Annotated in this window: 48 protein-coding genes, 1 tRNA gene, 1 pseudogene and 1 riboswitch (1 of these 51 cut by a window edge); of the genes and pseudogenes, 28 read left to right on the top strand and 22 right to left on the bottom strand. The window is 65.0% G+C overall.

The window, feature by feature from the left end:
- The 5 genes and pseudogenes from cobN to R3X27_RS16135 form a co-directional block, all read right to left on the bottom strand.
- Nucleotides 1-2,394 (bottom strand): annotated as a pseudogene (gene cobN, locus R3X27_RS16155) (cobaltochelatase subunit CobN); it reaches 1,339 nt to the left of the window's first position.
- Nucleotides 2,395-2,850, bottom strand: a complete 456-nt coding sequence (locus R3X27_RS16150; RefSeq protein ID WP_317709910.1) for a GNAT family N-acetyltransferase — start codon at nt 2,848-2,850, stop codon at nt 2,395-2,397. It lies immediately after the preceding pseudogene.
- Nucleotides 2,847-3,926: a cobalamin biosynthesis protein CobW gene (cobW, locus tag R3X27_RS16145; protein WP_317709909.1), complete on the bottom strand. Its 1,080-nt coding sequence runs from the start codon at nt 3,924-3,926 to the stop codon at nt 2,847-2,849. The genes R3X27_RS16150 and cobW overlap by 4 nt, the downstream gene beginning before the upstream one ends.
- A gap of 105 nt (nt 3,927-4,031) precedes the next feature.
- Nucleotides 4,032-4,228: riboswitch (cobalamin riboswitch) on the bottom strand.
- Complete coding sequence (locus R3X27_RS16140; protein ID WP_317709908.1) at nt 4,222-4,986, bottom strand: cobalt-precorrin-6A reductase; 765 nt, start codon at nt 4,984-4,986, stop codon at nt 4,222-4,224. (Overlaps the previous riboswitch by 7 nt.)
- Nucleotides 4,983-6,071 carry a cobalt-precorrin-5B (C(1))-methyltransferase gene (locus R3X27_RS16135; protein WP_317709907.1) on the bottom strand — a complete coding sequence of 363 codons (1,089 nt, stop codon included), beginning with the start codon at nt 6,069-6,071 and terminating at the stop codon, nt 4,983-4,985. The genes R3X27_RS16140 and R3X27_RS16135 overlap by 4 nt, the downstream gene beginning before the upstream one ends.
- Before the next feature lie 99 nt (nt 6,072-6,170).
- On the opposite strand from R3X27_RS16135, the gene cobA reads away from it, so the two are divergent.
- The 3 genes from cobA (at nt 6,171) to R3X27_RS16120 (ending at nt 9,765) form a co-directional block, all read left to right on the top strand.
- Entirely contained in the window at nt 6,171-7,031 is an 861-nt protein-coding gene (gene cobA, locus R3X27_RS16130; protein ID WP_317709906.1) for a uroporphyrinogen-III C-methyltransferase, read from the top strand.
- Complete coding sequence (locus R3X27_RS16125; RefSeq protein ID WP_317709905.1) at nt 7,028-8,317, top strand: cobyrinate a,c-diamide synthase; 1,290 nt, start codon at nt 7,028-7,030, stop codon at nt 8,315-8,317. Before cobA ends, R3X27_RS16125 begins: the two co-directional genes overlap by 4 nt.
- Before the next feature lie 278 nt (nt 8,318-8,595).
- On the top strand, nt 8,596-9,765 hold the full coding sequence (locus tag R3X27_RS16120) for a lytic murein transglycosylase (protein WP_317709904.1): 1,170 nt from the start codon (nt 8,596-8,598) through the stop codon (nt 9,763-9,765).
- A gap of 266 nt (nt 9,766-10,031) precedes the next feature.
- Here the strand turns inward: R3X27_RS16120 and smc are convergent, their stop codons facing one another.
- Nucleotides 10,032-13,487 carry a chromosome segregation protein SMC gene (gene smc / locus R3X27_RS16115; RefSeq protein ID WP_317709903.1) on the bottom strand — a complete coding sequence of 1,152 codons (3,456 nt, stop codon included), beginning with the start codon at nt 13,485-13,487 and terminating at the stop codon, nt 10,032-10,034.
- A 234-nt stretch (nt 13,488-13,721) separates the two neighbouring features.
- On the opposite strand from smc, the gene R3X27_RS16110 reads away from it, so the two are divergent.
- The gene (locus tag R3X27_RS16110) at nt 13,722-14,942 is read left to right on the top strand and encodes a TsoY family (seleno)protein (protein ID WP_317709902.1); all 1,221 of its coding nucleotides are present in this window, start codon (nt 13,722-13,724) and stop codon (nt 14,940-14,942) included.
- 150 nt (nt 14,943-15,092) lie between these two features.
- Here the strand turns inward: R3X27_RS16110 and R3X27_RS16105 are convergent, their stop codons facing one another.
- Nucleotides 15,093-15,275, bottom strand: coding sequence for a zinc-finger domain-containing protein (locus tag R3X27_RS16105; protein WP_317709901.1), 183 nt, complete (start codon nt 15,273-15,275; stop codon nt 15,093-15,095).
- Between the two features lie 114 nt (nt 15,276-15,389).
- Here R3X27_RS16105 and R3X27_RS16100 point away from each other — a divergent pair, with 114 nt between their 5' ends.
- Both R3X27_RS16100 and R3X27_RS16095 read left to right on the top strand, forming a co-directional pair.
- A complete protein-coding gene (locus tag R3X27_RS16100; RefSeq protein WP_317709900.1) occupies nt 15,390-16,334 on the top strand; it encodes an ABC transporter ATP-binding protein in 945 nt (314 codons plus the stop codon).
- Nucleotides 16,335-16,337: 3 nt separating this feature from the next.
- Nucleotides 16,338-17,393 carry an ATP-dependent carboxylate-amine ligase gene (locus tag R3X27_RS16095; protein ID WP_317709899.1) on the top strand — a complete coding sequence of 352 codons (1,056 nt, stop codon included), beginning with the start codon at nt 16,338-16,340 and terminating at the stop codon, nt 17,391-17,393.
- A gap of 82 nt (nt 17,394-17,475) precedes the next feature.
- On the opposite strand, the gene R3X27_RS16090 is transcribed toward R3X27_RS16095, so the two are convergent.
- Nucleotides 17,476-17,859, bottom strand: a complete 384-nt coding sequence (locus R3X27_RS16090) for a histidine triad nucleotide-binding protein (protein ID WP_317709898.1) — start codon at nt 17,857-17,859, stop codon at nt 17,476-17,478.
- Nucleotides 17,860-17,878: 19 nt separating this feature from the next.
- On the bottom strand, nt 17,879-19,453 hold the full coding sequence (locus tag R3X27_RS16085) for a DUF5928 domain-containing protein (protein ID WP_317709897.1): 1,575 nt from the start codon (nt 19,451-19,453) through the stop codon (nt 17,879-17,881).
- 141 nt (nt 19,454-19,594) lie between these two features.
- On the opposite strand from R3X27_RS16085, the gene R3X27_RS16080 reads away from it, so the two are divergent.
- Nucleotides 19,595-20,413 carry a sulfotransferase family protein gene (locus R3X27_RS16080; protein ID WP_317709896.1) on the top strand — a complete coding sequence of 273 codons (819 nt, stop codon included), beginning with the start codon at nt 19,595-19,597 and terminating at the stop codon, nt 20,411-20,413.
- Between the two features lie 105 nt (nt 20,414-20,518).
- Here R3X27_RS16080 and R3X27_RS16075 read toward each other — a convergent pair whose 3' ends face one another.
- Both R3X27_RS16075 and R3X27_RS16070 read right to left on the bottom strand, forming a co-directional pair.
- Nucleotides 20,519-20,773, bottom strand: coding sequence for a DUF2798 domain-containing protein (locus R3X27_RS16075; RefSeq protein ID WP_317709895.1), 255 nt, complete (start codon nt 20,771-20,773; stop codon nt 20,519-20,521).
- 129 nt (nt 20,774-20,902) lie between these two features.
- Nucleotides 20,903-21,481, bottom strand: coding sequence for a DUF1285 domain-containing protein (locus R3X27_RS16070; RefSeq protein WP_317709894.1), 579 nt, complete (start codon nt 21,479-21,481; stop codon nt 20,903-20,905).
- Between the two features lie 84 nt (nt 21,482-21,565).
- On the opposite strand from R3X27_RS16070, the gene R3X27_RS16065 reads away from it, so the two are divergent.
- The 5 genes from R3X27_RS16065 to nudI all read left to right on the top strand — a co-directional run bounded on the left by R3X27_RS16065 (nt 21,566) and on the right by nudI (nt 28,790).
- Complete coding sequence (locus R3X27_RS16065) at nt 21,566-22,573, top strand: MoxR family ATPase (protein ID WP_317709893.1); 1,008 nt, start codon at nt 21,566-21,568, stop codon at nt 22,571-22,573.
- Nucleotides 22,570-23,448 carry a DUF58 domain-containing protein gene (locus R3X27_RS16060; RefSeq protein WP_317709892.1) on the top strand — a complete coding sequence of 293 codons (879 nt, stop codon included), beginning with the start codon at nt 22,570-22,572 and terminating at the stop codon, nt 23,446-23,448. The genes R3X27_RS16065 and R3X27_RS16060 overlap by 4 nt, the downstream gene beginning before the upstream one ends.
- The gene (locus R3X27_RS16055; protein ID WP_317709891.1) at nt 23,448-26,207 is read left to right on the top strand and encodes a DUF4159 domain-containing protein; all 2,760 of its coding nucleotides are present in this window, start codon (nt 23,448-23,450) and stop codon (nt 26,205-26,207) included. The genes R3X27_RS16060 and R3X27_RS16055 overlap by 1 nt, the downstream gene beginning before the upstream one ends.
- Nucleotides 26,207-28,282 (top strand): hypothetical protein, encoded by a 2,076-nt coding sequence (locus tag R3X27_RS16050; protein WP_317709890.1) that lies wholly within the window; start codon nt 26,207-26,209, stop codon nt 28,280-28,282. Before R3X27_RS16055 ends, R3X27_RS16050 begins: the two co-directional genes overlap by 1 nt.
- Before the next feature lie 82 nt (nt 28,283-28,364).
- Complete coding sequence (gene nudI / locus R3X27_RS16045; RefSeq protein ID WP_317709889.1) at nt 28,365-28,790, top strand: nucleoside triphosphatase NudI; 426 nt, start codon at nt 28,365-28,367, stop codon at nt 28,788-28,790.
- A gap of 17 nt (nt 28,791-28,807) precedes the next feature.
- Here nudI and R3X27_RS16040 read toward each other — a convergent pair whose 3' ends face one another.
- Nucleotides 28,808-29,167 carry a hypothetical protein gene (locus tag R3X27_RS16040; RefSeq protein ID WP_317709888.1) on the bottom strand — a complete coding sequence of 120 codons (360 nt, stop codon included), beginning with the start codon at nt 29,165-29,167 and terminating at the stop codon, nt 28,808-28,810.
- A gap of 46 nt (nt 29,168-29,213) precedes the next feature.
- A complete protein-coding gene (locus R3X27_RS16035; protein WP_317709887.1) occupies nt 29,214-29,912 on the bottom strand; it encodes a DUF599 domain-containing protein in 699 nt (232 codons plus the stop codon).
- A gap of 81 nt (nt 29,913-29,993) precedes the next feature.
- Between R3X27_RS16035 and R3X27_RS16030 the strand changes: the two genes are divergently transcribed.
- The 8 genes from R3X27_RS16030 (at nt 29,994) to R3X27_RS15995 (ending at nt 38,052) form a co-directional block, all read left to right on the top strand.
- Entirely contained in the window at nt 29,994-31,433 is a 1,440-nt protein-coding gene (locus R3X27_RS16030; RefSeq protein WP_317709886.1) for an FAD-linked oxidase C-terminal domain-containing protein, read from the top strand.
- Nucleotides 31,434-31,524: 91 nt separating this feature from the next.
- Entirely contained in the window at nt 31,525-32,652 is a 1,128-nt protein-coding gene (locus R3X27_RS16025; protein WP_317709973.1) for an FAD-binding protein, read from the top strand.
- A 29-nt stretch (nt 32,653-32,681) separates the two neighbouring features.
- Nucleotides 32,682-33,977, top strand: coding sequence for a glycolate oxidase subunit GlcF (gene glcF, locus R3X27_RS16020; RefSeq protein ID WP_317709885.1), 1,296 nt, complete (start codon nt 32,682-32,684; stop codon nt 33,975-33,977).
- Between the two features lie 141 nt (nt 33,978-34,118).
- The gene (locus R3X27_RS16015) at nt 34,119-34,934 is read left to right on the top strand and encodes a trypsin-like serine peptidase (protein ID WP_317709884.1); all 816 of its coding nucleotides are present in this window, start codon (nt 34,119-34,121) and stop codon (nt 34,932-34,934) included.
- Between the two features lie 17 nt (nt 34,935-34,951).
- On the top strand, nt 34,952-35,749 hold the full coding sequence (locus R3X27_RS16010) for a trypsin-like serine peptidase (protein ID WP_317709883.1): 798 nt from the start codon (nt 34,952-34,954) through the stop codon (nt 35,747-35,749).
- A gap of 134 nt (nt 35,750-35,883) precedes the next feature.
- Nucleotides 35,884-36,342: an Hsp20 family protein gene (locus tag R3X27_RS16005; RefSeq protein ID WP_317709882.1), complete on the top strand. Its 459-nt coding sequence runs from the start codon at nt 35,884-35,886 to the stop codon at nt 36,340-36,342.
- A 179-nt stretch (nt 36,343-36,521) separates the two neighbouring features.
- Nucleotides 36,522-36,764, top strand: coding sequence for a hypothetical protein (locus tag R3X27_RS16000; RefSeq protein ID WP_317709881.1), 243 nt, complete (start codon nt 36,522-36,524; stop codon nt 36,762-36,764).
- Nucleotides 36,765-36,852: 88 nt separating this feature from the next.
- Complete coding sequence (locus tag R3X27_RS15995; RefSeq protein WP_317709880.1) at nt 36,853-38,052, top strand: FAD-dependent monooxygenase; 1,200 nt, start codon at nt 36,853-36,855, stop codon at nt 38,050-38,052.
- A 65-nt stretch (nt 38,053-38,117) separates the two neighbouring features.
- On the opposite strand, the gene R3X27_RS15990 is transcribed toward R3X27_RS15995, so the two are convergent.
- From R3X27_RS15990 to R3X27_RS15975, 4 genes are all read right to left on the bottom strand, one after another.
- A complete protein-coding gene (locus R3X27_RS15990) occupies nt 38,118-38,903 on the bottom strand; it encodes a GGDEF domain-containing protein (protein WP_317709879.1) in 786 nt (261 codons plus the stop codon).
- A gap of 92 nt (nt 38,904-38,995) precedes the next feature.
- Entirely contained in the window at nt 38,996-39,724 is a 729-nt protein-coding gene (locus R3X27_RS15985; RefSeq protein WP_317709878.1) for a GGDEF domain-containing protein, read from the bottom strand.
- Nucleotides 39,725-39,828: 104 nt separating this feature from the next.
- Complete coding sequence (locus tag R3X27_RS15980) at nt 39,829-40,284, bottom strand: Lrp/AsnC family transcriptional regulator (RefSeq protein ID WP_317709877.1); 456 nt, start codon at nt 40,282-40,284, stop codon at nt 39,829-39,831.
- A complete protein-coding gene (locus R3X27_RS15975) occupies nt 40,281-40,736 on the bottom strand; it encodes an Lrp/AsnC family transcriptional regulator (protein WP_317709876.1) in 456 nt (151 codons plus the stop codon). The genes R3X27_RS15980 and R3X27_RS15975 overlap by 4 nt, the downstream gene beginning before the upstream one ends.
- 135 nt (nt 40,737-40,871) lie before the next feature.
- Between R3X27_RS15975 and ilvC the strand changes: the two genes are divergently transcribed.
- The 4 genes from ilvC to glmM all read left to right on the top strand — a co-directional run bounded on the left by ilvC (nt 40,872) and on the right by glmM (nt 45,522).
- Nucleotides 40,872-41,894, top strand: coding sequence for a ketol-acid reductoisomerase (gene ilvC / locus R3X27_RS15970; protein WP_317709875.1), 1,023 nt, complete (start codon nt 40,872-40,874; stop codon nt 41,892-41,894).
- 313 nt (nt 41,895-42,207) lie between these two features.
- On the top strand, nt 42,208-43,122 hold the full coding sequence (locus tag R3X27_RS15965) for a dihydroneopterin aldolase (RefSeq protein WP_317709874.1): 915 nt from the start codon (nt 42,208-42,210) through the stop codon (nt 43,120-43,122).
- A gap of 30 nt (nt 43,123-43,152) precedes the next feature.
- Nucleotides 43,153-44,175, top strand: coding sequence for a dihydropteroate synthase (gene folP / locus R3X27_RS15960; protein ID WP_317709873.1), 1,023 nt, complete (start codon nt 43,153-43,155; stop codon nt 44,173-44,175).
- A gap of 3 nt (nt 44,176-44,178) precedes the next feature.
- Nucleotides 44,179-45,522 (top strand): phosphoglucosamine mutase, encoded by a 1,344-nt coding sequence (gene glmM, locus R3X27_RS15955; RefSeq protein WP_317709872.1) that lies wholly within the window; start codon nt 44,179-44,181, stop codon nt 45,520-45,522.
- Between the two features lie 10 nt (nt 45,523-45,532).
- Here the strand turns inward: glmM and R3X27_RS15950 are convergent, their stop codons facing one another.
- The gene (locus R3X27_RS15950) at nt 45,533-46,471 is read right to left on the bottom strand and encodes a DMT family transporter (protein ID WP_317709871.1); all 939 of its coding nucleotides are present in this window, start codon (nt 46,469-46,471) and stop codon (nt 45,533-45,535) included.
- A gap of 343 nt (nt 46,472-46,814) precedes the next feature.
- On the opposite strand from R3X27_RS15950, the gene R3X27_RS15945 reads away from it, so the two are divergent.
- Nucleotides 46,815-48,263, top strand: a complete 1,449-nt coding sequence (locus R3X27_RS15945) for a TrkH family potassium uptake protein (protein WP_317709870.1) — start codon at nt 46,815-46,817, stop codon at nt 48,261-48,263.
- On the opposite strand, the gene R3X27_RS15940 is transcribed toward R3X27_RS15945, so the two are convergent.
- On the bottom strand, nt 48,244-48,900 hold the full coding sequence (locus R3X27_RS15940) for a pyrimidine 5'-nucleotidase (protein ID WP_317709869.1): 657 nt from the start codon (nt 48,898-48,900) through the stop codon (nt 48,244-48,246). The two genes, R3X27_RS15945 and R3X27_RS15940, sit on opposite strands and share 20 nt — an antisense overlap.
- 124 nt (nt 48,901-49,024) lie before the next feature.
- Here R3X27_RS15940 and R3X27_RS15935 point away from each other — a divergent pair, with 124 nt between their 5' ends.
- The gene (locus tag R3X27_RS15935) at nt 49,025-49,669 is read left to right on the top strand and encodes a GntR family transcriptional regulator (protein WP_317709868.1); all 645 of its coding nucleotides are present in this window, start codon (nt 49,025-49,027) and stop codon (nt 49,667-49,669) included.
- Nucleotides 49,670-49,899: 230 nt separating this feature from the next.
- Here R3X27_RS15935 and R3X27_RS15930 read toward each other — a convergent pair whose 3' ends face one another.
- From R3X27_RS15930 to R3X27_RS15920, 3 genes are all read right to left on the bottom strand, one after another.
- A complete protein-coding gene (locus R3X27_RS15930) occupies nt 49,900-51,867 on the bottom strand; it encodes a DEAD/DEAH box helicase (RefSeq protein ID WP_317709867.1) in 1,968 nt (655 codons plus the stop codon).
- Nucleotides 51,868-52,157: 290 nt separating this feature from the next.
- Nucleotides 52,158-54,173 carry a hypothetical protein gene (locus tag R3X27_RS15925; RefSeq protein WP_317709866.1) on the bottom strand — a complete coding sequence of 672 codons (2,016 nt, stop codon included), beginning with the start codon at nt 54,171-54,173 and terminating at the stop codon, nt 52,158-52,160.
- Nucleotides 54,174-54,298: 125 nt separating this feature from the next.
- Entirely contained in the window at nt 54,299-55,831 is a 1,533-nt protein-coding gene (locus tag R3X27_RS15920) for a multiheme c-type cytochrome (protein WP_317709865.1), read from the bottom strand.
- A gap of 359 nt (nt 55,832-56,190) precedes the next feature.
- Between R3X27_RS15920 and R3X27_RS15915 the strand changes: the two genes are divergently transcribed.
- Both R3X27_RS15915 and R3X27_RS15910 read left to right on the top strand, forming a co-directional pair.
- Nucleotides 56,191-56,267: transfer RNA gene (locus tag R3X27_RS15915), tRNA-Arg, on the top strand.
- A gap of 327 nt (nt 56,268-56,594) precedes the next feature.
- Nucleotides 56,595-56,846 (top strand): hypothetical protein, encoded by a 252-nt coding sequence (locus R3X27_RS15910; RefSeq protein ID WP_317709864.1) that lies wholly within the window; start codon nt 56,595-56,597, stop codon nt 56,844-56,846.
- Nucleotides 56,847-57,022 lie beyond the last annotated feature (176 nt).

Raw genomic sequence — 57,022 nt, 5'->3', positions numbered from 1 at the left:
TCCCCGCCGACCAGAGCGGCGGCAAAGAGTTCCAGACGTTCTACGCTGTCACCAGCGGTCCGCCGTGTCGCCTGCGTCAGCAGGCGGCACCACCAAATCCGACAGTCCGGCTGGGCGCGGTCCATTCCATGACGCGGCCATGTCGCAATTCAGCGGATCGAACTGCATTCCGAAATCGGCCGCCAGCGCGCGCAGGAGAGAGGCGTCCCGCTCCGTGCCGTCACCGCGCGGCACACGGGTCAGCGCAACGAGCAGATCTGTTGCCAAACGACCCTGCGGCGCCTGTCCGAAGATATGCAGCCCGTCGCGGATCTGGCTTTCCTTCAACTCGCAGAGATAGGCGTCGAGTTTCTGCAGGCGGCTATCGGAATCGTCGCCCAAGGCAACGCCTGCATCCACGCCCAAGCCCGTTGCTTCCATCAGCGACAGGATCTCGTCGCGCAAGTAGGAGATCCGGCGGGGGTCCACGCCAGCGGCCTGGTAATACTCGTCCACCAGCGCTTCGAGGTCGCGCAGCGGCCCATAGGTCTCGGCGCGTGTCAGCGGCGGTGTCAGGTGATCCACGATCACCGCCTGGGAGCGGCGCTTCGCCTGTGTCCCCTCGCCGGGGTCGTTGACGATGAACGGGTAGACATGCGGCACCGGCCCGAGTGCCACTTCCGGGAAGCATGCCTCCGACAGCGCCACCGCCTTGCCGGGCAGCCATTCAAGGTTGCCATGCTTGCCCATATGGACGATGGCATCGCAGCCAAAAGCCTCGCGGCACCAGATATAGAAGGCGAGGTAGTTATGCGGCGGCACGAGGTCCGGTGCGTGATAGGTCTCTTCGGGGTCGATATTGTAGCCCCGTGCGGGCTGGATGCCGACCAGCAGATTGCCATAGCGCAGGATCGACAGCGCGAAACCCTCGCCGTCGAGGAAGGGGTCGTTCTCCGGCGCGCCCCAGCGATCCTCCATCGCCTGGCGGGTTTCCAGCGGCAACCCGTCATAGGCTGTGCGGTAGGCGTCCAGTGACAACCGTTCGCCGCCCTGACGTGTCGCGCGGTCGGTCAGCCAATTGGTCGGACCGGCGAGGATCTGTTCCATCAGCGCGGCCGAATCCGCCGGCGCATCCTCGACCGCGTAGCCCTCTGCTTTCAAAGCCTCGAGTACCGTTACCGTCGAAGCCGGCGTGTCCAGCCCGACGCCATTGGCCAGTCGGCCATCCTTGTTGGGGTAATTTGCCAGAACCAGTGCCACGCGCCGCTCGCCCGGCGATTTGCGTCGCAACCGCGCCCAATTCGCCGCCAGATCGGCCACGAACTGCACCCGGTCGCCGCGCGCACGGTAGGAGGCGATGGCGCATTCCGTCGCTTCATCGAAATAGGCTTGGCTTTTGAAAGAGATCGCGCGGGTCAGGATGCGCCCATCGACCTCCGGCAGCGCCACGTTCATTGCGATGTCGCGCGCCGCAAGCCCGCGCTCGGCTTCTTCCCAGGCCTCTTCCGAGCCGCCTGACAGCACAACCTGCAGGACCGGTGCGCCCGGCGCATCCAGCACGGTTGCCGGCCGCTCACCCTTCCACTGCGCAGGATCGGGCGAGGAGACGGCAAAGCTCGTCGCGTTCAGCACCACATCCGGCGCATGCTCGGCAAAGATGCGCTCCAGCGTCGAGATCGAGACCGGGTCTTTCAGTGAGGCCACGAAGACCGGCAGCGGGTTCAACCCACGCCTGAGCAGCGCCTTCACCAGTTGGTTGATCGGGTGCAGCCCCGCCCCTTGCAGCAACGCACGGTAAAAGGAAATCGCGACGACCGGCGCGCCTTCTGTCCAGTGTTGGCGCAGGACATCGAGATCCGCCCGCGCCTCGCCCGGCCAGTACAGGCCGGCGCGCAGAAGCGGTTCGGCCTCGGAGGGGCGCTCGCCCTTCTCAAGCATGTGGGAGGCGAGTTGCAACAGATGGGCGGCGTTCTGCGGCCCGCCTTCGATGCAATAGGCCCAGAGCGCCTGCCAGTCCCGTGTCGAAACAGTGGAGAGCGAAAGCAATTCCTCATCCGGCTTGTCATCGCCCGGCAACAGCGCCAGCGGCACGCCAGCCGCCCGCAGCCGTGCCGCGAGTTGCTCAACCGCATACGTCCAGTATGCCGCTCCGCCCAGAACCCGCACGATGACCAGCTTCGAGCGCTCGGCCGTGTCGCCGATATATTTGTCGACCGAGAATGGATGCGAAAGCCAGCCGAGATTGGCCAGTCGCAGGCTCGGCGCGGCCTCGCCCAGTCCTTGTCGCGCCTCCGAGAGCGCGGCCAGTTCCGTGTCCGCCGCCGAGAGGAAGATCACATCGGCGGGCGTCTGGCCGGGATCGACCGGTTCGCTGCCATCCGAAACCTGGCCGGGCGTGGCCGCGAGCAGATGCATTCAGAGCGCCTTTTCCATGAAGATCGAATGCGGGCTGTCGGGATATTCTCCGAACCGTTCGCAATTGCTGAAGCCATGGCGGCGATAGAGCCTGTGCGCGTGTTCCAGCGTGTTGCCGCTCTCGAGCTTGAGCATCCCGAGATTCCGCTCCTGCGCCACGTCAGTTGCATGATCGACAAGGGCGTCACCGATTCCCATGCCGCGCGCATCCGGGTTGACGAACATCGATTTCAGCTCGCCATAGCCTTTCCGCTCGGCCAGGGCGATGCAGCCGAGACTCCGGCCGCCCCGCTCGGCAACAAAGAAATGGATCCCCGGCATGCAGAGCCCGTCAATCGACAGGTAGTGGTTGGAATCGCCGGGGAACATCGAGTCCAGCAACCCGTGGCTGGCCTGAAGCAGCCCCGTTGCGCCGGCCTCGCGCGGATTGGCGCGGCGGATGGTAAACTCGCTCATGCCGCGAGGGCCTTTTCGATGGCGAGACGGTCGAGCCCGGCCTGTCCGATCACCACGAGCCGTGTCTCGCGGGTCTCTTCGGCGGCAAAGGGGCGGTCGAAATAGCTGTCGATGCGCGGGCCGACAGCCTGGACCGTCAGCCGCATCGGCTTTCCGGAGACGGCCGCGAACCCTTTCAGACGCAGGATGTCATGGGTTCGGATCACCTCGGCCACCTGCTCGGCGAAGGCCGCCGGGTCGGCGATCTCGGGACGGGTGACGACGAAGCTTTCGAACTCGTCATGTCCATGGGCGTGCTCGTGATCATGATCGTCGTGATCATCATGGTCGTCATCATCGTCATGGTGGTGATGGTGATGGACCTCGTGACGGCCCGCCATGTCCTCCTCGGCGCCCATGCCGAGCCCCAGAAGCACCGCCGAATCGACAACGCCCATCTCCGAATGCAGCACCGAGACGCCCTTGCGGACCTCGCCGCGCAGCTTCTCGGTGAGCATGCCGGCTGCCGCGCTTCCCAGCAGGTCGGCCTTGTTGACAACAACCATATCGGCGCAGGCAAGTTGGTCTTCGAAGAGTTCCGAGAGCGGGGTCTCGTGGTCGATCGTGTCATCGGCCTCGCGCTGGGCATCGACCGCCGCTTCGTTGGCGGCAAACCGGCCCTCGGACAGCGCCGGGCCGTCGACCACGGCCACCACGCCGTCAACGGTCACGCGGGTGCGGATATCGGGCCAGTTGAAGGCTCGGACCAGCGGCTGCGGGAGGGCAAGGCCGGAGGTCTCGATGACGATATGGTCGGGAGCCTCGCCACGGTCGATAAGCTTTTGAATCGCGGGGAGGAAATCTTCGGCCACGGTGCAGCAGATGCAGCCATTGGACAGCTCGACCACGTCCTCATCCTTGCAGCCCTCAATGCCGCAGCCCTTGAGGATCTCGCCATCGACGCCGAGATCGCCGAACTCGTTGATGATGAGCGCGATGCGCTTGCCATTCGCGTTTTCGACCAGATGCCGGATCAGCGTCGTCTTGCCGGCGCCGAGAAAGCCGGTCACGACCGTTGCGGGGATCTTCTGTGCCATCGATCTGGCTCCTCAAGCGTTGTTCCCGGGTGCGAATCTTTGCGGGGGGCAGCGGACGCCCGGATTGCCCGGAGCACCCCGCCCGAGCCATATCCCGCACCGGCCTGAAGCCGGCAGTCACGAGGCAGGTCTCCTGGCTCGCGGGTCTCGGCCCACACCCGCCTTCCCGGCTCTCACCAGTGGCGCGGGGTGCCGGCTCGCCGCGTACAGTCGCGGGGGCGGCCGCGTTTCGCCCCCTCGGGGCAGCGCGTTCCCTCTTGGCCCGGAGCGGATCTCCGGGAACCTCGTGGGGCGGTTATGGGGTCCGGTCCGAAGCCGTGTCAAGCGCGAGCAGGTTTGCGATGGCTGCAAGCGCGGTAGCGCTGTCATGGATGGTGTGCCCATCTGGCGGGAGTGCAGGGCGGTCGATCATCAGGACCGGGATACGACAGGCGACGGCGGCGTCGAGCTTGGCCCGTCCCGCGCCGCCGGAGTTCTTGCTGACCAAGTGGGTGATGGCGTGAGTCTCGATAAAGGCGCGTTCCTGCGCCTCGCTGAAGGGCGGTCGGGCGAGGATCTGGTCGACATGTGGCGGCAGATCCTTCAACGGCTCGATGGCGCGCAACAAGAGCGTGACGTCAGGCCGCGAGCCGAGTGCCGGTGCGGAGCCGGAACCCGTCGTCAGAAAGGCGCGCGCGCCGCGTGGCAGCGCCGTGATTGCGGCCTCCAGACTTGGGACGTGCTGCCAGTCTTCGTGTGGACCGGCTGTCCAGCCCGGGCGCTCCATCCGCAGGAGCGGGATGCTGGCATGGCTGGCGGCCAGCGCCGCATTGGCCGAGATCCTGGCGGCGAAGGGGTGAGTCGCATCGACCAGCAGGGAGACGCCTTCGTCTCGCAGCCAGGCGGCCAGCGCGTCCGCCCCTCCGAAGCCGCCAAGGCGCAGCTGGCCGGGATAGGCGGCCGGGGCCCGGGTCCTGCCGGCGAGGGACACCGTCAGGCGCAGGGGATGTCGAGACAGCGCGTTGGCGAGATCGCGCGCCTCCGACGTGCCGCCAAGCAGCAGGAGATGCGCATTGTTCACGGCGCCCGCGCTCCGTCGGCATCGGCCAGGGCGACGAGGGCACCGGCGCGGTCGATCATCAGGATGTCGACCGTGATATCGGCTTTCGACACCACCGCCTGCGCTCTGTTCCGTGCGGCTTCTGCGATGGCACAGGCCAGCGGCGCGCCGACAATGCCGAGCGCCTGGTTGGCGGTGTTGCACCCCGCGATTTCGGCTCTGTCCGCGCCAAGTGTTGCCGCAAGATCGGCCAGCGCCTCGAAATCGACTTGCGAGCGGGCGGAATGCAGATCCATCGCACCCTGCGCCAGCTTGGTCAGCTTACCGAAGCCGCCGGCGATAGTGACGCGCGGGGCAGGGTGTCGGGCGAGGTATTTCAGCATTCCGCCTGCGAAATCGCCCATGTCGAGCATGGCGTGGTCGGGCAGGCCGAAGCGTGCCTGCGCAACCTTCTCGGATGTGGCGCCCGTGGAGCCGCAGACATGGGGCAACCCGGCGGCGCGGGCAACATCGATGCCGCGATGGATCGAAGCGATCCAGGCCGCACAGGAGAAGGGGCGGACAATGCCGGTCGTTCCGAGAATCGAGAGCCCGCCAAGGATGCCGAGGCGCGGGTTCCAGGTCTTCTCCGCGATGGCGGCACCGTCCGGAATGCTGACCTCGATGTCGAAATCGCAGGGAATCGCGGCGGCTGCACAGAGATCGCCAAGCGCGCGGGTCATCATTTCGCGCGGGACAGGGTTGATCGCCGCTTCGCCCGGCGGGATCGGCAGGCCGGGGCGGGTCACTGTGCCGACGCCCTCGCCGGCAATAAACCGCAGGCCATCTCCCGACGCGCCCGCCCGCACGGTCACAGTGATCTGTGCGCCATGGGTCACGTCCGGGTCGTCCCCCGCATCCTTGATGACCGAAGCCCGCGCCCAGCCTTCGCCCGACTCGGCGGCCACCAACGCGAAAAACGCCGTTTGGCCCCGGGGCAGCGTGATTTCGACCGGATCGACCCATTCGCCCGTCACCAACGCGCCGGCGGCGGCGGCGGCGGCGGCCGTGGCACAGGCGCCAGTGGTGTAGCCGGTGCGGAGGGGGCCTGTCGGTTTCCTGCTCATGGAGCGAGGTATAGCCGGATTGCGACATGTCGCGACAGGGCGAAAGAAGGACGCCCGTGGATCTCGCCATTGCCGCTGCGCAGCGATAAGGTGCGCGCCATGACGAATGAGACCGCTATCACGCTTCCCGATCACGATTGGCCCGAATTCCCGCCGGGCCTTGTCTGGCTTGTTGGTGCGGGGCCGGGCGAGCCTGGCCTGTTGACGCTGCAGGCGCTGTACGCGCTGCGCGAAGCGGATGTGATCGTGCATGACGCGCTGGTTGACCCGCGGATCCTCGAATGGCGCCGCCCGGAGACGGAGATGGAATATGCCGGCAAGCGCGGCGGCAAGCCTTCGGCCAAGCAGCGCGATATTTCGCTGCGGCTGATCGAGCTGTCGCGGGCCGGCAAGAAGGTGCTGCGGCTCAAGGGCGGCGATCCCTTCGTTTTCGGGCGTGGCGGCGAGGAAGCGCAGACGCTGGTGCAGGCCGGCGTGCCGATCCGCGTGACGCCGGGCATCTCGGCGGGCATTGGCGGGCTGGCCTTTGCCGGCATCCCCGTGACCCATCGGGACGTCAATCAGGCGGTGACTTTTCTGACTGGACATGACCAGTCCGGCGCGACGCCTTCGGCCATCGACTGGCCTTCCATCGCCAGGGGCAGCCAGGTGATCGTGATCTATATGGCGATGAAACATCTGAAGCAGATCACCGGAAATCTTCTTGGTGCCGGGCGCGCGGCCGACGAGCCTGTCGCCATTGTCTCCAATGCGACTCGTCCGGAGATGCGCGTACTGGAAACGACGCTGGGCAAGGCTGCGGCCGATGCACAGGACCATGGCATGGAGGCGCCGGCGATTGTCTGCGTCGGTCGTGTGGTGGCGCTGCGTCAGGTGATCGACTGGGCCGGGCAGCTGCGCGGCGAGCCGGTGCGGGATCTCGATCCGCTCGGAACCGGAGGGACCCGGCAAGTCTCATGAGCGCGCGCGGCTTCGTGATCGCCGCGCCAACCTCGGGCGCTGGCAAGACAACGGTGACGCTTGGCTTGCTCCGGGCGCTGAAGCGGCGCGGCATTGACGTGCGCGCGGCCAAGAGCGGCCCGGACTATATCGACCCAGCCTTTCACGAAGCCGCCTGCGGCGCGCCATCGGTCAATCTCGATGCCTGGTCGATGCCGCCGGAAGCGCTGCGGGCGCGGGCATCCGCGCAGGGGGGCGAGCTGCTCGTGGTCGAGGGGGCGATGGGCGTGCTCGACGCAGGGCGTGACGGCAAGGGTTCGGCAGCGGATCTCGCGGAGGTGCTGGGACTGCCCATCTTGCTGGTGCTGGACGTTGCCAAATCCGGGCAATCGGCGCTGCTGCCGGCGATTGGGCTGCAGGCGTTGCGGCCGGACCTGCCGTTGGCCGGGGTGATCCTGAACCGCGCCGGGACCAAGGCACATGCCACGATGGCTGCGCGGCCGCTCGACGAGGCGGGAACGACCGTTTTCGGCGCCCTGACCCGCGACACCGCCCTGCACCTGCCGGAACGGCATCTCGGCCTCGTGCAGGCCGGCGAGACGGAGGGGCTCGACGCCTTCCTCGACCGCGCCGCCGACCGGGTTATCGCTTCTCTGGATCTCGACGCGATCCTCGACGCCGCGGAGCCGCTCCCTTCGGGCGAGGGCGACTTCGCCCGCCTGCCGCCACTCGGCCGCCGGATCTCCGTCGCCTCGGACGCCGCTTTCGCCTTCGCCTATCCGCATCTGCTCGCCGACTGGCACGCGCAGGGCGCGCAGATCCTTCCCTTCTCGCCGCTTGACGACAAGGGCCCGGACCCGCTCTCCGACGCGGTCTACCTGCCCGGTGGCTATCCGGAACTCTTTGCCGGACAGCTCGCCGGTGCTGGCAAATTCCGCAGCCTGATGCGCGACGCGGCCGAGCGCGGGGCGCGGGTCTATGGCGAATGCGGGGGCTTCATGGCGCTGGGGCAGGGGCTGATTGATGCGGAGGGCGAGCGGCACGAAATGCTCGGTCTGCTCCCGCTCACGACCTCCTTCCGGCAGCGTAAACTGACGCTTGGCTATCGACGGCTGACGCCGATGCCGGGCGCCCCGTGGAAAGGGCCGCTGCTGGGGCACGAGTTTCATTATGCGACCATTCTGCAGGAGGGGGCTGCGGCACGGCTCTTCGTTGCCAACGATGCCGTGGGTGTGAAACTGCCGGAGATGGGGCTTCAGGTTGGTCGGGTCGCCGGGTCTTATGCGCATGTGATCGGGCCGGGGTGAACGATTGATGCCGCGCTCCCGTCTCAAGACGGGGCATTTGACGTCGTGCCAGCCTTGATCCCCGCACCAAGGGCGCTCAGTCGATACCCGGCCTTCTGCTGGAAATGACCAGCGTTGGCTGATGTCTCGCGGAATAGCCCGCAATGGGACCCCAAGGAGTGCTCCGCGACCTGTCATCCGCGCGCCAACGCTGATCACCAGGAGTTCAACGCCCCGCGCTTGCCCTTGGGCCCGGCTTGACTACTGTGCCCGCCAGACCGAGCCCGGAGCCTCAGAAGATGCACAAGACCGTCCTGACCCTTTTCCTGCTTGCCGCCACACCCGCATTGGCGGACGTCCCCTGCGGCGGATCCTTTGCCGGGTTCAAGTCTGCGATGAAAGCCGAGGCCATCGCGCGCGGGCATGATCCCGCCGCCGCCGACAGCTTTTTCGCCTCCCTGCGGCAAGACCCGTCCGTTCTGAAACGCGACCGCGCGCAAGGCTTCTTCCAGCAGCCTTTCGTCGATTTCTCCCGCAAGCTGATCAGCGCCAACCGCATCGAGAACGGCCGCGCCAACCTCGCGAAACACCGTGAGACATTCGACCGGATCCAGCGCGATTACGGCGTTAGTCCGGGGGTCCTTCTCGCCTTCTGGGCGCTGGAGACCGATTACGGCGCCGTTCAGGGCGATTTCAACACCGCCAACGCGCTGATCACCCTGAGCCATGATTGCCGCCGCCCCGAACTGTTCCAGCCGCAGATCTATGCCGCCCTCGAACTCTATGAGCGCGGCGAGTTCGATCCCGCGACGACCACCGGTGCCTGGGCTGGCGAGATCGGCATGGTCCAGATGCTGCCGAAGGATATCCTCGAGAACGGTGTCGACGGCGATGGCGATGGAAAGGTGTCGCTCAAGACCTCGCCGCAGGATGCGCTGATGTCCGGCGCGGCGATGCTTGCGGCGCTCGGCTGGAGACCAAGCGAGCCCTGGCTTCAGGAGGTCAACGTGCCGAGCGATCTCGACTGGGCGCAGACCGGGCTCACCCATCGCCGCCCGGCCAGCGAGTGGGCAAGCCTCGGTGTGACTCCGCGTGACGGCACGGTTGCGGGGGATCTCCCGGCGGCGCTGATCCTTCCGCAGGGGCGCAAGGGTCCGGCCTTCCTGTCCTATCCGAACTTCGATGTCTATTTCGAGTGGAACCAGAGCTTTGTCTACGTGCTCACGGCGGCCTATTTTGCCAATCGGCTCGAAGGCGCGCAGATTTTCAATGCCGGGAACCCCGATCCGGCGCTCTCCGGTGAGCAGATCAAGGCATTGCAGACCCGGCTGGCCGCGCGCGGGCACGATGTTGGCGGCGTGGACGGTATCCTTGGTGCACAGACGCGTGCCGCAGTGCAGGCGGAACAGCAGCGGTTGGGCCTGCCGGCGGACGCCTGGCCAACCTTGGAGCTGCTCAACGCGATTTGAGCTGGACAAGCGCCCTTGGCAACACGGAGCTCGCACGCCGAAGGCGTGCCACGCCCAACGGGAGGAGCGCATCTACGATGCGTCGACGACGGGCGGGAGTGCCTCCCTCTTCTGTGCAAGACGCCGCTGCTTGACCAGGGCGCAGACGTCGCCCTGATGCCACGCAGCCGCCGCCGTGCTTGGCGTCCAACTGGAGCGATGGATCTTCCGCCGTGTCGAGATGGGTGACAGCGCGAGCCGTCAGGATGACACCGCCGCCCATCTCCTCATGCGACCAGTGCCTCGGCTTTCTTGAGATCGACCGAAACGAGCTGGCTCACCCCCTGTTCCTGCATCGTTACACCGAAGAGCCGGTCCATCCGGCTCATGGTCACGGCGTGGTGGGTGATGATCAGGAAACGCGTATCGGCGCGGGCCACCATCTCGTCCAGCAGGTCGCAGAAACGGGTGACGTTGGCGTCGTCGAGCGGTGCGTCCACCTCGTCGAGCACGCAGATCGGCGCCGGGTTGGCGAGGAAGACCGCGAAGATCAGCGCCATAGCCGTCAGTGTCTGTTCGCCGCCCGAAAGCAGCGAGAGCGTGGAGAGCTTCTTGCCCGGCGGCATGCACATGATCTCGAGGCCGGCTTCCAGCGGATCCTCGCTCTCGATCAGTTCCAGCTTGGCCTCGCCGCCGCCGAAGAGATGGGTGAAGAGCAGGCGGAAATTGCTGTTCACCTCCTCATAGGCGGTCAGCAGCCGCTCCCGTCCCTCGCGGTTGAGGCTGTTGATGCCGTTGCGCAGCGTCCGGATCGCTTCTTCGAGATCCCGCTTCTCCTCGACCAGCGCTTCATGTTCGCCGGCGACTTCCATTGAGTCCTCCTCGGCGCGCAGGTTCACGGCACCAAGCGCGTCCCGGGCGCGACGCAGGCGGGCAATATCGGCCTCGATGGCCTCGGTCGTCGGCATCTTTTCCGGGTCCGCATCGAGCTGTTCGAGCAGCGCGTCGGGCGTGGTCTCCAGCTCCTCGCGGATCCAGGTCACGGCACCTTCCAGCACCTCCTGCGCGGCCTCGGCGCGGGCCTCGGAGGCGGCGCGGGCCTCGCGGGCATGGGAGGCATATTTCTCCGCGTCCCGTTCGGATCGCTCGGCATCGCGGAAGACCGTTTCCGCCGAGGAGAGCGTATCCGCCGCCGCGCGCCGGCGGGCCTCGGCCGCTTCCAGCGCCTCGGTGAGTTTCTCGCGCCGCTCGGCAATCTCTTCCGGCGCGGCGCGGGCCAGTTCGATCTGTTCCAGCGCGTCTTCCTTGCGCTCTTCCAGATCGGCACTGCGGCTCTCGGCGGTGTCGAGCCGCCGCTGCCAACTCTCCATATCGCGCAGGATCTCTTTCAGCCGCCGGTCGCGCGCTTCGCCGACCCGACGCAGCTCGTCCTGTGCCGCCCGCGCGGCCATCATGTCCCGGCGCGAGCCTTCGACTTGCGTCTTGGCCTGTTCGATTCCGAGCCGCGCTTCGGTCAGATCCGGCAGGTCCGCCCGCGCCTCGACGGCCTCTTCCAGTCGCTCGCGGGCCGCCGCTGCCTCGTCGCGATGCCGCGTCACTGCTAGTTCCGCCGCCTCCAGCCGCGTTTCGGCCATGGCACGCTCATTTTCTGCCCGGCTCAGCGACCGGCTTGCGGCGGCAACCTGCGTATCCGCATCCTTGCGCGCCTGTCGCGCCCGCTTGTCGGCGTCGGTCAGCGCCCGGAGCTGCTGGTTGAGCATCTCATGCGCCTGGCCAGCGCCGGCTGCCCGGGCCGCGACCTCTTCGAGATCGCGTTTCAGCTCCACCAGCCGGTTGAGCTGTTCCAGCCGCAAGGCGGCAGCCGAGGGCGCGTCCTCGGCACCGGCGCGGAACCCGTCCCACCGCCAGAGATCGCCTTCGCGGCTGACAAGCCGCTGGCCCGGCCTCAGCGCCGGTTGCAACCGCGCGCCGTCCTCTTGCGCGACGATGCCGACCTGCGCCATCCGGCGCGCCAGCACCTCCGGCACATCCATCCGTGCCGCCAGCGGCTCAACGCCTTCGGGAAGCGCCTGCGCAGCGTCATATTCCGGCAAACGCGCCCAGCCTGACGCCCCCTCGGCCCCGATTTCCGGCGCCCGCAAGTCATCGGCCAAAGCGGCCCCAAGCGCCTTCTCGAAGCCCGCTTCAATCCGCAGGTGATCCATCACCTGGTCGCCCTCGGACGCATCCCGTTCCACGAGACGCGCAAGTGCCCCGACCTCGGCCCGCAGAGCCTGCGCCTCGCCCTCGGCGGCGGAGTGTTCGGCCCGGGCATTGGCCTCGCGGGCGGCGCACTCAGCGCGGGCCGCATCGGCTTCGGTCAGCGCCTCTTCGGCTTCCTCGGCGGCCTCCGTCGCTTCGGACAGCCCCGCTTCGGCCAGTTCCAGCGCTTCGCTTGAGGCGTCCAGCACACCGCGCGCGTGGTCGGCCGTTCCGCCGGCCTTCTGCGCCTCCTGCTCGTTGCGGGCAACGGCGTGCTCGGCCTCCGCCTGCATCCGTTCGGAGGATTGGTGGCGCGCTGAGAGCCGGGCAACATCTTCGGTCAGTTGGGTCAGTTCGTTCTCGCGCCCTTGCAGGTTCGACGCGGCGATCCGTGCCGCCTCGACAGCTGCTGCGAGCTCTTCTTCATGACCCTCCATCGCCTTGGCGAGCTCGTCGCGCTCCTCAGAGAGGCGTGAAATTGTCTCGCCAGCGTCGCGGTTCAGCCCGGACTCGCGCTCGATATCCTTCGACATTTGCAGGATCTGCCGCTCCAGCGTGGCAATTGCCGCCTGTGCACGGGCGTCCTCCTCGCCGATCGCGCCAAGTTCGACCTGAAGCCGTTGCAGCACCGCGGCCGCAATCGCCTCCTCCTCACGCAGGGGCGGCAGGGCGCTGTCGGCCTCTTCGCGCAGCCGTGCCGACTCGACCGCCTGCCGTTCTGCCTTGCCCGCCGCTGTCATCCGCTCGCGCAGCTCGGTGCGCGCCGCTTCCAGAGCGTCCGACGCCTCGCGCCAGCGCCGGTAGAGCAGCAGCCCCTCGGCTGTGCGCAGATCCGTCCCGATGGTGCGGTAGCGCTGCGCCTGCTTGGCCTGCCGCGCAAGCTGCGCCAGTTGTCCGGCGAGCTGTTCGATCACGTCATCGACCCGGGAGAGATTCTGTTCCGCCCCGTTGAGTTTCAGCTCCGCTTCATGGCGCCGCTGGTAAAGTCCGGAGATCCCCGCGGCCTCTTCGAGGATCCGCCGGCGGTTCTTCGGCTTGGCATTGATCAACTCGCTGATCTGCCCTTGCCGGACCAACGCCGGCGACTGGCTGCCGGTGGAGGCATCGGCAAAGAGCATCTGGATATCGCGCGCGCGCACATCCCGCGTGTTCGCCTTGTAGGCAGAGCCCGCATCCCGGGTGATCCGTCGGATCACCTCAAGCATGTCCGATTCGTTGAAGCCCGACGGCGCGAGCCGCTCCGAATTGTCTATGGTCAGGCAGACTTCGGCGAAATTCCGCGCCGGGCGGCTCGCGGCGCCCGCGAAGATCACGTCCTCCATGCCGCCGCCCCGCATCGCCGTTGGGCGGTTCTCGCCCATCACCCAGCGGAGCGCTTCCAACAGGTTCGACTTGCCACAGCCATTTGGCCCGACAACGCCGGTCAGCCCGTCCGCGATCACAAGATCGGTCGGGTCGACGAAGCTCTTGAAGCCGTTGAGTCGCAGCCGGGAGAATCGCAAAGGCCTGTCCTGTTCCTTTTTCAAAGGGTGCTGGAGTTTTGCAAAGCCAGCCCAAGAGTCAAGCGCGGCCGCAGAATGTAGCGAAATCAGGTGAGTTATCCACAATATCTATGCGACTAGCCGCCGATTTGAGGCGCGCGAAAAACAAAACTGAACTGACTAGTTCAAAATGCCTTGCATTATATCTCCTCTGCTGTATTCATATTCCAGAACATGAATACAAAGGAGTGACCCATGAGCACCCCCATCCGACCGTCTGACACCTACTCACCGCTCTATTTTCTCGGCTCGCTCGGCGCGGGCGGCCTGTCGGTGACCTTCTTCATGTATCTCTTCATGTGGGTGCCGCATCCCGGCATTCCGGTGCCGACCTTCGAGCATATCTGGTCCGCGCTGACCGGCGGGTCTGTGTACCAACAGGCGGCGATCCTCATCGCCTGGGCCGGAATCGCCTTCTTCGTCTTCCTCAACCTCAAATACCTGATCTGGAACCTGAAGAGCTTCTCGGCCTTCAAGCAGACGGAGGCCTATGAAAAGCTGCGCAATTCCAATGCCGAGACGACGATCACCGCCATGCCTCTGGCGCTGGCGATGTCGATCAACGGCATGTTCGTGGCCGGTCTCGCCTTCGTGCCGGGGCTCTGGTCCATCGTTGAATATCTCTTCCCGCTGGCGATGATCGCCTTTGGCCTCGTCGGCATCCTGGCGCTGCAGATCATCGGCGACTTCCTCGGCCGCGTGCTGACCAAGGGCGGCGTCTTCGATGTGACGGCGAACAACTCCTTCGCCCAGCTCACCCCCGCCTTCGCGCTCTCCATGGTCGCTGTCGGCTTCGCAGCCCCCGCCGCGATGAGCCACAACACCGTGACCGTCGGCATCGCGCTGGTGCTCTCGACCTTCTTTGCGGTGGCGGCGACGCTCTACATGGTCGTTGCCATGATCACGGCTTTCAACTCGATGCTGCATCACGGGACAGCCAAGGAATCCGGCCCGACCCTTATGGTGATCGTGCCGATCATGACCATCCTTGGCATCACCTTCCTGCGTCAGAGCCACGGTCTGCATACGACCTTCGAGGCCCACACGACTGCCGGCGAAACGCTGATAACGCTTTCTCGCCTGCTGACGATCCAGGTCATCTTCCTGATGCTGGGCCTTCTCGTTCTGCGCCGCCAGGGGTACTTCAAGGACTACGTCTTCGGCTCCAAGACCTCGCCCGGTTCCTACGCGCTGGTCTGCCCCGGTGTTGCCCTCTCCGTCATGCTGCAGTTCTGGCTGAACAAGGGGCTGGTGGCGGCCGGCGTCGTCGACAAGTTCTCCCTCTCGTTCTGGATTGTGTCCGCCATCGCCGTTGCCTTCCAGATCGCCATGATTGCGCTGGTCCTGCGGCTCAACAAGCAGCATTTCGGACGCGCTTCGAGCGACAAGGACGGGGTTGCGGTCCCGGCCGAGTAAGACACTATCCGAGACCACTCACGCAATGGACGGGCGGCTTGCGAGCCGCCCGTTTGCTATTTGAGAAGGCCAGTGAATGTCGGTTTCCCCCGCCAACGGCAAATCTGATGCAACTGCAGGGATGATCCGTCCGGGCGGTTCTTGTCCGGGCTAGTCTGTCTCGGCCTTGCTGGCGGAGACGAATCTCTTGCCGCAATAGGGGCACTCGACCTCGCCGGATTCGCCAAGGGTCAGCCAGATGCGGGGATGGCCAAGCGCACCGTCGCCGCCGTCACAGGCGACACGGGAAGCCGTTACGACTTCGGTCTCGGGAGGCTGGGGGTTCACGGACATCGACAGGCTCCTGCGATTCTTGTACGCGGCGCGCTTGTGAGAGCAGGCTGCGCGGAATAGGTTCGCGGCATCATAGGGAACGCCCGCGCGCGGGCAAGTGCCGGAGCGCCGCATATGAGCCAATTCGCCATCGAGATCGAAGGCCTCTCCAAGACCTACGAGGCCCGCAAGGGCGAACCTTCCAAGGAGGCGCTCAAGGCGGTGGACCTGAAGGTGCCGCGCGGCTCGATCTTCGGGCTGCTTGGGCCGAATGGCGCCGGCAAGTCGACGCTGATCAACATCCTCGCCGGGCTGGTGCGAAAGAGTGCGGGCAATGTCCGGATCTGGGGCTTCGATCAGGATGTGAACCCTCGCCAGAGCCGGGCCGCCATCGGGGTGATGCCACAGGAGCTCAATCTCGACCCGTTCTTCACCGCCCGCGCAGCTCTGGACGTGCAGGCGGGGCTCTATGGCGTGCCGAAGCGGGAACGGAAGACGGAGGAAATCCTCGAGCTGATCGGGCTGACCGACAAGGCGGACGCCTATTCGCGTACGCTGAGCGGCGGCATGCGGCGACGGCTGCTCCTCGGCAAGGCGCTGGTGCACAATCCGCATGTTCTGGTGCTCGACGAACCGACCGCCGGGGTCGATATCGAGCTGCGCCAGATGCTGTGGGCGAATGTGCGCAAGCTGAACGCAGAGGGGATGACGATCATCCTGACCACACATTACCTCGAAGAGGCCGAGGAGATGTGCGACGAGATCGCCATCATTCACAATGGCGAGAAGATTGCCCACGAGCCGACGGGGCAACTCATCGGCCGGCTGGACGCGAAGACGCTGGTGATCCAGCCCGAGGGCGAAGCACCGGCTGACCCGGCCTTGCCGCCGGAAGTGAGCGTCGAGCCGCGTCCGGGCGGCGCTTTGGCCTTCTCCTATCGCCGCTCGCAGACCTCCGCTGAGGAGGTGCTCGACGCTGTTCGCGCCGCCGGCATCCGCATTCAGGACGTGGCCTCCGAGGATCCGAAGCTGGAGGATATCTTCCTTGCCCTGACCGCCGGCGGCCATAAGGCGGCCTGACGGGTGCTGCGTCTCGTCCCGCCCGACGCTGCCTTGCTGGCGCGGCTACCGCCCTTCACCGCGCTTCTGGCCGAGGCTGCGGACCGGCTCGACGCGCGGCTGGAGATGGATGCGCAATTTGGCTTCATCGGACGGTTGCTAACGCGCGATGGCCGCGTCCTGCCGATCCATGGCAAGAGCCTTGGACTGAACCCGGATGCCGCCGCCCAGATCGCGGCCGACAAGGATTACACCGCCCGCTGGCTTGCCGCGGAGGGGCTGTCCGCGCCGGCGGGCCAACTCGCTTTCTCGCCCACCTATCATGCGCGAATGGCGCTCAAGAATGCCGAGACCGCGGGGCGCCTGCCCGGGCTGGACAGCGCCGAGGCCTTTGCCCTAGCGCAAGGCTATCCGGTCATCGTCAAGCCGAACTCCGGCTCGGAGGGCCGCGACATACATCTCTGCGAAAACCGGGACGCGCTGCGGGAAGCCCTCCTGCGTGGTTTCGAGACCGACGAGATCCTTCGCGTCGAGCCTCTGATCGCCGGACGGGATTACCGCCTGCTCGTGCTGGACGGGCGGTTGCGCCTTGCCTATGAGCGCCGGCCGCTGGCGGTCACGGGAGACGGGTGCAGCCCGCTTTCCCTGTTGATGAATAACCGTCTGGAGGATCTTGCCCGTCAGCATCGCGGCGCCAAACTGCTCCCCGACGATCCGCGTATCCTGAGCTGCCTGACCCGCGCGGGACTGACGCCCGGCACGATCCCCGCGGCAGGCGCGCGGGTCCCACTGCTGGACAATGCGAACCTCTCGACCGGCGGCGAACTTGTCGACCTGTCCGGCCAGTTGCCATCCGAGGTCGAAGCCCTGGCCATCCGTGCCGCCGCCTGCCTCGGCCTGACGCTGGCAGGGATCGACATCCTCGCGCCGGACCTGGCCTCCGGTCTCAGTGGCGCCGCGATTCTCGAAGTCAATTCGGCCCCGGGCCTCGACTATTACGCCGGCGCGTCGCCCAAACACCATGCCCGCGCCGGCGAGATCGTCACGGAGATGCTGCGTCTCCGTTTGTCCCGGCCCTAATCGCAGGACAAAGCACCCGCAGCCCGAAGGGCGCAGGAGGAATGCGCCGCAGGCGCGCCTTCGAATACTCGTCTCGACAGTCTCAGCCGGCCGGGGGCAGCATCCGCCCGAGCACCCGTCCGCCCAGCACATGCACATGCAGATGCGGCACTTCCTGGACCCCGTCCGGGCCGGCATTGGCGATCAGCCGGAAGCCGTTGCCGCCCTCGCCGGGCTGAACGCCGGTCATCTTGCAGATCTCGCCCACCGCGCGCGTGAAATCCACGATCTCCGCTTCCGAGGCTTCCATCGCGAAATGGTCGTAGCAGACATAGGGCCCTTTGGGGATCACCAGGACATGGACCGGCGCCTGCGGGTTGATATCGTTGAACGCGAGCGAATGCTCGGTCTCCAGCACGGGGGCGCTCGGAATCTCTCCACGCAAAATCTTGGCGAAGATATTCTGCGCATCATAGCTATAGGCCATCAGCCAGCCTCTCCTTGGATCAATCGTCAAATAGATGGTCGGTCAGTGCAATCTGCCGCGCCGTCTCCTCCGGTATAGAGAGAAATGCCGAGAGCGACAGGGTATTCTCACGCTCTGTCGCCTCCTGCCGGAGGACGTGGAGATGTTCGAAACCGGCATCGCGGATCTTGTCGGATTCCTTGGCGAAGTCGCGCCGCAGCGTCGCGAGCAACTCCGACATCGAGTCGTGGCTGCGCCCTTCGCCGGCCAGCCCGATACGGCTTGCATGACCCGCAAGGAAAAAATCGTCGATGTCGCACTGGATTTCCAGCATCCGCACCGTCGCCCGGTCGCCATCGAAATCCTGCATCATCTCGATCATCGAGGAATCCAGGCAAATCGCCATCTTGTTGCTCTGGTGATATCCGAACAGCATCGAGACCAGCACCCGGCGGTGCCGCGCCCGCTTCTCGACATCGGATTCGATCCCGCCGAGATCGGGCAGGCCCGCGTCGCGCTCATTGAAGAGATAGCCGACCGCCGGGATCTCCGTATGACGTCGGATCGCTTCGACGAGCCGCTTGGCGACATGCCATTTCTTGCACACGATGAGCAGCAATTCCTTGTCTCGCCCCAGCCCGCCGCTTTCCCAGAAGCGGGGCGCAAAACGCAGTCCCTTGCGGCCTTGTCCGGTCAGGTAGCGAAACAGGTTCCGCCCTTCGTTGGAAATCTGGAACGTCTCGCCGGTGGCCGAATAGAGCTGCCCGAGACGGGTCTTCAGTTCCTTCGCTTCCGGGCTGATCTTGCGCGCGAACAGCGCGTCTTGCGACAACAGCAGGTCATGCTGATCGTTGTAGAAGTTCACCGGCATCCCGTAGTCGGAGAACATCAGGAACGTCAGTGTCCGCGGTCGAATCTCTTCGCGCGCCACAAGGTGCCGCACGGCCGTCTGAAAGAAGGTCTCGTCCGGAATCCAGGTGGTGGAGAAGAAGCGGATGACGTCGCGCCGCTCGCGGCAGAACTCCAGCACGGCCTCGACGGTCGACCGGCGCAGGCACCACCATTGTGAGCCGATCATCATCTTCAGGTCTTCGGGGATCGCCCGTTTGAGGCCGAGACGTTTCTGCAACTCGAAGCTGGTATAGAAGAGGCGGCTGCGCTCGCGCTCGTTGAAGAAATGCCGATAGATCAACCGCTCCTCAACAAAGCCGGTCTTGATCCAGCCGCTCTCGAAATAGTCGAAGGATTCGATGTAGTCGACATCCTCCGCCGCGAGGAAGGCATGGGCGTATTCGGCAGACTTGATCGGCATGCAGTCGCCCGAGAGCATGTAGAAATGGGTGGCCGCCGGAAAGGCCGACACGGCCGATTTGACCGCCTCCAGCGTCGCCGCGACGAGACTCCACTCGCCCCAACCGCATTTCAGCCGGCGCGCCGCGAAAGTCACGTTCCCGTTGTCAGCCAGCGCGGCGCGGATCTTCTCGAATGCCGCCGCCGGGGCGCTGGCGTCGAAATGGATCGACAGGCAATCGCCGACAGCCGTCAGTCGCCGTGCCTGGGCGATGATGGCGTCAGGATCCTTGTGACAGAGCAGGATATAGGCAATCTGGACCATTTCGGAAACGATCTTCGGAACTTGCGGGGCATTGTTCAAAGCTGATACCGCGAACCCGGATTGAATTGACAGAGTTTGTTTGCTTTTTTGTGAGCATTGTCGAAAAGACAGCTCGGCACAGAGAAATCAGAGGAAAACGCGATGGGATTTCCCGGCACCTGGATGACAGAGAGCGAGAGCATGGTCTATCGCGTGGTGCCAAAATGTGCCTGCTCGACCATCGGCCAGATCATGTTCTACTCGGATCATGGCCGCTTCTTTGACGGCGATATCCACGACTCGACATCCGGTTTGCACAAATGGGCGCAAGAAGAGAGCCAGACGGCTATCGAGGCCAATGTGAAGGCGCACAGCTCTCCGAGCTTCACCTGCGTGCGCAACCCCTATACCCGCATCCTGTCCTCCTTCTTCGACAAGATCGCCGGTATCCAGCGCAACGGGCGCCGCTATCGCGGAAATCTCGTCCCGACTTTGGTGCAGAAATACGGGATCGAGGTCGGCTCGCCCGAGGACGGGTTCGATTTCGACCAGGTGAAAAGCTTCCGTCGCTTCCTTCTGTTCGCGCGCGACACGATCCGCTTCCGCCGGCCGATGGAGCCGGATATCCACTGGTCCGCCATGTCCGGCCATATCTCGACCTTCATCTGCAATGGCGGCCGCTACGATCACATCTTCTGGACCGAGGCCTTCAATGACGGCATGGCGAAGGTGCTGGACGGTGTGGAGGCGGCTCATCCGGTCGATCTCGGCGCCATCCCGCGCTTTAACGAGAGCGAGGGGCACGGGCCGAAGCGGGCGCATCCGGTCGAGGATTATTTCGACGACCTGTCGATGCATCTGGTCTACGAGATCTACAAACGTGACTTCGATCTCTTCCGCTATGATTTCGAGAATCCGGGCAACAAGATGCCCGCAGGCGAGATCGATCTCGACGAGGTCCACGCCAAGCTCGGGCGGTAGCGCAGGGGGGCGTCCCAATCAACGCTGAGCTTCAATGTCTCCTACCGGCTCATCGAGCTTCTGTCAGGTCGGGTGCGCGGCGTTGACCAACCGATCTTTCCCAATTCAGGCGGTTCCCTTGCTCCGCTGCGGCTTTTCCTCAGCAATTGCCAGTGAAACGAGTCGACGGGCGAGGGGCGCGACAACCGTGACAACGGGGAAGGCGATTGCCCAGGAGGTCAGCCAGTTGGCGATCCAGATCGACATGAAACTGTCGATCAGGCCGAGGGCACGGTAGGTCGAGACCCCCGAGATGATGAAGGACATCATGCAGGAGAGCGTCGCGGAGAAGGCATAGGGTTCAAAACGTTTCGGGATCATCGGGCTGTCCTGTTTTCGGTTTTCCACCTCCTAAACGGACGCGGCGCCGTGTGAAATACGCAGGATCGCACAGGGCAATGTTCAATCCTGCCGGCAGGAATGCAGAGCTTACTGTGCATTTCCGCACATCTATGGCAGGTCTGCGGATGGGATGACGGGGAAGAAACTGCCGCCCGACCAGAGACCGAACCACGACTCGCCGCCCTGCACATGGTGTTCGCCCAACTCGACCAGCCGATAGAAGCTCTTGCGGTCGATCAACGCCTCCAGGTTGACCCGAACCAGCACATAAGGCGACGGCTCGCCGGTCTCGGGGTCGCGCTCGACTCGGATCGGGTGCTCGGGGCCTGCGGTGACGATGTCACCGACATTGGTGGTGAAGGTGAGGACCTGGTCGGCACCGGTGCCTGCGGAATTGGCGTCGATGGCGAGGAACGGGGCGTCCTCGACGCGAATCCCCACCTTCTCTACCGGCGTGACGAGGAAATAGGCGTCGCCATCGCGGCGCAGGATGGTAGAGAAGAGCTTCACGAGCGGTGCTCTGCCGATCGGTGTGCCCTGGTAGAACCACGTTCCGTCGCGACGGATTTCCATGTCCAAATCGCCACAAAAGGGCGGGTCCCAGAGATGAACCGGCGGCAAGCCGCCAGATTTCGCGGCGTCTCTGGCTGCTTTCGCGAGGCTTTCGGCCGAAGGTGCCTGGCTCATTCTCCCCGTTCTCCTTTTTGTCATTTGTTCCCTGCGAAATATCTGCCTTACTGGGGACGACAGAATTGCCCGAGGGTGCTTTCCATGACCGAGCCTAGCGAACTTGTTTCAGAAATCGAAGCCCTTGGGCAGAAGCTGGCCGAGGCCAAGGCGTCGATCACACGGCGTTTCATCGGCCAGGAACGGGTCGTGGATCTTGTCTTGTCGGCGCTTCTCTGCGGTGGACACGGGCTGCTGATCGGCCTGCCGGGGCTTGGCAAGACCCGGTTGGTGGACACGCTGGGCACGGTGATGGGGCTCAACACCAATCGAATCCAGTTCACGCCGGACCTGATGCCGGCGGATATCCTCGGCTCGGAGGTTCTGGAGACCGGCGAGGCCGGGCGGCGCGATTTCCGCTTCATCGAGGGGCCGATCTTCTGCCAGCTTCTGATGGCCGACGAAATCAACCGCGCCTCGCCGCGGACGCAATCGGCGCTGCTGCAAGCAATGCAGGAAAAGGAGGTGACGATTGCCGGCGAGCACCGCCCGCTCGGCTCCCCTTTCCACGTTCTGGCCACGCAGAACCCGATTGAACAGGAAGGGACCTACCCGCTGCCCGAAGCGCAGCTCGACCGATTCCTTGTTCAGATCGACGTGCCCTATCCGGATCGCGGGACGGAGCATGACATCCTGCTCGCCACGACCGGGATCGAGGAAGACGAGGCGCATGCGGTCTTTACGCCGGAGGAACTGATGGCCGCTCAGGTCATTCTCCGCCGCATGCCCGTCGGCGAGAAGGTCGTAGAACTGATTCTCGACCTTGTCCGCGCCTTCCGCCCCGGCGAGCCGGGCGTGCCGGAAGAAGTGACGCGCAATGTCTCCTGGGGACCGGGGCCGCGCGCCGCGCAGGCCCTGATGCTGACCGTGCGGGCACGGGCATTGCTCGACGGGCGGCTGGCACCCTCAACCGAGGACGTTGTGCAGATGGCCGAGCCGGTTCTGCTGCACCGTATGGCGCTGACCTTTGCGGCGCGGGCGCGGGGCGAGAGCCTCGGTGACCTTATCCACACCGTCGCGGCACAGGTCGGACGGATCGAGGCCGCCGCGTGACACAAGCCGGACCCCAGCTGCGCAGCCGGGCCGAGGGCCTGGCCGCTGCCCTGCCGCCGCTTCTGGCGCAGGCTGAGCATCTCGCCTCGACGGTGATGCTGGGCGCGCATGGGCGACGGCGCGCGGGGATGGGCGACGAGTTCTGGCAATACCGCCCGATCTCGCAGGGCGACGAGGCGCGCGAGATCGACTGGCGGCGCTCGGCCAAGTCCGATGTGCATTTCATCCGGCAGAAGGAATGGCAGGCGGCGCAGAGCGTGGTGATCTGGGTCGACGGGTCGCGCTCGATGGGGTTCACGGGCGATACAGAGCGCCCGACGAAATCGGACCGCGCTCGGCTTCTGGCGCTGGCGCTTTCGGTGCTTTTGGTGCGGGCGGGCGAACGGGTCGGGCTCGCCAATCTCGGCACACCGCCGCGCTCCGGCCAGCTTCAGCTCGTCCGGCTTGCCGACGCGCTGACAGGGGCGCTTTCCGAGGATGATTACGGCAAGCCGCAGACCCCGGGCCTGCCGGCTCATGCCCGCGCGGTGTTCCTGTCCGATTTCATGGGCGACATGGAGGCGGTCGAGGCGGCGCTGGCCAAGGCGGCGGATCGGGGCGTGCATGGCACGCTGTTCCAGATCCTCGATCCGGTCGAAGAGAGCTTTCCGTTCGACGGGCGGACGGTCTTCGAGAGCATGGGGGGCACGCTGGAGCATGAAACGCTTAAGGCGGGCGACCTGAAGGCGCGTTATCTCGAACGGCTTGCCGAGCGCAAGGATCGGTTGGATCGACTCGCGCGCCTCTCCGGCTGGCTGTACAAGGGACATCATACCGGCGAGGGCGCGCAATCGGCGCTGCTCTGGCTCTATTCAACGCTGGAGCGCGCGCGCTGATGTGGATGTTGGGCCCGATAGGTTTCACGGCGCCGCTGCTGCTGCTTGGGTTGCTGGTGCTGCCGATCCTCTGGATCATCCTGCGCGCGGTGCCGCCCGCGCCCATCCGGCGGCGCTTTCCGGGCGTGGCGCTGCTGCTGGGACTGACCGACGAGGAGACCCAGACCGACCGCACGCCCTGGTGGCTCCTGCTCCTGCGGATGCTGGCGGCGGCGGCGGTGATCCTTGGCTTTGCCGGGCCGGTGTTGAACCCGCAGGTCTCCGAGAGCGGCTCCGGGCCGTTGCTGATCGTGACGGATGGAAGCTGGGCCGAGGCGGGCGACTGGAGCAAGCGACGTGACCGGATTGCGGTGGCGCTGGAAGATGCCGGCCGGGCCGGGCGCCCGGTGGCGCTGGTCCAGCGCACCGAACTGACGCCCACTGCGCCGGATTTCCTTTCTGCCGACCGCTGGGCGACCCGGCTGGCCGGATTGTCGCCGCACCCTTGGGCACCGGACCCGGAGGCGCAGGCGGCCTGGATAAATGCATTGGGGTCGGAGAGCTTCGACACGCTCTGGCTCTCGGACGGGTTGGCCGATCCGGCGCGGGGCGCGATGCTGGATGCGTTTGAAGCGCGCGGATCTGTGCGAGTTTTCGAGACGGGACGACCCGTACTCGGTCTGCGCCCGGTAGGTTACGAAGACGGGATCGTGCAACTGACGGCGCTGCGGTCGCGCGACGGGTTCGCGCAAGCGGCGGAGGTCGCGGCCATCGGGCTGGATCCGGCCGGGGTCGAACGTCATCTCGCGACGGCTCCCGTCTCCTTCGAGGCCGGTTCGGCGCTGGCCGGGGTCGAACTGTCCCTGCCGCCCGAAATGCGCAACCGCGTCAGCAGGTTCGAGATTGCCGGTCAGCGCAGTGCAGGCGCCGTGACGCTCACCGATGACAGCCTGAAGCGTCGCGAAGTGGCCTTGATCGCCGGGCGCGAGGATCGCGAAGGCCTGGAGCTGCTCCTGCCGCTGCATTACCTTGAGCAGGCGCTTGCGCCGACCGCGGACCTGCTCGACGGCGCGCTTGAAGATCTGCTGCTGGCCAATCCCGACGCGATCCTGTTGGCCGATGTCGCCCGGCTTGCGCCGGGCGAGGAAGCCGGGCTGGTCGACTGGGTCGAGGCGGGCGGGTTGCTTGTCCGCTTTGCCGGGCCGCGCCTTGCAGGGTCCGACATCAGCCGCGCCGAGCTTGATCCGTTGATGCCTGTTCGCTTGCGCGAAGGCGGGCGGTCCGTGGGTGGCGCGATGAGTTGGGGCGAGCCGAAGGGCCTGCGGTCTTTCGCCGAGGGCACGCCGTTCTACGGGCTGGAAATACCGGCCGATGTGGTCGTCAATTCGCAGGTCATGGCGCAGCCGGACCCGGCGCTCTCCGAACGCACCATCGCCGCGCTGGTAGATGGGACACCGCTGGTCACCCGGCGGCCTCTGGGCGAGGGGCAGATCGTGCTCTTCCATGTCACGGCCAATGCCGAATGGTCGAGCCTGCCGCTTTCTGGCCTCTTCGTTCAGATGCTGGAACGGTTGGCGATTTCGACCCGGCCCTCTGTGCCAGACGCCGCTGAACTGGCCGGCACGACCTGGGCCGCGGAGCGGGTGCTTGATGGGTTCGGGGAGCTGCGCGACGCCGGCAATCTGGCCGGTATTCCCGGAGAACGTCTCGCCGAGCGCAACCCCGCTGCCGACATGCCGCCGGGCCTCTATGTTGCCGAGGATCGTCGCATCGCGCTGAACGTGCTGGACAGTGCGGCCACGCTTGCCCCGGCGGACTGGCCGGCGCGGATCGCAGTCGAAGGGCTGGCCGTTGCTCGCGAGACCTTGCTAAAGGGTCCGGCCCTTGCCGGTGCGCTGCTGCTCTTCGGGCTGGATCTGCTGGCCTCTCTCTGGCTCTCCGGGCGCCTGCGGCGGGCAGGGGGCGCCGGCAGCGTCGCACTCCTTGCCGTGGCGCTTCTCGCCGCTCCGCAAGCGCGCGCCGATGACGCCCTTGCACGTCTGGCCACGAACGAGGTCGTCCTCGCCCATGTGGCCACGGGCGATGCCCAGCTTGATCGCGTCGCTGCGGCAGGGCTCAAGGGGCTTTCCGAGACGCTCTTCAACCGTACGTCCATTGAACCGATCGAACCTGTCGCCGTCGACCTGGAGATGGACGAACTCGCCTTCTTCCCCTTCCTTTACTGGCCGATCTCACTGGAGCAGCCCATCCCCTCAGCGGAGGCCTATGGCCGGCTCAACCGCTACCTGCGCAATGGCGGAATGATCCTCTTCGATACGCGCGATGCCGATATCGGCCGCTTTGGCTCGGGCACGCCCACGGGTCGCAAGCTGCAGCAACTTGCCCGCCCGCTCGACATCCCGCCGCTGGAGCCAATCCCCGAGGACCATGTCCTGACCCGGACATTCTACCTGTTGCAGGATTTCCCCGGTCGTTTCGCCAGCCGCGATGTCTGGGTCGAGGCCGCACCGCCGGATGCAAAGAAGGTCGAGGGCATGCCCTTCCGCAACCTGAATGACGGTGTGACGCCGGTGGTGATCGGGGGCAATGACTGGGCCGCGGCCTGGGCGGTCGACGAGGGCGGGACCCCGCTCTTCCCCGTCGGGCGGGGCTATTCCGGCGAACGTCAGCGTGAGATCGCCCTGCGCTTTGGCGTCAACCTGATCATGCATGTGCTGACGGGCAACTACAAATCCGACCAGGTCCATGTCCCGGACCTCCTCGACAGGCTGGGCCAGTGATGCGCGCTTCCGATATCCTCTTCGACCCGCTCCTGCCCTGGCCTGCGATCTGGGCGGCCTGCGCGCTGGCGGCGTTTCTTGTCGTGCTGGCACTCTGGCGTGGTGGCCGCGGCTGGTGGCTCCGCGGGCTGGCCGCCGCCGCGCTGATCGTGGCCATCGCCAACCCGTCCTATCAGGTCGAACAACGTGAAGCGCTGTCCGACATCGTCCTCGCCGTGGTCGATCGCACCGCCTCGCAACGGATCGGTGACCGCGCGGCGCAGACCGACGCCGCGCTTGCCCATCTCGAGGCCGCCATCGAAGCGCTCCCCGATACCGAACTGCGAACGGTCACGCTGCTGGATGATGCCGACAATGCCGGCTCCCTGGCCATGACCGCATTGTCCGAGCTTGCCGCGGAAGCCCCGCGCGCGCGCATCGCCGGCGCAGTCCTGCTCAGCGACGGGCTGGTCCACGACATCGAACGCGCCCCGGACCTGCCCGCGCCGTTGCACCTGCTTCAGACGGGGCGCGACACTGACTGGGACCGCCGGCTTATCGTCAAATCCGCGCCCGCCTTTGCCATTGTCGGCGAGGAAGTGACACTCGGCATGCGGGTCGAGCAGAGCGGCGCCGTTCCCGAGACCGGCGGGCTGGTCTCGCTCTCCATCGCCATCGATGCGCAGGATCCGTTCAGCGTCACGGTCCCGCTGGGGCAGGACCTCGAACTGCCCCTGACGCTGACCCATGGCGGCATGAATGTTGTCCGCCTCCAGGTCGAGGCGGCCGACGGCGAACTGACTGACCGCAACAACGCCGCCGTGGTCCAGATCAATGGCGTGCGGGACCGACTCCGCGTGCTGCTCGTCTCCGGTGAGCCGCATGCGGGCGAACGGACCTGGCGAAACCTACTGAAATCCGACAGCTCCGTCGATCTGGTCCATTTCACCATCCTGCGCCCACCGGAGAAGCAGGATGGAGTGCCGGTCACCGAGCTTTCCCTCATCGCCTTTCCGACCCGCGAGCTCTTCCTCGAAAAGATCGACGAGTTCGACCTCATCATCTTCGATCGCTACAAGCGGCGGGGCATCCTGCCGATGCTCTACCTGGAAAATGTTCGGAACTATGTTGAGCAGGGCGGCGCGATCCTCGTCGCCGCCGGCCCCGATTTCGCCTCCGCAGACAGCCTTTACCGCTCGCCGCTGGCCGAGATCCTGCCCGCCTTCCCGACTGCCCGCGTGATCGAGGAAGGCTTCCGTCCGCAAATCACCGAGACCGGCCGCAAACATCCTGTCACCGAGGGGCTTGACCGCCTTGGGCCGACCGCGGCCGATGGCGGGGACGGTCCCGGCTGGGGCCGCTGGTTCCGCCTGGTCGAACTTGAAGCGGAGCGCGGCCATACGGTGCTCTCGGGCCTTGGCGACCGCCCGCTTCTGCAGCTCGACCGCGTTGGCGAAGGTCGCGTGGCGTTGCTCGGCTCGGACCATGCCTGGCTCTGGTCGCGCGGTTTCGAAGGCGGGGGCCCGCAGCTCGAATTGCTGCGCCGGCTGGCACATTGGACGATGAAGGAACCCGATCTCGAGGAAGAGGCGCTGACCGCGACGGCGCAGGGGCTCGACGTGACCCTGACCCGCCGCAGTCTGGGCGATATTCCCGAGCCGGTCGAGGTCACCGCGCCGGATGGCAGCACGCGCATGGTCGCGCTGACCGAGATTTCGCCCGGGCGTTACAGCGGGGCGTTCACCGGCGTCGAGCCGGGGCTCTACCGTCTTGCGGAAGGGGAGTTGACCGCCGTGGTTGCGCTCGGCCCGGCGGCGCCGAAGGAGTTCGAGCAGACAATCGCCACGGACGCGCTTGTCGCCGAACCGGTTGCCGCGCGCCGCGGCGGCGCGGTGCGGCTTGAAGAGGGGCTGCCGCGGTTGCGAACGGTCCGGGAAGGCCGCGCTGCCGCCGGGCGCGGCTGGATCGGCATCACCCCGCGCGGGGCCTATCGCACGGCCGACGTGACCCTCATCCCGCTGGTCGCTCCGCTTCTCTTCCTGCTGCTCGCCACCGGCTTGATGCTCGGGGCGTGGCTCCGTGAAGGGCGCCGCTGACCCTTCGGCATGGTGCCTTGGTGCTTTCCTTGCGTTGCCTGGAGCCGCTATCCGAAGACGGCAAAACCCGGAGGGAAAGTACATGAAACAGCGAGTCATCCTCTGCCCACTCATCGAGAATGACGGTGCCTGGCTGCTTTGCCGGATGCCAGAGGACCGGGGTGTGTTTCCCGGCCAGTGGGGCCTGTCGGGCGGTGGGCTGGAACCGGGCGAGAGCATCGAGGCGGGGCTGCGTCGGGAAATCCGCGAAGAGCTTGGCGACCGGCTCGAGATTGACGAGGTGACGCCCTGGAGCTTTCGGGACGATACCCGCTGGAAGTCCTATGCCGATGGGTCGACCGAGGAGATCTACATGATCTATCTCATCTTCGATTGCCACGCCACGAACCGGGAGATCACGCTCAATGCCGAGTTTGACGACCATGCCTGGGTGCGGCCGGGAAACTTTGGCCTGTACGACCTGAACCAGGCGACACGGATCACACTGGCGCAGAAGGGGCTGGTCTGATCCGCCTTGCCCGGGGTTTACGAGCTCGGCAGCGTGAAGCGGACTGTCTCGCCCGACCAGTCTTCCACCGAGGTGCTGGACTGGATATCGACCTCTGTCATCCCCGCCGGGATCTCGATGCCGGATTGCGAGCGCGTGAAAGGTTGTTCGTTCACATGCGGGTGGGCCAGTTCGCGGGTCCCAAGGACGGTTCCGTCCGGGGCGAGGACCCGCCAGCCATCGGCATAGTCGTCCCAGCCGGTGTCGCCGTGGCGCAGGGTGACGGAAAAAGTCCAGCCGGAAGCGCCGGGGCGGGCTTCCACCGATTCGATGACCGCCGGGTCGGCAACAGCGAGGCTGGCCGGAAGGCAGCAGAGGAGAAGAGCAAGGTGTTTCATGCGCGCAAACTGGCACGAAATTCTGGGGTCTGCTGTCACGATCTCGTCAGCCATCCTCGCGCAGGAGCAGCGCCCGGCTGTGCGAAGCGAATTCGCGCCGCCAGATCATTCCCGTCACCGCCAGCGCACCAAGGATCAGCGGCACGGCTCCGGCGAGCCAGGCGGTGGCGCCGAGCGCGTAATAGACCGAGCGCATGCCCCGGTTGAAGCTGCGGGCGGCGCGGGAATTCAACTCTGCGGCCTTCTCGGCGCGGGGATATGTGAGGGGGTTTTCGGGGTCATTGGGGACCGAGGCCATGATCACCGCGCAATAACCGAATTGCCGGTGCGACCAGACGAAGGACAGGAAGGCCGACACCAGGTAGAGCAGGACCGGCATCAGCTTGATTTCCCACAGGATTGCTGGCGCAGGATTGTTCACGAGATCACCCGCCACATCGCTGAGCGGCTGCGGGTTGGCGATCAGGGCGAGACCGCCGCCGATGGCAAGCATGGAGGAGGAGGCAAAAAAGGTCGTGCCCTGTCGCAGCGTGCCGAGGATGGTGGCGTCGAAGATGCGGGGCTGGCGAGTGACCATTTCCCGCATCCAGTCCTCGCGATAGGCAAGCATCAGGTTCGACACCGAACGCGGCCCGCCCATCGCGTGTTCGATCCGCCAGCCGATGCCGAACCAACATAGAATCAGGCAGGTAAGCGCGGCTAGGTCGAGCCAGGAGAGCAGGGAAAGTGCATCGAGAAGCGTCATGCGCGGACATTACTCCCGAAATGATCTGTTGCCAGCCGGAAAAATTGGTATTATTTCTTTACCAATTCAGGGAGGACACATATGGACATGCCCGTTCCCAATGCGGCGCTGCTCGCCCGCAAGGCGCATATCGTCGGGCGCTTGCAGGAGGGTCTCGCTCCCGGAGCGGTGATCTCCGAGCCGGCGGAGACGCGGGTCTATGAGTGCGATGCGCTGACCGCCTATAAGTGTCCGCCGCTCGCCGTTGTCTTGCCGGAGACCACCGAACAGGTCGCGGCGGTGCTGCGGATCTGCCACGAGGAGAACGTGCCGGTGGTGCCGCGCGGCGCAGGGACCTCGCTGGCCGGGGGCGCGCTGCCGACGGAGGATTGCGTGATTCTCGGTGTGGCGCGGATGACCGATGTGCTGGAGACCGATTATGCAAACCGCACCATCCGTGTGCAGGCGGGGCGAACCAATCTGAGCGTGACGGGCGCGGTCGAGGAAGAGGATTTCTTCTACGCGCCGGACCCGTCGAGCCAGCTCGCCTGCGCGATTGCCGGCAATATCGCGATGAATTCGGGCGGGGCGCATTGCCTGAAATACGGCGTGACGACGAATAATCTGCTCGGCGTGACCATGGTTCTGATGGATGGCACGGTGGTTGAGCTGGGCGGCGCGCATCTGGATTCTGACGGCTATGATCTGCTCGGGCTGGTCTGCGGCTCGGAGGGGCAACTCGGCGTGGTCACCGAGGCGACGCTGCGCATTCTGCGCAAACCGGAAGGCGCGCGGCCGGTGCTGATGGGGTTCGATGACAGCGAAACCGCCGGGCGCTGCGTCTCGGACATCATCAAGGCCGGTGTGCTGCCAGTGGCGATCGAGTTCATGGACCGGCTCTGCATCCGGGCGACCGAGGATTTCGCCGGCGCCGGTTATCCCGATTGCGAGGCCCTGCTGATCGTCGAGGTCGAGGGTTCGGCGGCGGAGATCGACGAGCAGCTTGGCAAGATCCTGGAGATCGCGCGGCGGCACGACCCGGTGGAGCTGCGCGAGAGCGGCTCGGCGGAGGAATCGGCGCGGATCTGGCTGGGGCGGAAATCGGCCTTTGGCGCGATGGGGCAGATCAACGACTACATGTGTCTCGACGGGACGATCCCCGTCTCCGAGTTGCCGATGGTGCTGCGGCGGATCGGCGAGCTGGCAGAGCAATTCGGTCTTCAGGTCGGCAATGTCTTCCACGCCGGGGACGGCAACATGCATCCGCTGATCCTCTTTGACGCCAACAAGTCGGGCGATCTGGAGCTGTGCGAACAGCTCGGGGCGGAGATCCTGAAGCTCTGTGTCGAGGCGGGCGGCTGCCTGACCGGCGAGCACGGGGTCGGCGTCGAGAAACGCGACCTGATGGGGCATCAGTTCGCGCCGGAGGATCTGGAAATCCAGATGGCGGTGAAGGACGTTTTCGACCCGAAATGGCTGTTGAACCCGGCGAAAGTTTTCCCGCTGGCAAGCTCTGCGTCGCGCCGGGAGCGGTCGCTGTGAGGGCGCCGGGCGGGACAATGGGAGGCGTGCGTGTGACGACTTGGGGTCGGCAAGGGCAGAGACGGGACAGGACAGAGGAGGGCGCGCAATGCTGACGCCGTCAAATGAGCGGGAGATGGCGGAACTTGTGCAGGATGCGTCCGGTCCGCTCTCCCTCAATGGTGGCGGGACCCGGCCAATCGGGTCTCCGGTCGCGGGGCGTGCGCTGTCGACCGCTGCCTTGTCGGGCATATCGCTGTACGACCCGGGCGCGCTGACGCTCGTGGCCGGGGCGGGAACGCCAATGGCGGAGATCGAGGCGGCGGTGGCGTCCGAGGGGCAGCGGCTGGCCTTCGAGCCGATGGATCATCGCGTGCTGCTCGGCACCGAGGGCGTGCCGACGATTGGTGGCGCGGTGGCCGTAAACGCCTCGGGCCCGCGCCGTGTGCAGGCAGGGGCCTGTCGGGACAGCCTGCTGGGTGTGCGGTTCATCGACGGCACCGGGACGCTGGTGAAGAATGGCGGGCGGGTGATGAAGAATGTCACGGGCTATGACCTCGTGAAGCTGATGACGGGGAGCTACGGCACGCTTGGCGTCCTGACCGAGGTGAGCCTCAAGGTGCTGCCGGCTCCGGAAGCGACGGCCAGCCTCTCGGTCGCCGGTTTGGGCATCGAGCGGGCCGTGGAGGCCATGTCCGCAGCGCTTGGGTCGCCTTACGAGGTGACCGGGGCAGCGCATCGTCCGGGCGGGCCGGACACGGCTGCGGTCACGACCCTTCGTATCGAGGGGTTCGAAGCCTCCGTGACCTACCGGGCCGAGCGGCTGAAGGCGCTGCTGGCACCCTTCGCAGCGGTGAGCGTGGAGCGTGATCAGGAGGCCGTCGCGCGGGATTGGCAGGCCATCCGCGATGTCGCGGCGTTGGCGGACGGCGAAGCGGCCGTCTGGCGGATCTCGGTTCGGCCTTCCGACGCGCCAATGGTGGTTGAGCGGCTCCCCGAGGCCGAGATCCTGATGGATTGGGGCGGCGGGCTGATCTGGGCGCGGCTGGCGGAGGAGGTCGATCTGCGCGCGGCGCTGAGCGATCTGAGTGGTCACGCGACACTGATGCGGGCGTCGTCCGAGCGGCGTGCGCGCGGCGATGTTTTTGAGCCGCAAGCCGCTCCGGTGGCGGCAATTGCGGAGGGACTTCGGGCGCGGTTCGATCCGCGCGGCATCCTCAATCCCGGACGCATGGGATGATGGGCGAGCAGGCGACGGGGTAGGACGGAATGCAGACCAAATTCACAGAAAAACAGCTGCAGGATCCGGGGATCGCGCGGGCCAACGAGATCCTGCGCGCCTGTGTGCATTGCGGTTTCTGTACGGCGACCTGTCCGAGCTATCAGGTGCTTGGCGACGAGCTGGATTCTCCACGCGGGCGGATCTACCTGATCAAGGACATGCTGGAGAATGACCGGCCGGCGGATGCGCATACGGTCAAGCATATCGACCGCTGCTTGAGCTGTCTGGCCTGCATGTCGACCTGTCCTTCGGGGGTGCATTACATGCACCTCGTCGACCATGCCCGCGAGCATATCGAAGAGACATACAAGCGCCCGCTTCTGGACCGGATGCTGCGCTGGACCCTCGCGCGCATCCTGCCCTATCCGGGGCGGTTCCGGGTTGCGATGCTGGGCGCGAAACTGGCGCGGCCGCTGCGGCGGCTGGTGCCGGATGCGCGGCTGCGGGCAATGCTGGAGATGGCGCCGAAGCGCATCCCGCCGGTGAGCCGTAATGACGATCCGCAGGTTTTTTTGGCGCGAGGGGCGCGGAAGATGCGGGTTGCGCTGATGACCGGCTGCGCGCAGCGGGCGTTGAACACGGATATCAACGATGCCACGATCCGGCTGCTGCGACGGCTCGGCTGCGAGGTTGTGGTGGCCGACGGGCAGGGCTGTTGTGGCGCGGTTACGCATCACATGGGCAAGAGCGACGAAGCCCATGCCACGGCAGCGAAGAATATCGACGCCTGGTGGGGGGAAATGCAGGGCGAGGGGCTGGATGCCATTGTCATCAACACCTCGGGCTGCGGAACAACTGTGAAGGATTACGGTTTCATGTTCCGCAATGGTCCATATGCGGAGCAGTCCGCAGCGGTCAGCGCAATCGCGCGGGATGTTTCCGAAGTGCTGATCGAGCTCTGCGGGGAGACGGCGCCCCCGGAGACGTTGCGGGTCGCGTATCATGCCGCCTGTTCGCTGCAACACGGCCAGCAGATCAAGACCCATCCGAAGACGCTGTTGAAGCGGGCCGGGTTCGAGGTTGTCGAGCCAGCGGATTCGCATCTCTGCTGCGGCTCGGCCGGGACGTATAACCTGATGCAGCCGGAGATTTCGCAGGAATTGAAGACCCGGAAGGTCCGGACGCTCGAGGCAAAGGCGCCGCAGGTCATCGCGGCGGGCAATATCGGCTGTATGATGCAGATCGGTTCAGGGACTGATATACCGGTGGTCCACACGGTCGAGTTGCTGGACTGGGCCCATGGCGGGCCGAAACCGCGAGCGCTGGACCCGATGGCACTCTGAACCCGTGCGGTCGGTCTCGCGCTCAGGGCCGCCCGCCGGTTTTTCGAGGCGATGAAAGAAACAGCCCATCGCTACTGACTATTGCCACAATCCTGCCAGACAGCGATTGTACCTCGGAGGCATGCCGCCGCCGGAGGAGTGATGCTGCGTCTTCTGTTCTTTTTCGCCTGTTTCATCGCAGCGCCTGTCGTGGCGTCGGCAGAGGAAAACAGCCGCCTGACCCGGCTCAACACGGGCGATGCGACGCGTGGGTGGGAAGCGGTCGGGCGGATCGATTTCGGCTTTGGCAGCTTCTGCACCGGGGCGCTGGTGGCGCCCGATCGAGTGTTGACAGCGGCGCATTGCCTCTTTGACGCCGAGACCGGCGAGCGTTTGCCGGTCAGCCGCATGGAGTTCCTTGCCGGATGGCGCGACGGACGGGCAGAGGCCTATCGTGGCGTGCGGCGCGCGGTGGCTCATCCCGACTATGACTACGGGTCGGCCCGAAAAGTGTCTCGCGTGGCGCGGGATCTGGCGCTGCTGCAGCTCGACCAGCCGATCCGGTCGACGCGCGTGCGCCCCTTCGAAATGACCACAGACAAGTTGCGCAAGGGCGAGGAGGTGACCGTGGTCTCCTATGCCCAGGACCGGTCAGAGGCGCCGTCGTTGCAACAGGTCTGTCATGTGCTCGAGAGCTTCGGCGGGGTCGGGATGCTCTCCTGCTCGGTCGATTCCGGCGCTTCCGGCGCGCCGATCTTCCTGATAGGCGAGGCCGGGCCGGAGATCATCTCTGTCGTTTCGGCAAAGGCGGAGGCCAACGGGTCGCCGGTTGCGTTGGTGGGCGAGTTGCGCCGCTCGCTGCAGGCGCTGCAGGCGCAGCTCTCGCAGGACATTGTTGAAATTCCGCTCGAAACCGGACGCAGCCTGCCCGGCAGCCCGGATTCCGGACGACTGGGCGCCAAGTTCCTGCGCCCATGATCGGGCGGTTGCTCCTGGTGGGCCTGATCGCTCTCGCCCTGCCGGCTGGTGCCGATACCGACCTGAAGCGGCTGACCCTGCGCCAGGACCTGCTCGGCTGGGAGGCGGTCGGGCGGCTGGACAAGGACGGGCGCGGTTTCTGCACCGGGGCGCTGATCGCGCCGGATCTCGTCCTGACGGCCGCGCATTGCCTGATAGACAGCCGGTCGGGAAAACGAAGCGACCCAACCGAAATCACGTTTCGCGCCGGCCTGCGCGATGGCGAGGCGATTGGTCAAAGCCAGGGAGCACGCGCCGTGGCCCACCCCGATTACGACACCTTTGACCAGGACGGTTTGCGGCAGCTCTTATCCGACGTTGCGCTGCTGGAGCTGTCCACCCCGATCCCGGCCGGGCACGCCTCTCCCTTTGCGACCTCGTCGCGCACCGGAACAGGCGCGGAGGTGACCGTCGTTTCCTTCGCCCGTGACCGGTTCTCGGCACCGAGCTGGCAACGTGCCTGTCGGACGACTTTCAAGGGGCAGGGCGCGCTGCGCTTTTCCTGCGATACCACGTTCGGGTCCTCGGGTGCGCCGATCTTCGAGCTTACCGCGGGCCGCCCGCGAATTGTCTCGATCGTTTCGCGCGGCAGCCGACAGGACGGCAAGACGGAGGTCTTCGGGATGGCGATCGAGGCACCGCTTTCCAAGTTGCGCCGAGCGCTGCGCAGTGGCTCGGGCGTCTGGGATGGCGCGCAGGCTGCGCCGCGGACAGCTCTGCCCGGGTCAACCCAGGGAGATCGGCCGGGTATCGGCGCGCGTTTCGTGCGCCCCTGACCTCTTGAACCGCCAAAACTGCCCCCCATATTTCTCACATCCGGATGCCGCCGAGCGGGTCCGGTGAACGTAACCGGCGCCTGTCCGGATGGAAGGCGCACCAAGACACCGTCGCTCAAAAGAGGATGTGACCTATGCGTACACTTGATTTTGCCCCCCTTTACCGTGCCACCGTCGGCTTCGACCGCATCGCTGACATGATGGACCGCGTGATGGAAACCGAAGTTTCCGCCCCGACCTACCCGCCCTACAACATTGAGAAGACCGCCGAGGATGCCTATCGCATCTCCGTAGCTGTCGCCGGCTTTGCCGAATCCGAGCTGTCGGTCGAGGTCAAGGAAGGCGCGCTGATCGTCTCTGCCCGCAAGGCCGAGGATGACAAGGAGCGCAAGTTCCTCCATCGCGGCATCGCCACCCGCGCCTTTGACCGCCGCTTCCAGCTTGCCGACCATGTCCGCGTCTCCGGCGCCAGCCATGTCGACGGTATGCTGCATATCGACCTCGTCCGTGAAGTGCCCGAAGCGTTGAAGCCGCGCCGGGTCGAGATCTCGAACGGCAAGACTGCCATCGAGGCGGAGACTGTCGAGGCCTGATCCTCGATACGTCGTCTGGCCCAGAAGAAGTGGGCGCGTCCAGTCGGGCGCGCCCTTTCCTTTGGTGGATTGCTGCGGGCGTAGCGGCCAGATAACATTCAATCTGCGGCATGTTGCGCCAATTGCAGGACCGGGCTATCGGCTAATGTGACGCCAAGCTGATTTTGCCGGAGGATTCCATGAGCGATACCGAAAACCACACCCCACCGTCCGAAAACCTGGTCCCCTTCACGGGTGATCGTGGCTGGAAGGGCCTGGCCCGCTCGGAGGGCGAAGGCGCCTTCTTTGCGATCGTCGCCCTTTTGCTGGTCGTGGCCGTGATCGCTGGCGTGACGATGGGAGTGGCCGGCATTGGCCTGGTCTTCGTGCTGCTGACCTTCGTGTCGCTGATTGCGCTGGTCCTCATCTCGATCGGGCAATAGCCTTAAGGCCAGCTGCGCGAGCCGGGACCGTTTGCCGCTTGTACCTGGCGGCATCCGCGCCCTAAATCCGTCGCAGGAGGGTCCGATCATGGCACGCACCGAGACTGAAATCCTAATCGCCGGCGGCGGGATCGCCGGCTTGACTGCGGCGCTCTCCTTTGGGCGCGCGGGATATCGCACTCTCCTGGTCTCGCCGGAGCCCCCCGTGACCGAGGGCGACGCCGACGGGTCCGATTTGCGGTCCACCGCCTTCCTTCAGCCGGCCAAGCACCTTTTCGAACAGGTCGGGCTCTGGGACGATCTTGCCGAGACGGCGACGCCGCTCAACGTGCTGCGCGTGGTCGACACCGTGAACTGGCCGCCCCAGATCCGCGACAGCCGCGAGTTCCTGGCCAGCGACCTGGGCGAGCAGAGCTTTGGCTGGAACCTTATGAATTGGCGCGTTCTGCAGGGGCTGGCGCGGGTGCTGAAAGATCAGGAGAACGTGGAGCTGCGTTTCGGCACGGCGTTTTCGTCCATGGTCAGCCGTGACAGCGGCGTGCTTGTGCGGCTGTCCGATGGTGATTCCGTTGCAGCGCAGCTTGTTGTCGCCGCGGATGGTCGCAACTCCGCTGTGCGCGAGGCGGCCGGGATTGGCGTACACACGACGCGTTACGGTCAGAAGACGTTGGCTTTCGTTGTCGGCCATCCCAAGCCGCATGCCAATGTCTCCACCGAAATCTACAACAAGGGCGGTCCGTTCACGCTTGTGCCGCTGCCGGATCTTGACGGACAGCCAGCCTCGGCCGTCGTCTGGATGAATCCGGGTGCGCGGGCTGAAGCGCTTGCGCGGATGGAAATCGCGGAATTCGAGGCGCGGATGTCCGAACGCTCCTGCTATATCCTTGGGCCGCTCCACTTGAAATCCGAACGCCGGCTCTGGCCGATCATCAGCCAACGCGCCGAGCGGCTCTCCGCGCAGCGTGTGGCGATCATGGCCGAGGCGGCACATGTGATTCCGCCAATTGGGGCACAGGGGCTGAACACCTCGCTCAACGACCTTATCCTGCTGCGGGACCTCGCCCTGATGGCCGGGCGTGAGGGGCTGGGCGGCGAGAAGATGCTCGAAGAATACGATCGCAAACGTGGGTCGGATATCCGCAGACGCGTGCGGGCCATCGACATCTTCAACCGCGTTACCCGCTCACCGAATCCCCAGATGCAGATGCTGCGCCTGACCGGGATGAAGGCGGCGCATGACCTGACTGCGGTGCGGCACGCGCTCATGCGCGTCGGCATGGGGCATTGATGCGAACGGGGGCGGGGGCCGGCGCTTCACAAAATCGCGCGTCAGGCTGCAGCTCAGGCGACGTCTTAAACGGGGACCGTCGGCTGAAGCCAGGTCATGATGCTGCGATTCCGTCCAAGTGCCTTGGCCTTGTAGAGAGCCTTGTCCGCCTCCTTGATCGCTCTTTCGACTCTTTCCGTTCGGTCTTTGTGTGAGCCACCGATGGAGACTGTGACCCGCAGCTTCAGGTCTTCATGCCGTGTCTCCGCGGTCGCGATGAGTTTGCGAATTCGCTCGGCGGCCTTCAGGCCATCCTCTTGCCCGACGCCGAACAGAAACACGACGAACTCCTCGCCACCATAGCGACAGACAATGTCCTGCGACCGGCAGTTCGCGCGGAGGATCTGCGCCACATGGCGGATCACGGCGTCTCCTGCGGTATGGCCATAGGTGTCGTTCACTGCCTTGAAATGATCGATATCGATCATCAGCGACAGCCCATTGGCGACCGGCGTCTCGGCCATCCGCTGGAAGAAATAGTCGCGTGTGGCGACATCCGTCAGCCTGTCTCGCTCCAGTAGGTGGCCGAACTCTCGTGCCAGTTCGTGGTTGCGGAGAGTTTGCCGCGCCATGTTGACGGATACGATCAGGCTCAGCGCGGTCGCCACCAGCAGGCTGAGTGTCAGGTCGAGCGGCCATTCCTCCCTGGGCGTGATATTGGCAACAAGGATCACGACCACAAGATCCACAAGGGAAGTGATCGTGACGGCCGCAATCCAAACATCGCGCTTGCTGCGAACCAGGGCCCAACTCCAGTTCGAACCTGTCAGCTCGGTGAGCGCGTGATGTACCCGCGCCGGTTCTGTCTCCATACGCATGCTCTCGGGCCCAACTACCTCGTCCCTCGGGAACAGGGTGGCTCCGTTCGGCGGGTCGCTGCCGCAGGGAGGTGACGAGCGGTGGGTCAAGCTGCGTCCTTCATTGGTTCGCCCTGCTGTCGCCAACTCATGATGGAGCGATTTCGTCCCAGTTCCTTGGCCTTGTAGAGCGCCTCATCCGCCTGCTTGACGGCACGGTCTATCTGATCCGTCCGTTCCTTGAGAGAGCCGCCGATGGAGACGGTTACTCGCAGGTCGACCTCATCATGTTGCGTTACCGCTTTTTCCACGACCTTGCGGATCCGTTCGGCAGCGTCGTAGCCATTTGCCGGGCCGACGCCGTAGAGAAAGACGACAAACTCCTCGCCGCCAAACCGACACACGATATCTTCCTTGCGGCAGTTGCTCTGCAGGATATGGGCGACATGGCGGATCACGGCGTCCCCGGCGAGGTGCCCATAGGTGTCATTCACGGACTTGAAGTGATCTATGTCGACCATCAGGGACAAGCCGTAAGCGTCGGGCGCTTCTTTCATGCGCATGAAGAAGAAGTCCCGGGTCGCGACATCGGTGAGCCGATCTTTCTCCAGAAGCTGGCTAAGCTGCTGGGCCAGCTCAAAGTTCTTGTAGACCTGTCGAGACATCATCCAGCCGAAAAAGATGCTCATCGAGATGGTCAGGCCCATGGAAATCGGGATATCGTGCCACCTGTCCTCGACAGAAGTGATCCAGAAAATGATTGGAAAGGCGACAGTACTCGTCGTGGCCGTGATGCCGAACGTAACCAGCCAGACGTCACTCCTCTTTCGAATCATACCACGCATCCCGCAAACCAAGCTGGATCTATCTAAATCCAGTACACTTAAGCCTTGATAAGCCTTCTAAGGCCATCTTGTGAAAAGTTAAGACGATTTTTCAATTATAGCGGACCGGCGAGCCGCTCTTCGCTCATGAGCACATTGGCCTCGACATTCCCCGCCCCCGGCAGGGTCATGATGCGCCGGCGCAGGACGCGCTCGAAATCCGACAGGTCCCGGGCGACAACACGCAGCCGGTAATCGTAGAGGCCGAGCACGTGTTCGATGGTCTGTACCTCGGGGATCGCAGCGGCGGCGCGTTCGAACTCGTCGAGGCTGACGCGGCCCTTGGTGGCCAGCTTGATGCCGAGAAACACCGTGACGCCGAAGCCGAGCGCTTCGCGGTCAAGCACGAGGCGGCGTCCAGCGAGCACGCCCGACTCGGTCAGACGTTTCAGCCGCCGCCAGGCCGCGGGCTGAGACAGGCCGAGGCGTCGGCCCAGTTCGCCCGTGGCCAGGGTTGCGTCTTCGCGCAGCGCGCGCAGCAGGGCGCGGTCGGTCTGGTCCAGCTCGATCATATCGGCAGTTCCTCGCCGGACTTGATCGAGGCCACATGGACCAGCGCCTCGATGTCGGCGATATGCGGCAAGATCAGCAGGCGACTGCGATAGAGGTGCTGGTAATGCGCCATGTCACGGGCAATGACCACCAGGCGGACATCTACGCGTCCGAGGAATGTCTGAATTTCAAGAACTTCCGGAACCTTTCGCGCCTCCCGGATGAAGATGTCGAAGGCGTTGGTCTGGGTCTTGTCGAGGGTGAAGCGCAGCGAGACATGGACTTCGTAGCCAAGCGCGTGCCAGTCGATGATGGCTTCCTGCCCTTTCAGAATCCCGCGGTCGCGCATGCGCGCAAGGCGGCGGGAGCAAACAGCCGGGGTCGTCCCGGCGGCTTCGGCCAGGTCAGTGGTCGCGATTCCCGGATCAGGCTGAAGGTGGCGTAGAAGGCGGCGGTCCAGGTCGTCAAGCATAGAAAAAACACTTTTTAGGAAAACTGATTATAGAATCGTCGCTATTCTCTGCCAAGGGGGTGATTTTGAAACGTCTATGCATCGAGAAACCTTATGATGCGCTTCATCAACACCGCTCAATCGAAGGATAACAACATGCGCGTGTATTATGACCGCGATTGCGACATCAACCTGATCAAGGACATGAAGGTCGCCATCCTGGGCTACGGTTCGCAAGGCCACGCCCATGCGCTGAATCTGCGCGACAGTGGCGCCAAGAATGTCGTCGTTGCCCTGCGCGAAGGCTCCGCGTCCGCCGCAAAGGCCGAAGGCGAAGGCCTCAAGGTGATGGGCATTGCCGAAGCCGCTGCCTGGTGTGACCTGATGATGTTCACCATGCCCGACGAGCTGCAGGCCGAGACGTTCAACAAATACGTCAAGGACAACATCCGCGAAGGCGCTGCCATTGCCTTCGCCCACGGCCTCAACGTGCATTTCGGCCTGATCGAGGCGTCCAAAGGTCTCGACGTGATCATGATGGCGCCGAAGGGGCCGGGCCACACCGTGCGCGGCGAATACACCAAGGGTGGCGGCGTGCCTTGCCTTGTGGCCGTGGACAATGACGCCTCCGGCAAGGCGCTGGAAATCGGCCTGTCCTATTGCTCCGCTATCGGTGGCGGCCGCTCGGGGATCATCGAGACCAACTTCCGCGAGGAATGTGAGACCGACCTCTTCGGCGAACAGGCCGTGCTCTGCGGCGGTCTCGTCGAACTGATCCGGATGGGCTTCGAAACCCTGGTCGAGGCGGGCTACGCGCCGGAAATGGCCTATTTCGAATGCCTGCACGAGGTGAAGCTGATCGTGGACCTGATCTACGAAGGCGGCATCGCCAACATGAACTACTCGATCTCCAACACGGCCGAATACGGCGAGTATGTCTCCGGCCCGCGCATCCTGCCCTACGACGAGACCAAGGCGCGGATGAAGGCGGTTCTGACCGACATCCAGACCGGCAAGTTCGTGCGGGACTTCATGCTTGAGAACGCTGTGGGCCAGCCTTCCTTCAAGGCGACCCGGCGCATCAACGACGAGCACCAGATCGAAGCCACCGGCGAGAAGTTGCGCGGCATGATGCCGTGGATCTCGGCCGGCAAGATGGTCGACAAGTCGCGCAACTGATTTCAGTGATCTTGGAAATGATAGGAGCCCCGGCCAGTCTGGCCGGGGCTTTTGCGTTCATGCGGTGGAGGTTGCCGGACCGCGGATCAAGCCGCTCCTTGCGGCATGCGCGACGGTCGCGGTGCCCGCGCCGGCCTGCGGGGCCTGTATCGGTTCCTTTCAGTCATGGTATGCTGTCCTCACCGCACAAACAGGCCAGAACCCGCCGGTTTGGCGCTTTTGGGCCGGATTTTGATGCGATCCCGGTCGCGCGACAGTGAGTATCCGTCGTTTCGGGCGTGGCATTCCTTCGCAATCATGGCAGAAAGCGCCCATGACCAGAGATCTCTCCCTTGCCTTCGTTCATCCTGAACAGCGCGCGGCCGCCACCGCGCCGGAGGATGCGCCCCGCGACCGGATAAGCCTGCGCGACTATATCCGCGAAGTCGAGATCGGCGCCTTCCAGGAAGAGCGTGGGGTCGAGCAGCGGTTGCGCTTCAATATCGTGGTCGAGGTCGGGCGGGCCGGGGCGCCGGTCGAGGACGACGTTGACCGCATTCTGAGTTACGACACCATCACCGAGGCGGTCGAGCTTTCGCTCTCCGAAGAGCGGCTGAGCCTGCTGGAGACGCTGGCCGAGCGGATCGCCGAGCGGTTGCTGGCCGAGCCGCGGGCAAGGCGGGTCTTTGTGAAGATCGAAAAGCTGGATCGTGGCCCCTTCGCGCTTGGCGTCGAGATCGAGCGGTCGCGTGCGCAGGCCGGGCTGGTCGAGGTCTCGGAGCGCGGGTTCGCGCAACCGCTGGTGGTCTTCCTGTCCAATGAGGCGATCACGGATGTGCGGCTGCCACGCTGGCTTGACGCGCTGGAGGCGCTGAACCTGCCTGTGGTGTTGACGGTCGGCCTGCCCGATACGCCGCTGCCGCAAGCTGGCGCGGCGATGCCGCAACGGCGCATCGACCTGCTGGCGCTGGAACAGAATGCCTGGCTGCTGGCGGCCCGGGATCGCCGTTGCATCGTGGTCGACAGCCGCACCGAGATCACCCATGCGATCCATGCCGGGCGCATCGTCGTCTGGGCACCATCGAAGATCGTGCTGGATGCGGTGGACGGACCGGATGTGGCGCCGCGCGATGCGGCGGGGCTCGCTATCTGGTTCGCGGAACGCCTGGAGGCGGTACGGTTGCTCGGACTGGGCACCGAGTTGCCTGGCGGCGACACCCTGGCGCTGGCCGACAGGCTGGAACTGTAGCAGAACCGGGCCGGGAGCACAGAGACCTTCATGACCGAGTATTTCCGCCCAATTCCGTCGCTTGATCCGGCGCGCCCGGCACAGGCGCAGCGGCTTGCCGGCGGTTGGGCCTGGTTTGACCGGGTGGAGCTCTTGCGACGCGACGCGGCACCGGAGATCGTGTCGGCAGGCGACGTGCCCGCGCCGATCCTGAGACGGCTGGTAGCACCGCGCCCGGCCATCGCAGGGCTTGCCATGAACCGTCCTCGGATCATGGGCATTCTCAACGTCACACCGGACAGCTTTTCTGATGGCGGCATGCATGACGCGCCGGCCGCCGCGCTCGCCCATGCGCGCGCCATGTCCAGCGATGCCGACATGATCGATATTGGCGGCGAGTCTACCCGTCCGGGCGCACAGGAAGTTCAGGTCGAGGAGGAGATCGCGCGCACCGCCCCGGTGATTGCCGCGATGCGCGCGACGGGGATCGATACCCCGGTCTCGATCGACACGCGCAAGGCGCGGGTGGCAGAGACCGCGCTGGAGGCGGGGGCGGATCTCGTGAATGATGTGGCAGGGCTCGGCTTTGACGCCGCGCTGGCACCGCTTGTCGCGGAGCGCGCGGTGCCGCTCTGCGTGATGCATTCCATCGAGACGCCGGCCACGATGCAGGACGATCCGCGCTACGATGACGTGCTGCTTGATGTCTTTGATTTCCTGTCCGAGCGGGTCGACAGGGCTGTTTCGGCCGGAATAGCGCGGGAGCGGATCGTCGTCGATCCGGGGATCGGCTTCGGCAAGACGCTGGCGCATAACCTCGCGCTGCTGTCGCGGATCTCGCTTTTTCATTCGCTTGGCTGCCCGGTCCTGCTGGGTGTCTCGCGCAAACGCATGATCGGAACGATCGGCCGTGCGCCCGAGGCGCAAGACCGGGCGCCGGGATCTGTTGCCGTCGCCCTTGCGGCGGTGGCGCAGGGAATTCAGTTTCTACGTGTTCACGATGTGGCCGAGACGGCGCAGGCGCTGCGCCTGTTTCTCGCCGCGAGTTCCGGGGCAGGCCCCGAGGAGGATTGACCCATGACCAGGGATTTGTTTGGAACCGACGGTGTGCGCGGGCGCGCCAATACCCATCCGATGACCGCCGAGATGGCGCTGAAGCTGGGCGCGGCTGCCGGTCGCTATTTCCGCAAGGACCAGTCGGCCGCGCATCGCGTCGTGATCGGCAAGGACACGCGGCTGTCGGGCTACATGTTCGAGAGCGCATTGACCGCAGGGCTGACTTCGACAGGGATGAACGTGCTGCTGCTCGGCCCGGTGCCGACGCCTGCCGTGGGCTTTCTGACCACCTCCATGCGGGCCGATTTCGGCATCATGATCTCGGCCAGTCACAACCCCTCGCAGGATAACGGGATCAAGTTCTTCGGCGCAGACGGGTTCAAGCTTTCCGATGAGGCCGAGGCCGAGATCGAGCAACTCGTGGAGCTGGGCGTCCGTCCGGCCAAGGCCGAACATATCGGCCGCGCGCGGCGGATCGACGACGGCCGTTTCCGCTACGTGGAGCGCGCCAAGCAGAGCTTCCCGCACGGGCTGACGCTGAACGGGCTCAAGGTCGTGATCGACTGCGCCAATGGCGCCTCCTATGCCACGGCGCCGGAGGTCCTTTGGGAGCTGGGAGCGGATACCGTGCAAATCGGCGTCGAGCCGAACGGGTTCAACATCAATGACCAGGTCGGCTCGACCCATGTGCAGACGGCGGCGGCGAAGGTACTCTCCGAGGGGGCCGATGTCGGGATTTGTCTCGATGGCGATGCGGACCGTGTGATGATCATCGACGAGAAGGGGCAGGTGGCGGATGGCGACCAGATCATGGCGCTTTTGGCGGATCGCTGGGCCCGGATCGGACGGCTGAAGAACGATGCGCTTGTCGCGACGGTGATGTCCAATCTCGGGCTGGAACGCTTCCTTGAGGGCCGTGGCCTGCGGTTGGAGCGCACGGCTGTCGGCGACCGCTATGTCGTCGAGCGGATGCGCCAGGGCAACTGGAATCTCGGCGGCGAGCAGTCGGGACACATCGTCATGACCGACTACGCGACGACCGGCGACGGGCTGATTGCGGGGCTGCAATTCCTTGCCGCCATGGCCGAGACCGGCCAACGCGCCTCGACCTTGTCCCGGAGCTTCGACACCGTGCCGCAACTGCTGAAGAACGTGCGCTTCGAGAAAGGTACGACGCCGCTCGACACCGATGGGGTGAAGGCGGCGATCCGGGATGCCGAGGCAAAGCTGGATGGCAATGGCCGGTTGCTGATCCGCAAGTCTGGGACGGAGCCGCTGATCCGCGTCATGGCCGAGAGCGAAGACGCCGCGATCATGGAACGCGCCGTGGACTCTGTCTGCGAGGCAGTGGAATCCGCGACCTGACCCTGTGACGTCAAGGGCCGCGCCGTGACAGCGCCTGCTGGATGGCGCGGCTCTGGCTGACCGCGATGCCCGACAGGATCAGGGCAAGCGCAATGAAGAGCTGTGCCGGGAGCTCTTCGCCAAGCAATACGATCCCGAAGATCACGGCCCAGATCGGGACCATGTAATTTGTCAGCGTCATGAAGAGCGTGCCGGCGGTCGTGATCACACGGACCCGGCCAGCAGCGGCGAGCGCGGTCGGGAAGAGCGCCGCATAAAGAAGTGCAAGCGTGGGCCGCAGCGGCCAGCTTTCGGGAATGCCGTCGATCCAGAGCGCGATCGGCAGCAGGATGCACGTTGCCGCAGTCAGCGTGGCCGCGGCGAAGGCCAGCGGTGGCATGGGCGGCGCGCGCCGCGTCGCAACCGACCCGACCGCGTAGCAGCAAGCCGCACCGAAACAGGCCAATCGTCCGAGCAGGCCGAGCCGTGTTCCGTCGCTTTCGAGCGCCTCCGGGCCGAAGAGGACCAGAAGGCCGATAAAGCCGAGCACGACACCGGCGATCCGGCGCGGGCCGATCCCTTCCTCCGGTGAGAAGATCGCCACCAGCGGCAGCACAAGCAATGGCAGCATTCCCATCGTCACGCCGGCAAAGGCGCTCGGGACATGTTGCAGGCCCCAGGTCAGCAGGGCGAAGGGCAGGGCATAGGATTCGAGGCCGATCAGCACCGCAAAGAGCCAGCCTCGCCGGCCGGCCTGTTGGGTGATCTGTGCCGGGCCTTGCCCCATGGCAGTCCCGATCACGATGAGCGCCACGGCGCCGATGCCGACACGCAGCGCGGCGACGGTCCAATATCCGAACCCCTCCAGCGCGACGGCCATGGACATGAAGGCCGCGCCCCAGATCACGCCAAGCGCGCAGATCATGAGCCAGTTGGCGAGGCCGGGGTTTTGCGGAGAGGGGCTGGACATGGCGTCAGCTTTCTACACGTTCGCGGGAAGGCACAAGCGGTCGCACCGGCCTGTGGGGCTTTGTCGCGATGCCAGGCTGGCCGATGCCGCGCAGGGGCGGATAGGGACGTCCGGTGGGATACATCTGTGAGCGGGCCTCCTCTTGCCCCAAGCATTCGGACCGTCCCGGGACCGGCGCCACAGGCCGCGCAGTCCTGCCGTCGCCATGCCGTTCCCCGGACCGGCGCGTGCTCGAAACTCATGCGGCCGACATGCGCGAAGCCTGGTGCGCATCCCCAACATCGTCTCGTCCGGAGCGCGACGACGGCTTGACACTTCGCGACCCTGCGGCCAACCCTGCGCCATGTTCGACTTCCGCCCCGTGGGATATGTCATCGGCCTCCTGGTGGCCTCGCTCGGTGCGGTGATGCTGTTGCCGATGCTGACCGATCTGCTGGCCGGCAACGAGCACTGGATGGTGTTCCTCCTCTCCTCCGTCGTCACGATGCTGACCGGCGGCCTGGTTGCGCTGGCCTGTGCCAATGCCGTGGGCGAGGGGCTCAGCATCCGTCAGACCTTCCTTCTGACCACGGGCGTCTGGGTCGCGCTGCCCTTCTTCGGCGCCATCCCCTTCGTGATCGGCGAGACCGAGGCCAGCTATACGGACGCCTTCTTCGAAGCCATGTCAGGCCTCACAACCACCGGCTCGACCGTCTTCTCCGGGCTCGATCACCTGCCCGAGGGGCTGCTGCTCTGGCGCGGGCTGATGCAATGGATCGGCGGGATCGGGATCATCGTTGTCGCCATGGTCTTCCTGCCTGAGCTGCGGGTCGGTGGCATGCAGATCTTCCGCTCTGAAGGCTTCGACACGTTTGGCAAGATCCTGCCGCGCGCCGGTGAGATCGCCCGCCAGATCTCGGTGATCTATTTCCTGCTCACGGCGGTCTGCGCGTCGGTTTATTCCGTCCTCGGCATGGGGCCGCTTGATGCGGTCGTTCACGCGATGACCACGATCGCGACCGGCGGCTTTGCAAATTACGACGCCTCTTTCGGTGGCTTCAGCCCAGGGGTGGAATATGCCTCGGTGGTCTTCATGATCCTCGCGGCTCTGCCCTTCGTGCGCTATGTGCAGATGCTCGCCGGCGGCTGGGACGCCCCGCTTCAGGACCGGCAGGTGCGTGGTTTCCTGATGACGGTGGCGGTCGTGGCCCTGGTCATGGTGACCTGGCAAGTCGTCCAGAGTTCGCGGGATTTCGAGCCGGCGCTGCGCAAGAGCCTCTTCAACGTCACTTCGATCGTCACCGGCACCGGCTATGCCAGCGAGGATTACATGCGTTGGGGGGCCTTCCCGGTCACGGTCTTCTTCTTTGTCGGGTTGATCGGCGGCTGCGCTGGCTCGACGGCCTGTTCGGTGAAGGTCTTCCGGTACCAGCTTCTCTTTGGCGCCGTCCTGACCCAGGTCAAGACGCTGCACTCTCCGCGCGGCATGTTCCCGTTGCGCTATGCCGGCCGGGCCGTGGGGGATGACGTTCTGAACTCGGTCATGTCTTTCTTCGTCATGTTTACCGTGACGCTCGGGGCCGTTTCCGTCGCCCTAGCCATGACCGGGCTGGACTTCGTAACCTCCGTCTCCGGTGCCAGCGCGGCGCTGGCCAATATCGGCCCCGGACTGGGCGATATCGTCGGCCCGGCCGGCAATTTCGCTCCGCTCAACACATCGGCCAAGTGGATCCTTTCGGCGGCGATGTTGATCGGCCGGCTGGAGCTGATCGTTGTCTACGCGCTCTTCACGGTCAATTTCTGGCGACGCTGAGCGCGCCGAGAAAATCCGCAAGATCCGCCGTGTGGTGATGGATATGCGGCGCGGGGGTTGGGTCCGGTGCGACATGGATCGTGCGCATTCCCATTTCGTGTGGTGCGGCAAGGTTGCGCGGGTCGTCTTCGAACATGGCGGCCGCGCGCGGGTCAAGCCCGTCCGTGGCGAAGATCGCCTCGAAAGCGGCGCGTTCCGGCTTGGGTTGGAACCCGGCATGTTCCACCCCGTAAATCGCGTCGAACACCCCGGCTAGCCCGCGCGCCGCGACAACCCGTTCGGCATATGGGCGCGAGCCATTGGTATAAACGATGCGGCGGCCGGGCAGAGCTTCGATACCGGCTGCGAGGGCGGGGTCCGGCTCGAGATGGCTGAGGTCGATCTCGTGGACATGGTGCAGATACGGGCCCGGATCGACCCCATGTTCGCGCATCAGCCCGGCAAGCGTCGTGCCATATTGCGCCCAATAGAGCTTGCGCAGCCGGTCCGCCTCTGCCCGGTCGACACCCAGCGTCTCCATCACCCAGGCGGCCATCTTGACCTCGATCTGGTCAAACAGCCGGGCCTGGGGCGGATAGAGCGTGTTGTCGAGATCGAACACCCAGGTGTTCACATGCGAAAAACTGTCAGAAATCATGGGCGGACCCTATTTGCGTGTCCCTTTGGGCGCAAGCGGGGTCACAATGGGCCGGAACGGATTCGTGCTGTTGAAGTTCCGTTCATTTGAGATAGCCTGAAGGCCCGCGACCCGAGGAAACCCGATGCCGACCGAAAAACACGCCCAGAAGGACGCCTATGATCTCATCCTGGAGGCCATTGACGTTGGTGTCTACAAGCCCGGCGACCGGTTGGTAGAGTCGGAGCTGGCCGAGCGCTTCGGTGTCTCGCGCACGCCGATCCGGGAGGCGCTGCAGCGGCTGGAGACACAATCGTTGCTGGCCCGCGACGGGCGCAGCCTGATCGTCGCCTCGCTGGACCATAACCAGCTCGCCGAGCTTTATGTTGTGCGTTCCGAGCTGGAGGCTCTGGCCGCGCGGCTTGCGGCGAGGCACGCGACCGAGGAGGAAATGCGGGTCCTCGACCAGATGATCGCCGCCGATCTCAAGCTGATCGACGACCCCTCCGCGCTGGCCCGCGCAAATCGGCGCTTCCACCGGCAGATCCACCTTGCCTCGCATAACCGCTATCTGGTCCAGCAACTCGACCTCGTCTATCGCTCCATGGCGCTGATGGCGACGACCTCTCTGGCCGCGGAAGGTCGGGGCGAGACGGCGATGGGCGAGCACGAGACTATCGTCGCGGCGATCCGCGCGCGCGACGAGCAGTCGGCTTATGATGCGCTCAAGGCGCACATCTCCAACGCGTTCATCGAACGGCTGACGCAGGACAGTGAAGCAGCAGTCTGAAGCGGTCGTGACGCAAATGATGCGGAGCGCATCTCAATAGATCGCCGGTTCGGCCGAGAGAGCCGCCCGTCGCGGCGACGCAATGCCGTACCTGTTCGTTCACACCGCCGCGCCGCGAAGCGGCGCCACCGCCGCTCGAGCTTGCTCGGCGGCACGCCTGCCTCTCGGCCGGCACCACCGAACGTTCTCTGGAGACAAATAGTACAAGCCATCTCTGGTCGCGCTGGGGTCTACCCCTTCCGGCGTGGCACGGAATCACCGCCGCGTCCGCCAGAGACCTTCGCCTGTGCCCGCGCCTTGTTCTTCTTGCTGGACGATTTGCCAGCAGGCGGCGGTGGGCCCTTTTTGTGCCCGGGTTTCTTGAAGCCTTCCTTCTTGAAACCCTCTTTCTTGAACCCGTCCTTCTTCTTGTAGGCGGGGGTCTCCTGTTGGCCGTCTTCACGGTTTGGCTTCGCGGATTTATGCCGGGGCTTGCGCGGCTTGTCCGACTTGCTGTCCTCGGAAACAGGCGTTGGGGCCGGGGCTGTGTGGCGATCCGTGCGCGGCGGTCCGGACGGGCGCGGTTTGCGGTCTGCGGGCTTGCGGTCGAAGCGCTTCTTCACAGGGCCGGGGCGCGGTTTGTCCTGCAAGGCGGGCGGGGCGTCGAGCCGCGTGGCGGTGACTCCGGCTTCCACGACCCTGTCAGGGCCGATCGCCTTGACGAATGCCTCGACACTGGCTTCGGCGATCTCGACGAAGGTCTCGTCGGGTTGAATCCGGATCGCACCGATCTCGCCCTTGGTGACCCCACCGGCCTTGCAGAGCATGGGCAGGATGCGGCGCGGGTCGGCGCCGGTGCTGCGGCCCAGCGAGAGGGTGAACCAGGTGCTCGGGCCGAACTCGCGACGCGGCCGGGGGGCGGCGTCCATCTCGGACAGCTCTTCGGGCGAGGAATGCAGGCGGCTGTAGAGATCGAGGAAGGCATGGGCGAGCTGTTCGGGCGAGAAACGTGCGACAAGCCTGCCGATGGATTCCTGCTGCGCTTCGCCGATTTCGGCCTGCCACATCGGGTCGGCCAGCAGCCGTTCCTCGTCGCGGGCCTTCACCGCTTCGGCAGAGGGGGCGCTGCCCCAATCGGCCTTGATTTTTGCCGCGCCCAGAAGCCGCTCCGCCTTCTTGCGGAATTTCGGCTGCACGACCAGCGCGCTGACACCCTTGCGACCGGCGCGACCGGTGCGGCCGGAGCGGTGCAGCACCGACTCGTGGCTGTTGGGGAGCTGGGCATGCACGACGAGGTCGAGATTGGGCAGGTCGATCCCGCGCGCAGCGACGTCGGTGGCCACGCAGACCCGTGCCCGCCCGTCCCGCATCGCCTGCAACGCGTGCGTGCGCTCGGTCTGGCTCAACTCTCCCGAGAGCGCGACGACCTGGAAGCCACGATTGGACAGGCGCGTGGTGAGGCGGTTCACCATCTCGCGGGTGTTGCAGAAGACGATGGCGTTGGGCGCCTCGTGAAAGCGCAGTGTGTTGATGACGGCGGCTTCGGCGTCGCGATCGGCCACGAGCATGGCGCGATAGTCGATATCGGCATGCTGGGAGGCTTCGGTGCGGACGACGATCCGCTGCGCGTTCTTCTGGTAGCTTCGCGCGAGGGCTTCGATCTGCGCCGGGACCGTGGCCGAGAACATCAGCGTCTGGCGGGTGTCGGGGGCCTCGTCGAGGATGAATTCGAGATCCTCCCGGAAGCCGAGATCGAGCATTTCGTCGGCCTCGTCCAGCACCACGGAGCGGATCTCGCTGAGATCGATGGAGCCGCGCATGATGTGGTCGCGCAGCCGGCCCGGTGTTGCCACGACTATATGGGCCCCACGGTCCAGCGCCCGGCGCTCGTCGCGCATGTCCATGCCGCCGACACAGGAGGCGGTTCGTGCGCCGGCGGGTCCGTAGACCCAGGTCAGCTCGCGTCGCACTTGTAGCGCCAGTTCCCGCGTCGGCGCGATGACCAGCGCCAGCGGCTTGCCGGCAGGACCGAAGCGTTCTTCGGAGCGCAGCAAGACGGGTGCAATGGCGAGGCCGAAGCCGAGCGTCTTGCCGGAGCCGGTCTGGGCCGAGACCAGCAGGTCCGCGCCTTCAAGCTCGGGCTTGCTCACGGCTTCCTGGACAGGGGTGAGCTTGGTATAGCCGCGCTCCTGGAGCGCGTCCGCGAGGGCTTGTTTCACGACATGTCTTTCGTCTGGGGCCCGCGGCCCGATGTGGTCCTGCGCCACGGGCTGGGAAGAGGGTGTTGGACAGGCACAGGAACGGCCGGGACAACCGGGAAGGACGGCAACTGTGGCCTTCGACATCCCGGTGATTGTTGTTTGGAATCCATTTGATCCGCCCCCAATGCCAGCTAAGCCCGTTGCGGGCAAGTGGCGTTGGCGCCCGGGGCGCTGCCATCGGCAACAAATAGCGGCCGGATGACATGTTTCCGGCCTGCGGTCTCGGCTGTGAGAAGGGACGCCTTGTCCTAGTGCGCCACGAGATGTGTCCAGAAGCCGGACAGCACGAAGAACAGCAGCACGAGGCCGATCACGATCAGCACCGCACCGAGGATCTGCGAGCCGAGCGTCATCCGCGCGGAGGGCGGCGCGACCAGCACGTCGTCCAGCTCGCCGCTTTCGACGAGGCGCTCGTACTCGGCGGCCCGCTCATGCTTGAACTCGTCCAGTGGCACGGTGCCGGTGAAGATCGAGATATCCTGCGGCGCCTTTTCCGGGCGGAAATGGCAGTTGAAATAGTGGACCGTGAAGAGGAAGACGGCCGCGAGGAAGGCCTCCTCACCATGCACGATGGTGGCGATGTTGAAGACCCAGCCCGGCAGGTAGTGGGCGACCTGTTCCGGGAACCAGAGCATCGCGCCCGACAGGCCGATGATGACCATCCCCCAGAAGGGCGCCCAGTAGTCGAACTTCTCGTAATAGGTCCAGTGGTCGAAGGCCGGCTTGGGCCCGAAGCCGAAGAACCAGCGGAACATCATGTAGGCGTCCTTGAGATCCTGCCAGTTGGGCAGGAGCGAGGTCGGGCCGAACCAGCGGAAGGTCTTGCGGTTCTTGATCAGCGTCCAGATCGTCACGAAGATATGGCCGAAGAAGACCACGGCGAAGGTCACGGCGGCGACGCGGTGGATGATCGCGGCGGTCTGCGGCCCGCCAAGCGCGCGGATCACATGCGGGGCCCAGAAGCTGTCCGCGTAGAGCACGGCCGTGCCCGTCAGCACCAGGATCATGATCGCGACGGCGAAGAGCAGGTGCGCGGTGCGCCAGAGCGGCGAGAAACGGCGCACATGGGTGCGGCCCTCGGCGGCGGCGGCCTGCACGAAAGCGGGCGCGCCATCGGTATCGACGCGGACATGCGGCGTGGCGGCGGTCCCGGCCTTGCGGGCGGCGCGCATCTCGACCCATTCGCGGTAGAACCAGAGCAACGAGTGAGACCAGAAGAAGGCAAAGACGCCGGCCAGCAGGGCGATCATGAATTTCGAGACGATGAACATGTAGGGGTAGTTCTCGAAATCATTGGCGTTGCCATGCGGGTGGAACAGCTCGAAGCCTTCCGGCGCGTTCTTGTGGCAGGCCTGGCAGGTCTTCAGCCGGTTGTCGTCATGCGACATCGAACGCGGGTCGTCCAGCGCGCGGGTGCTGTGCGGCGCGTGACAGTCGAAGCACTTGGCCGTGTGGGCATAGCCAAGTTGCGAGACCTGGCCGTGATAGGTTTTGGTGTAGGTCCTGTAGCTCTCCTCGTGGCAGGAGCCGCAATTCTCGGTGATCAGCACCTTCATCGGGTCGGCTTCAGTGCTGGTGATGGCATGGGCGGTGTGGCAGTCGGAACAGACAGCGGCTTCGGTGCTCTCGAAACGGCTGACAGCGACGCCATGAACGGAGTCGTGATATTCGCCGAGTTGCTTGTCATGGCAATTGCCACAGGTCTGCGGCGTGTTCAGGCGGAAGGTCTGGCCGGCCTTGTCCCCAACCGGATAGGTGTAATGTGCGTTATGGCAGTCGATGCAGGTCGCATTCGGCCGGGACGGGTCATCCTTGCTCGGTTCGGCGTGCTTTGACTCGAGATAGTGGCGGATCTGCTCGACCACCAGCTCCATATCCGCAGTCTCGCCCTCAGGCAGGGACATCGGACGTGTGCCGGCGGCTGTTTCCTCGTGGCACTGGACGCAATCGACCTTGCGCTCCAGATCAGGCTTGTGCGGCACCTGCGCGATGTCGGTATGGCAGGCCACGCATTGCTGGCGGCCATGCGAGCTCAACTCGAAACCCTGCGGCTGGAGCGACAACGCGCGCATGGAATGGGCGGTTGCGCCATCCGGCGTGGCAAAACCCTCGACGCCGTGGCAATCCCAGCAGGTTTCATTTGGCGTGTCCTGCGTCACCTCGATCGGGTCCAGCATCGTCGGGGCGGTGTCGCTCTGGGCGAAGGCGCTGGCGCATGTGCCGACAACGAGAAGCAGGGCGAGGGAAATGCGGCGGCCGATCATGGGGTAAGCCTCTCTCCACGAACGGCGCTGAGGGCCGTCTTTCCGGGGAATCTCAGGCGCTCACGAGATGCGCCTGACAAGACGGGAGGCGGCGCGAGGGCCGCCTCCCGGAAGATCAGGTGGCGTCAGTGGGCGCCGCCGCCGTCCCCATACGGGTCCTTGGCGTTGAAATCCTCCATGAAGGACTTGCGCTTGGCATCCAGCGCTTCCTTGCCCGGAGGCGTCTTGCCCTGGAACCACTGGTGCTCGGGCCGATCGAGGATCTCGGCGATCACCGCCTCGACCTTGTCCGCGCCCTCGACATTGCCCTCTTCGCGGGCATGTTCGGTCATCTCGCGGGCTTGCGGGATCAGCTCGATATAGAAGCGCTCCGCGATCTCGTAGAAGCCGTGCCACTGGACATAATCCGGTGCCATCATCGCGGCGCCGTGGCGGACGCGACGGCCCTCATGGTGCCAGAGATAGAACCAGGTCCACTCGATCTCCTCGTCGAAGGCGGTCTTGGTCTTGATGCCCGTCTCGGCGAGAGCGTCCATGATCTCCTTGCCCGGCTTGCCGAACTTGCCGTTATAGAGATGGACAACCGAGTCATACTGGTCATACCAGTTCTCGATCCAATTGCTCTGGTGGCAGGACCGGCAGACATTCTTCATGTCGGCGCGGCGTTCGAGCCAGGGTTTCGGGTTCTCCTTGCCCTTTGCCTTCTCGATCTCGTCGGTCTTGGCCGAGATCGGCGGACGCAGGTTCCACGAGATCCGCGAGCCGATATCATGCGTGATCGGCAGGTCGGCGGTGGCGGACATGTGGCAGGTCGCGCAAGTGGGTGCGGCCGTGTAGTCCTGACCCGGGATCCATTTCGGGCTGTCCATGTTCATCTTCTCGACCGGAGTCGAATAGAAGGCGATGCCGTGCTTGGATTCCTCGTAGATCTCCTTCTGCGGGTGGTCGGGGCCGAGATGGCACTTGCCACAGGCTTCCGGGCGCCGTGCCTGGACGAGCGAGAACTCGTGACGCTGGTGACAGGCCGTGCAGGCACCTTTCGAGCCATCCGGGTTCAGGCGGCCAATTCCCGTGTTGGGCCAGGTTGCCGAATCCAGCTTGCCATCTGGCAGGACAGCAACGGGCGAACCGTGACAGGCCCAGCAGCCCTGGACCGCCGCGGGGGATTCCCCGTTCAGCGCCATGGGACCATGGGTCGTGCCCTCGACCACTTCGGCAAGGAAATTGTCGAGAGAGCCGATGATCAACCCGCCGGTGGCGTGGTGCGAGGCGTCAAACTCCGCGACCTCGGTGGCGTGGCACTGGGCGCAATCCTTCGGCGAGACGATGACGGAGATCAGGTGATCCTTGTGACGGATCGCGTCCGCATCGCCCTCGTCGGCCTTGTGGCACTCATAACAGCCGACATTGGCGCCGAAATGCTTTGAATTGCCCCATTGCTGGTAGAGGCCGGGGTTTTCCTTGGCATGGCAGGTCGCGCAGGTCCGGCTCTCGGCCGACAATGTCGCGAAGGTCTTGGTCGGCACGGGCGCCGGGGCCTCCATCGCGCCGGACTCCGCGCCAACGGATGCGATCGCGGCTTCTGCCACCGCCGACTGATCCTGCGCGGTGACGTTGGTCGCCATCATCCCCGCAATCAACCCCAGGGCGACAGCCATCGACCTGACCGTCCACCGTTGACGTCTCGATTTCCAGCCAATGCCCTCGCGGGCCTGCGTCACCCATGTCATGTCCGAACCTCTCCAAATTTGGCTGAGCCGTAGATTGCCGGACCAGAATCCGGTCAGCCTGCACGATATTTGGGCGCTTTGAGAATCGCCCTGACAAAAGTCAGTAATTAATTCACATTCAATGAATGTATTCTGTACCCCGCTCGGACGACCACGAAGGCCGAGCGGCGCGGCCGGTCAGGCGGTGGTCGGTTTCCCCAGGGCGTTGGGGGGCATTTGGCCTTTGATACCAGTGCGCTTTGTTTGTATGAGAATGAAGCGGTTTGCCCTGCAAACCGCCTTTTCGCGGCCCCTTAGCTCAACTGGATAGAGCACGGTCCTTCTAAGTCCGGGGTTACAGGTTCGAGTCCTGTAGGGGTCGCCACTAAAAAATCCTATCTAACTGAAATATAAAAGCAAATCGTAGGATTTTTGTTGTCGATCCCCCATTTGTTCCCCCCATTTGTGTTCGAAACCCGTAGGAACTAGGTTCCGATTCGTCGCAACCTTGCGGACGTGATTTCGCGCCCTTGCGCTTCCACAAAGTCGCGCTGGCGTGAGGGCATTGCAGGCTGGGTGGCACCCGCGAGTATTGTCCAGCGGGTTGTCTATGCAGAGACAAGCGCAACGGGACAGGGCGTTACCGAGGCGAGCGACGACAAGGCCGCGTCCGAAATCAACGAAATCTGGCACTAAGTAAGGGGGATACTGAATGGTTAAGAAAAAGACTGTCGCCCTCGACGGCCTGTTAGACACCGAAGCCAAGCCAGCCGATACAGGAATACCGCAGCGCGGGGCGTCAACTCAGAAGCGCAAACCAAAGCCGGAACGTCGCTCAGACCAGATATCTGTCCGAATGAAGCCCAACACATGCGACACGATTGAGACGCTGGCCGAAGCGGAAGGGGGGCCAATAGCTGAGATAGTCGAGCCCGCCATTCTCGCTTACGCGCAAGAGAAGTAAATGCATGCATACACCCATGAAATTCTCACTAACCAGCGGATTTTGAATCAGAAAATTATCTTAATCCACCCGAGGGGAAAGCCATGGAGCTGCGCCCGCTATCGCATCCGGAGGACTACACGGGGAAGCCGGATTACTTCACCTTGCGCCGGTTGATTTCAGATTGCCGGGCCTTT

It is taken from the genome of Tropicimonas sp. TH_r6 (assembly GCF_033101155.1).
GTDB lineage: Bacteria > Pseudomonadota > Alphaproteobacteria > Rhodobacterales > Rhodobacteraceae > Tropicimonas.
Note: the sequence above shows the minus strand (reverse complement) of the source record. Positions and strands in the feature narration are given on the sequence as shown.

Excerpts from the sequence above, each read along its gene's own strand:
- R3X27_RS16150 (WP_317709910.1), bottom strand. The coding sequence starts at position 2,850 with ATGAGCGAGTTTACCATCCGCCGCGCCAATCCGCGCGAGGCCGGCGCA.
- cobW (WP_317709909.1), bottom strand. The coding sequence starts at position 3,926 with ATGGCACAGAAGATCCCCGCAACGGTCGTGACCGGCTTTCTCGGCGCC.
- R3X27_RS16135 (WP_317709907.1), bottom strand. The coding sequence starts at position 6,071 with ATGAGCAGGAAACCGACAGGCCCCCTCCGCACCGGCTACACCACTGGC.
- cobA (WP_317709906.1), top strand. The coding sequence starts at position 6,171 with ATGACGAATGAGACCGCTATCACGCTTCCCGATCACGATTGGCCCGAA.
- R3X27_RS16125 (WP_317709905.1), top strand. The coding sequence starts at position 7,028 with ATGAGCGCGCGCGGCTTCGTGATCGCCGCGCCAACCTCGGGCGCTGGC.
- R3X27_RS16120 (WP_317709904.1), top strand. The coding sequence starts at position 8,596 with ATGCACAAGACCGTCCTGACCCTTTTCCTGCTTGCCGCCACACCCGCA.
- R3X27_RS16110 (WP_317709902.1), top strand. The coding sequence starts at position 13,722 with ATGAGCACCCCCATCCGACCGTCTGACACCTACTCACCGCTCTATTTT.
- R3X27_RS16105 (WP_317709901.1), bottom strand. The coding sequence starts at position 15,275 with ATGTCCGTGAACCCCCAGCCTCCCGAGACCGAAGTCGTAACGGCTTCC.
- R3X27_RS16100 (WP_317709900.1), top strand. The coding sequence starts at position 15,390 with ATGAGCCAATTCGCCATCGAGATCGAAGGCCTCTCCAAGACCTACGAG.
- R3X27_RS16090 (WP_317709898.1), bottom strand. The coding sequence starts at position 17,859 with ATGGCCTATAGCTATGATGCGCAGAATATCTTCGCCAAGATTTTGCGT.
- R3X27_RS16085 (WP_317709897.1), bottom strand. The coding sequence starts at position 19,453 with ATGGTCCAGATTGCCTATATCCTGCTCTGTCACAAGGATCCTGACGCC.
- R3X27_RS16080 (WP_317709896.1), top strand. The coding sequence starts at position 19,595 with ATGGGATTTCCCGGCACCTGGATGACAGAGAGCGAGAGCATGGTCTAT.
- R3X27_RS16075 (WP_317709895.1), bottom strand. The coding sequence starts at position 20,773 with ATGATCCCGAAACGTTTTGAACCCTATGCCTTCTCCGCGACGCTCTCC.
- R3X27_RS16070 (WP_317709894.1), bottom strand. The coding sequence starts at position 21,481 with ATGAGCCAGGCACCTTCGGCCGAAAGCCTCGCGAAAGCAGCCAGAGAC.
- R3X27_RS16065 (WP_317709893.1), top strand. The coding sequence starts at position 21,566 with ATGACCGAGCCTAGCGAACTTGTTTCAGAAATCGAAGCCCTTGGGCAG.
- R3X27_RS16055 (WP_317709891.1), top strand. The coding sequence starts at position 23,448 with ATGTGGATGTTGGGCCCGATAGGTTTCACGGCGCCGCTGCTGCTGCTT.
- R3X27_RS16050 (WP_317709890.1), top strand. The coding sequence starts at position 26,207 with ATGCGCGCTTCCGATATCCTCTTCGACCCGCTCCTGCCCTGGCCTGCG.
- nudI (WP_317709889.1), top strand. The coding sequence starts at position 28,365 with ATGAAACAGCGAGTCATCCTCTGCCCACTCATCGAGAATGACGGTGCC.
- R3X27_RS16040 (WP_317709888.1), bottom strand. The coding sequence starts at position 29,167 with ATGAAACACCTTGCTCTTCTCCTCTGCTGCCTTCCGGCCAGCCTCGCT.
- R3X27_RS16035 (WP_317709887.1), bottom strand. The coding sequence starts at position 29,912 with ATGACGCTTCTCGATGCACTTTCCCTGCTCTCCTGGCTCGACCTAGCC.
- R3X27_RS16030 (WP_317709886.1), top strand. The coding sequence starts at position 29,994 with ATGGACATGCCCGTTCCCAATGCGGCGCTGCTCGCCCGCAAGGCGCAT.
- glcF (WP_317709885.1), top strand. The coding sequence starts at position 32,682 with ATGCAGACCAAATTCACAGAAAAACAGCTGCAGGATCCGGGGATCGCG.
- R3X27_RS16015 (WP_317709884.1), top strand. The coding sequence starts at position 34,119 with ATGCTGCGTCTTCTGTTCTTTTTCGCCTGTTTCATCGCAGCGCCTGTC.
- R3X27_RS16005 (WP_317709882.1), top strand. The coding sequence starts at position 35,884 with ATGCGTACACTTGATTTTGCCCCCCTTTACCGTGCCACCGTCGGCTTC.
- R3X27_RS16000 (WP_317709881.1), top strand. The coding sequence starts at position 36,522 with ATGAGCGATACCGAAAACCACACCCCACCGTCCGAAAACCTGGTCCCC.
- R3X27_RS15995 (WP_317709880.1), top strand. The coding sequence starts at position 36,853 with ATGGCACGCACCGAGACTGAAATCCTAATCGCCGGCGGCGGGATCGCC.
- R3X27_RS15990 (WP_317709879.1), bottom strand. The coding sequence starts at position 38,903 with ATGGAGACAGAACCGGCGCGGGTACATCACGCGCTCACCGAGCTGACA.
- R3X27_RS15985 (WP_317709878.1), bottom strand. The coding sequence starts at position 39,724 with ATGATTCGAAAGAGGAGTGACGTCTGGCTGGTTACGTTCGGCATCACG.
- R3X27_RS15980 (WP_317709877.1), bottom strand. The coding sequence starts at position 40,284 with ATGATCGAGCTGGACCAGACCGACCGCGCCCTGCTGCGCGCGCTGCGC.
- R3X27_RS15975 (WP_317709876.1), bottom strand. The coding sequence starts at position 40,736 with ATGCTTGACGACCTGGACCGCCGCCTTCTACGCCACCTTCAGCCTGAT.
- ilvC (WP_317709875.1), top strand. The coding sequence starts at position 40,872 with ATGCGCGTGTATTATGACCGCGATTGCGACATCAACCTGATCAAGGAC.
- R3X27_RS15965 (WP_317709874.1), top strand. The coding sequence starts at position 42,208 with ATGACCAGAGATCTCTCCCTTGCCTTCGTTCATCCTGAACAGCGCGCG.
- folP (WP_317709873.1), top strand. The coding sequence starts at position 43,153 with ATGACCGAGTATTTCCGCCCAATTCCGTCGCTTGATCCGGCGCGCCCG.
- glmM (WP_317709872.1), top strand. The coding sequence starts at position 44,179 with ATGACCAGGGATTTGTTTGGAACCGACGGTGTGCGCGGGCGCGCCAAT.
- R3X27_RS15950 (WP_317709871.1), bottom strand. The coding sequence starts at position 46,471 with ATGTCCAGCCCCTCTCCGCAAAACCCCGGCCTCGCCAACTGGCTCATG.
- R3X27_RS15945 (WP_317709870.1), top strand. The coding sequence starts at position 46,815 with ATGTTCGACTTCCGCCCCGTGGGATATGTCATCGGCCTCCTGGTGGCC.
- R3X27_RS15940 (WP_317709869.1), bottom strand. The coding sequence starts at position 48,900 with ATGATTTCTGACAGTTTTTCGCATGTGAACACCTGGGTGTTCGATCTC.
- R3X27_RS15935 (WP_317709868.1), top strand. The coding sequence starts at position 49,025 with ATGCCGACCGAAAAACACGCCCAGAAGGACGCCTATGATCTCATCCTG.
- R3X27_RS15925 (WP_317709866.1), bottom strand. The coding sequence starts at position 54,173 with ATGATCGGCCGCCGCATTTCCCTCGCCCTGCTTCTCGTTGTCGGCACA.
- R3X27_RS15920 (WP_317709865.1), bottom strand. The coding sequence starts at position 55,831 with ATGGCTGTCGCCCTGGGGTTGATTGCGGGGATGATGGCGACCAACGTC.
- R3X27_RS15910 (WP_317709864.1), top strand. The coding sequence starts at position 56,595 with ATGGTTAAGAAAAAGACTGTCGCCCTCGACGGCCTGTTAGACACCGAA.